The sequence below is a fragment of the Streptomyces sp. Je 1-79 genome, from assembly GCF_025195125.1.
Lineage (GTDB): Bacteria > Actinomycetota > Actinomycetes > Streptomycetales > Streptomycetaceae > Streptomyces.
The window spans coordinates 452132-509601 of record NZ_JAMGSL010000005.1; the positions used below are offsets into that span (position 1 = coordinate 452132).

Consider the following 57470-nt stretch of genomic DNA (forward strand, 5'->3'; position numbering starts at 1 on the left):
ATGTCGGCGTACTGCGGGAGCCGGTAGCGGCGGAAGGCCGCCGTGGTGACCTCCCCGCGGTCGTCGAGCCGCACGGTCTCGAAGAGGGTGGCGCCGAGCGCCTGGGCGACTCCGCCCTCGACCTGGCCGCGGCACTGCATCGGGTTCATCACCTTGCCTGCGTCGGCGGCGTGCACGCTCCGCAGGATCCTCATCTCGCCGGTGCCCGGATCGACGGCGAGCCGGAACCACTGGGCGTTGAAGGCCACCGAACGGGGGCTGCCACCCCAGTGGCCGTCGGCGGCCAGCTCCTCCAGCCTGCCCGTGTCGTAGGCGGCCTCGTACAGCTCCTTCAGGGTGACGATCCGGCCCGCGCAGTCGAAGGCCTCGGCCTCCAGCCTGCACAGGTGCCGGGCCACTCCCGTGTGCCGGGCCGCGAAGGTCTTCAGGCGCTCCGCGAGCGAGTCGGCCGCCAGCATCACGGCCTTGCCCGCCACCACCGTGCCGGCCGAGCCGAACGCGCCGGTGTCGTGCCGGACGACGTCCGTGTCGGACTGGCGGACGGCGATCCGGTCGACCGTGGTGTTCAGCGCCCCCGCGGTGATCTGCTTGTGGACCGTGGTCGTGCCGTTGCCGAACTCCGCCGTGCCGACCGCGATGTCGTACGTGCCGTCGCGCAGCAGGCTGACCCGGGCGTCGGCGAAGTGGCCGCCGGGCGGACCGGTCGCGATCATCGCGACCGCCGTGCCCGTCCCGGTGAGCCAGCCCTCCGGGACGTCTTCGTGGCTGCGGTCCTCGGCGATCGCCCTGCGGACGATGTCCATGCACTGCTTCATCCCGTACGAGGCGATGAAGAGGTCCTCCTCGTGGCCGATCGGCGTCACCATCGGGTCGCCGGGGCCGATGACGTTCTTCTCGCGCAGGACGAGCGGGTCCATGCCGAGCCGGACGGCGAGCTCGTCCATCACCGATTCGACGGCGAAGAGGACCTGGCCGAGGCCGTAACCGCGGAAGGCGCCCGCCGGCACGCCGTTGGTGTAGACCGAGTACGCCTCCACCTCCTTGTTCGGCGCCTTGTACACGGCGAAGGACTCGCCGACGCTGTGGAACATGACCGCCGGGCCGTGGTTGCCGTAGGCGCCGGTGTTGGAGACCACGCGGATCCGCAGCGCGGTGAGGGTGCCGTCGGCCTTGGCGCCGATCTTCACGGTGATCTTGAAGGGGTGGCGGGTGGTGGCGCCGTAGAACTGCTCGGCCCGGGTGAACTCGAGTTTCACCGGGCGCCGCAGCTTCAGCGCGGCGAGGACCACGATGTCCTCGGTGAGCATCTCCTGCTTGCCGCCGAACCCGCCGCCCACACGGCCCGCGACGACCCGGACCTCGTCCTCGTTCAGGTCGTAGAGGGCGCACAGCGCCCGCCGGGTCAGGAACGGGGCCTGGGTGGAGGAGCGGACGGTGATGCGTTCGCCCTCGCCCTCCTCCTTCGGCTCGAAGTACGCGACGCTGCCGTGGGTCTCCAGGCTGGCGTGCTGTACGCGCTGCGTCCGGAAGGTCTCCTCGTAGACGACGTCCGCCTCCGCGTAGCCCTTCTCCATGTCGCCGAGGGTGTGATGGACCTCGCCGCACACGTTGCTCCCGGGGCGGGCGATGCGCGACTCCGGGCCCCTGTCGTGGATCACGGGAGCGCCCGGGAGCATCGCCTCCTCCGGGTCGATGACGTACGGCAGTTCCTCGTACGTCACGACCACACGGCGGCACCCCTCCTCGGCCGCCTGCTCGTTGTCGGCGACGACGGCCGCCACACGCTGGCCGACGAAACGGACCACGTCGTCCAGGACGCGGGTGTCCTCCGGGTCCTCGGTGGGATGCTCGTGGCGGGCGGAGGAGTACAGCCGGTCGGGGGCGTCGTGGTGGGTGAGGACGGCGTGCACGCCCGGGACCCGGAGCGCCTCGGAGGTGTCGATGCCGACGATCCGGGCGTGCGGGTGGGGGGAGCGCAGCAGCTTCATGTGGAGCAGCCCGGGAACCTCGACGTCGAAGGTGTAGCGGGCGGTCCCGGTCACCACCTGGGGGCCGACCGGAGCGCCGAGGCTCCTTCCCACGGCCTTTCCCGCACAGGGGCTTTCGGTGTGCCGCACACCGCGCACCGCGTCCTCGATCGCGCGGTAGCCGGTGCAACGGCAGATGTTGCCCTTGAAGGCGCGCGGAAGGTCCTCCAGCTTGCCGTCGTCGTGCGGGGCGCCCCGCTCGGCTTCGAGGGAGGCCGTCGTCATGAGGAAACCGGCCGTGCAGAAGCCGCACTGGAAGCCCTGCGCATCGAGGAACCTCCGCTGGACGGGATGGAGTTCGCCCTCGGGGGAGGCGAGTCCCTCGACGGTCGTGACGCTCCGGCCCTCCGCGCGCACCGCCGGGTACAGGCAGCTGTGCACGGGCTCCCCGTCGACGTGGACGGTGCAGGCGCCGCAGTCACCCGCGTCACATCCCTTCTTCACCCCGAACCAGCCGCGCTCGCGCAGATAGGTGCGCAGGCACTGGCCGGCGCGCGGTTCGTCCTCGAAGGGCTGGTCGTTGACCTGGATGCGGAAGTTCATCGCGTACCGTCCTCGCGGAGCTGTGTCAGTTCGCGGCGCACTTCCTCGGCGAGGCGGAAGCCCATGTGCCGCCGCCATTCGGGCAGTCCGTGGATGTCGTCGAACCAGTCGTCGGCGCCGACGGCGGCCTCGATCGCCCGCCGGAGCTCGTCCTTCCCCGGCGGCAGCGGGAACCAGAGCCGGAACGGGCGTACGGTGGCCGCGCTGATCGTCACGGCCAGCGAACCGTCCACGGGGTCGTACGCCCCGATGACCAGGGCGCCCGAGCGGCCGAGCCCGTACAGCGAAGCCTGCCGGAAGGCCGTACGGCAGCCGAGCGCCCGGGCGGGCAGGGTGACCGAGCGCAGCAACTCGCCCTCACCGAGGCCCTTGCGGCCCGCACCGGTGACGAAGTCGACGACCTTCACGCTCCGGAGGGTCCCCGCCTGGGACTGGAGCAGACAGGCCCCGTCGAGCGCGGCGGTCAGCGAGATCATCGGCCCGGCGGGCAGCCCGTTGCACAGGTTCCCGCCGACGGTCGCCATGTTCCAGATCTTGAACGAGGCCAGGAAGGCGCGGCAGCACTGCTCGAACAACGGCGCCGCCGCGGCGCCGAACGTCCGCCCGTAACGGGAGAGCTGGGCGATGGTGCACGTCGCCGCGACCTCCAGCGAGCCGTCCTCGTCGAGCCTGAGCGGCTCCCACCCCATGCGGCTGAGATCCACCAGACGGCGCAGGTGCGGCTGGGGCTCGGAGAAGAGGTACGTACCCCCGCCCAGCCATGCGTCACCCGGCCGCCAAGGCTCGCGGAGCCGCGCGTCACGCACGTCCGTCACCGTGTTCAGATCCATGTCTCCCCACGCCCCTCGGCCACTGCTTCCACGCCAGTGAAGCCCTCCGCGAGGCCGAAAACGACTGGTTCACCACACGGAAAACCTCCAGGCCCGCTCCCCGGACGCTGGATGATCAACCAAGAGCCATTTTGCTACGGAGATCTGGCATCTACGATGTGGGAACTCGCACTCGCCTCGTGAATGTGAGATGTGGGGTCACTCCCGCAGCCGCGCAAGGAGTCACCGCATGCACGTCGACCATCTCCTCCAACTGGACGACCTCGACCTCAGCCTCGTCTGGGGCGACGCGTCGTTGCTCGGCCGGGAGATCAGCGGGGTGACGGCCACCGACCTGGAGGACCCGACGCGATTCCTCCAGCCCGGCGAGATCGTCCTCAGTGGACTCGTGTGGTGGTCCCCGGACGACAGCCCGGCCCGGACCGAACGTTTCGTCTCCGCCCTGCGGGCCGGCGGCGCCGCCGCGCTCCTGGCCGGCGAGGAGACGCACGGCACCGTCCCCGACGAACTCGTCGCCGCCTGCCGCGCACACGGAATCGCCCTGATCGCCGTGCCCGCGCACACCAGCTTCCGCGCCATCACCGAAGCCGTGTACCTCCGCCAGTGGGGTGACCTCAACCGCCGTCCCTCCCACCTCTACGCGCTGCCGGAGAACGTACGGGGCGAACTCGGCCGGCTGTCCGAGCGGGGCGTCCCCGCGGCCGAACTCCTGGACCGGGCCTTCGCCCACCTCGGTTCGCCCCCCTGCTACCTCCTGACCAGCAGCGGACGCACCGTGGCCCGCACCACCTCGGCGCCCCCGATCCCCGCCCGGCGGGCCGCGGAGAGCCTGCACGGGACACCCGGCACGACGCTGCGCATCGACGCCGACGGCACCGCCTTCGACGCCTGGCACCTCCACCTGCCCGGCGCGGTCGAGGCCCCGCCCCGCGCGCTCCACGAGATCGCCGAGGTCATCGCCCAGCACCGTCGCCACCACGACCGGCGACAGGCCACGCGACGGCAGGCCGACGAGGAACTCATCGGCCTCATCGGTGCCTTCGGCCCGGAGGCGAACGACCTGGGGAACGTCCTGCGTGCGTGCGGACTGCCCGACGCGGGACCGTACGCGGTCGTCGTCGCGACCACGGAAGGGGACGACGAGCGCCCCGGGTGCCGCGACGCCCTCGCGGAGGCGCTGAGCCATCTGCGCCCAGGCTCCTTCGCCGTCGGGGAGCGCCCGGACGGCGAGGCGATCGCGGTCGTGGGCGTCGAGGGCCGTGACGACATCCAGGCGCGCCTCGGGGAGGTGTGGCCGCTGATCCACGCCTGCCGTCCGGACGCCGTCGTGCACTGCGGGGTGAGTGCCCCCGTGACGGAGACGGCGGGTCTCGCGGCGGCCGTCACCCAGGCCCGGTACGCCCGGGCGGCGGCACGGGTCGCGGCGCCGCGAGGATCCCGGGTGATGGCCGTGGACGACCTCTTCGACCTGGAGACCCTGCTGGCGGGTGTGCCGGGAGACGTGAAGGAGGTGTACAGCACCAGGGTCCTGGGCCCGCTGCTGCTGGACGAGCGGCCCGCGAACGCCGTGCTTCTGGAGACCCTCGAAGTGTTCCTCGCGCACGACGGTTCCTGGGCAAGGACCGCCAAGGCCCTGCATCTCCACGTGAACACGGTGCACTACCGCATCGAGCGCATCGAGACCCTGACGGGGCGTGACCTGTCCCGCCTCGACCACAAGCTGGACCTGCGCGCGGCTCTGCTCTGCCGTTGAGGGACGGCCGCCCGTCAGCGTAGGTCGATATGGACGTTCGTCGACTTCACCCGTGCGGTCACGGTGACTCCGACCGAGAGGTCGAGTTCCTCGACGGACTCCCGGGTCACCAGGGAGACGAGCCGGTGCGGGCCCGACTGGATCTCGACCTGAGCGGCGACGTCGTCGACGCGGACGGCGGTCACGATCCCGACGAACGAGTTGCGCACGGAGGTCGGCAGATCGTCCTCCGGCACGGCGTACATACCCGAGCCGCGCTCCTTGGCGAAGGCCGCGAGGCCGACCCCGTCGATGACCCGGTTTCCCGAACCGTCACGGTCCATGCGCAGCCGACCGCTGTCGGCCCAGCGACGGACGGTCTCCGAACTCACTCCGAGCAGCCCGGCGGCCTGCCCAATGCTGTACGACGGCACCCCCGCACTCTAGGCCACCCGCCGCGGCCGCCCGTTCCGGCCGGGCCGTTCGCCTCCGCGCGTTCCGGCCGGCGCCGGCGGGGCCGGTCAGCCGCCGTCGGACCCGGCCTCCATCGACCGCATGGCCTCCGCGGCGCGCTTCTCCATCTCCTCCGGCGCGACGTCCTCCACATGCGTGGCGACGTTCCAGCGGTGGCCGAAGGGGTCCTCGAACTGACCGCTGCGGTCGCCGTAGAACTCGTTCTTGACCGGCGACAGCTCCTTCGCGCCGCGGGAGAGGGCCGCGGCGAAGACCGCGTCCACGTCCTCCACGTACAGGTGCAGGGTGATGGGCGTGCCGCCGACGGACTTCGGCGAGCGGAATCCGATGCCCGGGTGCTCGTCCGCGATCATGATCATCGAGTTTCCCAGAGCCAGTTCGGCGTGGCCGATCTTGCCGCCGGGCACGGGCTTGACGCTCACGGGACGTCCACCTTTCCGGAGGGGGACGGCCACTGCCGACCGTCGCCTGCGACCACAGATATCCCGAACCGCCGGGGTCCCCGCCCGCGCCGCGCGGCTGCCCGCCACCGGATACCCCGAAGGGCCGCCCCGGGCCCCCGCCCCGGGCAGGCAGGGCCGCTCACCAGGCCGGCCGTAAGGGATCACTTCTTCCCCCCGCCTTCCTCGCCCAGGAATTCCCTTGTCCGCCCGATGATCACGAGTTAGTGTGCCCCGGCCCGGCGCACGCCGGGGGAGACCGCGGGTGGGGGACATGGCGGAGGACGTCGACGCGCTGCCGAAGGGCGCGGGCATGTGGGGGCAGGTCGTGGCGGGCCTGTTGGTGGTGCCGGCCCTGGGATTCGGCCTGTGGGCCATGGGCGAGGCCGTCGGGGACACGGGTGGCGGTCCGCCGCGGCCGGCCGCGTGCGGGGACGGGGAGACCGGCGGGACGCCGGGGAAGACCCGTGAGACGCGGGGGCGGCTCTCCGGGGACGAGCTGTGCAAGGCGCTGAACCGCCCCGATCTCGCCCGGCTCCTGGGCACGCCGGAGGAGATGGCGACGTCCGCCGACGGGAGCGACGGTTCCCTCAAACTGGCCGGCGCCGCAAGGGACATCGCCACTCCCACGTCCGAGGTGCGGTTCGCGACCTACACCGTGACGCTGTCGGCGCTCTACGACGGAGCCCCGGTGGCCGGATACACCCCGTTCACGGGGCACAGCGCCGAGGAGCGAAAGGTCCTGGGCCGCCCGGCCGTCCTGTACTCGGACCAGACCATCAGCATCCGCTTCCGTCTCGACGGCAGCGACGCCGAGACCGGGCCCGGCGTTCCCGCCCGCTCCGTCATCGTGGCCCGGGACGCGCGGGACAGCGGCGGGTCGTACGAGGTGACCCTGTGGCGCGGGGACGGCGCGGTGCCGGACGACGCGGTGCTGCTCCGTGTGGCCGAGGCGGTCCTGCCGACGCTCCCGGGGTGGACCCCCGGAAGCGCCGTCCGGCCGTGACCGTCTCCCGTCAGGCGGCCGGATGGCGCGGTTCGCGCCACATCGCCCACAGCACGGGCCCGTTCCCGGGAAGCGTCAGCTCCTCGCGCACGGTGAAGCCGAAGTGCTGGTAGAAGGGCAGGTTGTCCGGCTTGGAGGACTCCAGGTAGGCGGGCATGCCCGCCGCGTCGGCCTTGGCGAGACCCGAGCGCAGCAGTGCGGCGCCGTGCCCCTGGCCCTGGGCCGCCGGGTCGGCGCCTATCAGTGCCAGGTACCAGTGCGGCTCCTGGGGCGTGTGCTGCGCGGCGGCCTCGACGGCGGCCCCGAACACGGGTGCCCGGTCGCCGAGGATGTCCTGGAGCTCCTGGATCGTCTCCGCGTCGGGCACGGCCTTGGCCTGTGCCTCCGGCGGCACCCAGAAGGCGGCCGCCGCCGCGGTGCGCTCGCACACCGCGTGGTGGACGTACTGCCGGGTGAAGAGGGTGGTGAAGTAGCGACCGAGAGCCGCCGCGCGCGAGGAGCCGTCGGGAAAGAACCAACGCATCATCGGGTCGTCGTCGAAGGCGCGGGTCAACGCGTCTCCGATCAGCGGAGCGTCGTCGACCGTCGCCGTTCGTGGGGTGTTCGTCATCGACATACGGGTCATTCTGCGCCCCGATGATCTTGGACTCGGCGGCGGGGCCCCCTATGGCCGGATCTCTACGGTCGAATCCCTTACGGCCGGATCCGCCGGGCGGGCCGGGCCGGTCCCGCCGGTCCCGTCACTCCGGCTCCGCCGCCGGCTCGTCCGAGGAGAGGATCGAGGTCTCCAGCTTCCTCAGGAGGCGGGCGAGCTGCCGGCGCTCGGCGGGAGACACGCCGTCGAGCATGCGGCGCTCGTTGTCGAGGTGTTCGGCGAAGACCGTGTCCACGGTCGCCAGGCCCAGCTCGGTGAGGCGGGAGTAGACGACCCTCCGGTCGTCGGCGTCCCGCTCGCGCACGATCAGCCCGTCCTTCTCCAGCCGGTCGATCCGCAGGGTCACCCCCGCCGAGGAGACGAGGCCGGAGTCGGCGAGCTGTCCGGCCGTCAGGCGGTACGGCTCGCCGGCGCGCCGCAGCGCGGTCAGCACGTCGAAGCCCGCCACGGACAGGCCGTGGAGCTCGATCGACGCGGTGATCCGGGTGTTGTAGCGCAGGAAGGTGCGGTGCAGCCGGGCGAGCACGTCCAGGGGGCTGGTGTCCAGCTCGGGACGCTCACGGGCCCAGTCCTCCATCACCTTCGCCACGGCGTCGCGGTTCGCCGGCTTCGATGCAGCCATGTCCATCCCCTCGTACGGCCGCGGCCGGCACCCCTCCGGCATCTCACAGCACTGAGAATCTTACCGCTGAGGCACTCGGGCCCGGGTGCGGCGGACGTGACCCCGGGGCGGCGGATGCCACCCCGCGCCGGCGGACGTGACCCCGGGGCGGCGGATGCCACCCCGGGGTCGACGGACGCGGGGTGTCCGCCGTCAGCGGTTGAGCTCCTCCAGCGTCCTGCCCTTGGTCTCGATCGCGAACCAGGCGATCACGGCGCCCACCAGGGCCATGACGGCGAGCTGTGCGAAGACCAGCGACAGGCTGCCGCCCGCGCCGATGATCGTGCCCACGACGACCGGCCCGAGGATGACGCCGAGGCGGTTCCACAGGCCGCCGAACGCCGCCCCCTTGGCGCGGTTGGCCGTGGGGTAGAGCTCGGGGGAGTAGAGGTAGAGACCCGCGTTGATCGCGTACAGGAAGAAGGTCGTGCACGAGGCGAAGACGGCGACCTGGCCGCCCGAGCTCGCGCCCGCCAGGGCCAGCACGCCCAGCGAGAGGGCGCCCCCGACGAGGGCCGCCATGAGCGCGGGCCGGCGCCCGATGCGGTCGATCAGCAGGGCGACGACGAACGTGCCGAGCAGGCCCGTGACATTGCTGAGCAGGGTGTAGACGAGGGCCGTGGTCAGGTCCAGGCCGAACTGCCTGGTGTAGAGCGACGGCAGCCAGGTGGAGATGCCGTGGTTGACGTAGTACGCGACGAACCACAGCCCGGAGAGCACGGCAGTACGGCGCAGGTAGCGGCCCCGGAAGAGGTCGCTCAGCCGGCCCTTCGCGAGGTCCTCGGGGACTCCGGCGGCCGGTGACGGCAGCGGTTCGGCCGTGGTGCGGGCGACCTCCGCCTCGATCCGGGCGATGGCCGCCTCGGCCTCCTGGGTGCGCCCGCGGGCCAGGAGCCAGCGCGGGGACTCCTCGACGTGGCGGGGGAGTGCGGCTGCGATCAGGACCGGGAGGCCGCCGATGAGGAACATGGCGCGCCAGCCGAGATTGGGGACGACCCAGACGGCGACCAGCGTCGCGGCGGCGAGGCCGGCGGGGAAGATCATCTCGTACAGCAGCACGAAGCGCCCGCGCTTGTCGGAACGGGCGATCTCGTTGATGTAGGTCGCGGCGACGGGGACCACGCCGCCGATGCCGAGACCCTGGACGAACCGGAAGAGCGAGAAGGTCTCGATGGAGCCGGAGAAGGCGACGGCGAGGCTGGCGAGACCGGTGACGGCGACACCGAGCGCGACCGTACGCACCCGGCCGATCCGGTCGCCCAGCCATCCGGCCGCGAGGGCGCCGAGGAGCATGCCGATCGAGGCGGCGGTGACGGCGAAGGTGGCCTGCCCGGTGGTCAGGTTCCATTCCTTCGTCAGGACGGGCAGGGCGGAGGCGGCCAACAGCTGGTCGAACGCCTCGAAGAAGGTGACGGCGCCGATCAGGAATCGCACCTTGACGTGCCAGCGCGAGTGCGGCAGTCGTTCGAGGCGCGCGGCTACGGAGCCGAGGGCTGGCTTGCCGGCCACAGTCGTCATGGAGGGGGTCCTTCCGCGAACAGAGGAGTTGCGGAGACAGTAGGTTCAGCTATCTAAGCGGTCAATGGTTAAGGGCTTAGTAATCTTGGGCTTAGCGATCTCGAACCCGCCGGCTCGACGCCCATCCTTGGGGTTGCCGCACCCCGTGCTCAAGCACTGCCGGGCAACGATTTCGAACCAGGGGTCTTGCGTCGAGATAGTTAAGCGCTTAGATTTCAAGCGCTTCGAGATGTGAAGTCCGAAGCCCCACCCGTCCCGCCTCGCCAGGAGGTTCGCCCGTGCCCCACCACCCCACCGACATCCTGATCGCGGGCCAGTGGCGGCGCGGCGCCGGAGAACCGCTCGACACCGTCGACCCGGCCACCGGCCGTCTCCTCGCCACCGTGCACTCCGCCTCCGCGGAAGAGGTCGCCGAGGCCGCGGAGGCGGCGGCCGAGGCCGCGGCCGACCCCCGCTGGCGGGACCTCCTCCCGCACGAGCGCGCCCGGCTCCTGCACCGGATCGCCGCGCTCACCGAGGAGGCGGCGGACGAGCTCTCGGCGCTGCAGACCGCCGACACCGGCAAGACGCTCACCGAGACCCGGGCGCTCGCCCTCAGCGCGGCGGGCACCTTCCGCTACATCGCCGCCGCGCTGGAGACCGCCGAGGACTCCCTCACCCCCTCGCGCGGCCCGTACCTGACGATGAGCGTCCACGAGCCCCTCGGTGTGGTCGGCGCGGTCAACCCCTGGAACTCGCCCATCGCGAGCGACGCGCAGAAGATCGCCCCCGCCCTCGCCGCCGGCAACGCGGTCCTCCTCAAGCCGGCCGCCTGGACCCCGCTCGTCTCCCTCGCCCTCGGCCGGCTGATCACGCGGGCCCTCGACGAGTTCGGTCTGCCCACCGCGCTGCTGTCCGTGCTCCCCGGCAGCGGCCGGGTGGTCGGCGACGCCCTCGTACGCCACCCCCTCGTCGCCCGCGTCGGCTTCACCGGCGGAACCGCGACGGGCAGGACGATCGCCGCCGTCGCCGCTCAGAAGCTGATCCCCGCCTCCCTGGAGCTGGGCGGAAAGTCCCCCACCATCGTCCGCGCCGACGCCGACGCCGAGCAGGCCCTGGCCGGTGTGCTCTTCGGGATCTTCTCCTCCAGCGGCCAGTCCTGCATCGCAGGCTCCCGGCTCTTCGTGGCCCGCGAGCTCTACGACTCCTTCGTCGGCGAGCTCGTCGAACGCGTCCGGAAACTGCGGGTCGGCCCCGGCACCGACCCGGCCACCCAGGTCGGCCCCCTCGTGCACCACCGCCACCGCGACGCCGTCGCCGCCTACGTCGACCTCGCCCGGTCCGAGGGTGCGCGGGTCCTGTGCGGAGGCTCGGCGCCCGAGGAGGAGAGCCTCCGGGACGGCGCGTACTACCTGCCGACCGTCCTCGACGGCCTGCCGAACTCCTCCCGCACCTGCCAGGAGGAGATCTTCGGCCCGGTCCTCGTGGCGCTTCCCTACGACGACGAGGACGACCTGGTCCGCCAGGCCAACGACTCCGTCTACGGACTCGCCTGCGGCATCTGGACCCGCGACGCCCGCGCCGCCTGGCGGATCGCCCGCCGGATCGACGCCGGCACCGTCTGGATCAACACGTACAAGCAGTTCAGCGCCTCCACCCCGTTCAGCGGCTGGAAGGAGAGCGGGCTCGGCACGGAGAAGGGCCGCGACGCGATCCGCGCCTACCAGCGCCAGAAGTCCCTCTACTGGGGCACCTCCGACGCCCCCCTTCCCTGGGCCCACTGACCCGGCACGCCCGCCCGTCTGGAGAGACTCATGCAACCGTCACCGCCCGGCCCGATCGCCCGCCTCCGCTCGCTGCGCTACGTCGAGCTGCACACGCCCGCCTTCACCGAGGCCGCCGACTTCTACGAGGAGGTCTGGGGGCTGGAGACCGTCGAGTCCGACAGCGGCGCGCGGTGGCTGCGCGGCACCGGCGACGAGCACCACGTCCTGCACCTGACCGAGCGCGAGCGCGTGGGCCTCGGCCGGCTCGCCTTCGCCGTCGCCACCCCCGCCGAGGTCGACGAGGCCGCCCGGCGCCTCGAAGAACGGGGCATCGTCCCCGTCTTCGGCCCCGGCCCGCTCGACCAGGCGGGCGGCGGCTACGGACTGCGGTTCACCGACCCCGAGCGGCGCCTCGTCGAGATCAGCGCCCAGGTCGAGGCCGTCGCCCCGCGCGGCCGGGACGGCGCGGTGCCCGTCGGCGTCACCCACGCCGTGCTGAACACCACCGACATCGACGCCGCCGTCGCCTTCTACCGGGACGTCCTCGGGCTGCGCGTCTCGGACTGGTCCGAGCACCAGATGGCGTTCCTGCGCTGCAACGCCGACCACCACTGCATCGCCTTCAACCAGGCCGAGTGGACCTCGCTGAACCACGTCGCGTACGAGATGAGCTCGGTCGACCACTTCATGCGGGGCCTCGGGCGGCTGCGCCACCACGGCATCGCCCCTCAGTGGGGCCCCGGACGGCACGGCCCCGGCAACAACACCTTCTCCTACTTCACCGACCCGTCCGGGCTCGTCTGCGAGTACACCTCCGAGGTCGCGCAGATCGTCGAGGACACCTGGATCGCCCGGGTGTGGCGACGGGTGCCGGACCTCTCCGACCTGTGGGGCACGGCCGGCCCGCCGTCCAGGGAGATCCGCTGCCACATGGCGGGCACGCCGGACCCCGGCCCACTCGCACCGATCGACGCCCGAAAGGACAACGCATGAGCACCGTACGCAGGGTCGGAGTGGTCGGCTGGGGCGCGATCGGCCGGATCGTCGGCACCGCCCTCGCCGACGGGCAGGTGGACGGCGCCGAGCTGGTGTGCGTCGTCGACAACCGTCCGCTCGGCGACACGGCGCCCGCCCCCCAGCTCCCCTTCGAGGAGGCCCTGGAGCTCTGCGACCTGATCGTGGAGGCCGCCGGGCAGGGAGTCGTACGGGAGTGGGGCGAGCGCGTGCTCGCCTCCGGCACCGATCTGCTCATCGCCTCCAGCGGGGCGATGACCGACGACGAGCTCGCCGAGCGGCTGCTCGCGGCGGGACCGGGACGGGTGTACTTCACGGGCGGCGCGGTCGGCGGGCTCGACCTGCTCCAGGCCGCCCGCTCGCTCGGCCCGCTGGCCGACGTCCGCCTGACCACCACCAAGCTTCCCGCGACCCTCGAACAGCCGTGGATGGACGAGGAGTTGCTGACCCGCATGCGGACCGCGACCGGACCGGTCGAGGTCATGTCCGGCACGGCGCGCGAGGTTCCGGCGAAGTTCCCCAAGTCGACGAACGTCGCCGCGTCGGTCGCCCTGGCCGTCGGTGACCTGGACGCTGTGCGGGTCCGGGTCGTCGCCGATCCCGCGGCGCACCACACCCGGCACGTCATCGAGGCGTCCGGCGCGCACGGCACGTACCGCTTCGAGGTCGCGCACCTGCCCGACCCCGGGAACCCGGCGACCAGCCAGGTGGTGCCGTACGCGGTGCTCCGCGGCCTCGGGGCGCTCGCCGGACGGACGGGGCAGATCCTGTGAGCGCCCCCACCGGCCGCGACAGGGACGGCGTCGACGTCCATGTGGAGGAGGCCGGCGACCGAGGCCCGCTGCTGCTGTGCCTGCACGGCATCGGCTCGTCCTCTGCGGCGTTCGCGCCGCAGCTCGCCGAGCTCTCCTCGTACGCCAGGGTCGTCGCCTGGGACGCCCCTGGTTACGCCGGGTCGCCCGACCCCGAAGTCGCCCTCACCCTCGACGACTTCGCGGACGCGGCGGCCGGGCTCGTGAGGGAGCGCGGCGGGAGCGCCCATGTGCTCGGCGTCTCCTGGGGCGGCGTGATCGCCCTGCGGCTCGCCACCCGCCACCCGGACCTGGTCGCCTCGGTGATCGTCGCCGACTCCAGCCCCGGCTCGGGCACGGACGCGGCGAAGGCCGCGGGCATGCGGGCCCGCGTCGCCGAACTGGCCGAACTCGGCCCGCGCGCCTTCGCCGAGGCGCGCGGACCACGCCTGGTGTCGCCCGGCGCCCCGGACGAACTGGTCCGGCGGGTCGTCGACACCATGGCCGCCTCGGTACGGCTGCCGGGCTACGCGTACGCCGCCGAGTCCATGGCCTGCGCCGATCTCCGCGCCGAGCTGCCCTCGGTCGCCGCGCCCTCGCTCGTCCTCTGCGGCGACCAGGACACGGTCACCGGCGTCGAGGCGAGCCAGGACATCGCCGGGGCCCTCCACAAGACCGCCTTCGTGATCGTCAAGGACGCCGGTCACCTGGCCAACCAGGAGCAGCCGGGCCGCTTCAACGCCTGGATCCTCTCCCACCTCCGCATCACCGCACGCATCCCCGAAAAGGAGCTGTCACCATGCCTCTGACCACCACCGCGTACGACAACGGCGACGACCTCGCCGCGTACACCGACTCCCTCATCGCCACGAAGGCCTCCCGGGTCGCGGACTTCGACACCCTCTCCTTCCAGGAGAAGGCCGGCCCGCAGTACCGCCGCGGCCAGATCCGCTACGTCGGCTCCGGCGCCACCGGCAACCACGAGGGCGACAGCCGCGTCATCCCCTCCGGCGGCTTCACCTTCTCCAACATGCTGCTGCCGCCCGGCGCCGAGGGCCCGGCCCACACCCACCACGACGTCGAGGAAGCCTTCTTCGTCCTGGAGGGCGAGGTCAGGGTCGGCATCCACCGGGGCCCGGACGAGGCCGAGTACCGCACCCTCGGCTACCGCGACATGATCGTCGTCCCGGCCGGTGTCACCCGGTCCCTGAAGAACGAGGGCGACACCGACGCCCTGTTCTGCGTCGTCATCGGCACCCAGAAGCCGCAGGTGCCGTCCTACCCCGTGTACTCGCCGATGCACGGTGTCACCCGTGACTGACCCTCGGGTCGTCGTCGTCACCGGGGCGGGCCGTGGCCTGGGACTGGCCATGGCCCGCCGGGCCGGCGTCGACGGCTTCCGGGTCGTCGTCGCCGAGCTCGACCCCGAGCGCGGCGAGGGCGCCGTCGCCGCCTTGCGGAAGGAGGGCGTCGACGCCGTCTTCGTACGGTGCGACGTCGCCGACCCCGGGTCGGTGGACGGCCTCGCGGCGGCCGTGCGCGGCCTCGGCCCCCTGTACGGGCTGGTCAACAACGCGGCGCTCGCCAACGGCGTGGGCGGACGTGAGTTCCAGGACATCGACGTCGAGGTGTGGGACCGGCTGATGACCGTCAACGCCCGCGGCCCCTGGCTGGTGTCGAAGGCGCTGCACCCGCTCTTCACCGCACCTGGACGGATCGTCAACATCGCCTCCGACGCCGCGCTGTACGGCTCCCCGCGCCTCGCCCACTACATCGCCTCCAAGGGCGCGGTCATCGCGCTCACCCGGGCCATGGCACGGGAGCTCGGCGACAAGGGGATCACCGTCAACGCGGTCGCCCCCGGGCTGACCGAGGGCGAGGCGACCGAGACCGTACCCGCCGAGCGGCACGGCCTCTACCGCGCGAACCGGGCCCTCTCCCGGCCGCAGCAGGCGGACGACATCACCGGGATCGTCTCCTTCCTGCTCGGCGAGGAGTCCCGCTATCTGACCGGACAGGTGATCGCCGTCAACGGCGGCTTCACCATGAACTGAGCTGTAGGAGAGACGAGTCATGGATCTGGGCCTCGCCGACCGCACCATCGTGGTCACCGGCGGCAGCTCGGGCGTCGGCCTGGCCACGGTCCGCGCCCTGCTCGACGAAGGAGCCCGCGTCGCCACCTGCGGCCGCGACGCCGGCCGGCTGGAGAAGGTGGCCGCGGCGCTCGGAGCAGGCCGCGACCGGCTGCTGACCGGGGTCTGCGACGTACGGGACGCCGACGCCGTCGACGGATTCGTCCGGCGCACCGCCGAGGAGTTCGGCGGAGTCGACGGACTCGTCAACAACGCCGGGCAGTCCCGGATGAAGGGGCTCGACGACGCGACGGCCGAGGACTGGCGCGACGAACTGGAACTCAAGTTCGCCGGCGTCCTCAACCCGCTGCGCGCCGCCCGCCCCTATCTCACCGCCTCCGGCGCGGCGAGCGTCGTCAACATCAACGCCGTTCTCGCCAAGCAGCCCGAGACCCGCCTGATCACCACCAGCGCCGCCCGCGCCGGCATCCTCAACCTCTCCAAGTCCCTGTCGGCCGAACTCGCGCCCGACGGCATCCGGGTCAACTCCGTCTGCCTGGGCCTCGTCGACACGGGCCAGTGGACCCGCCGGTACGCCGCGGCGGACACCTTCCTGAGCTACGAGGAGTGGCAGACGGAACTCGCCGCCGACCGCGGGATCGCGCTCGGCCGCCTCGGCCGGGCCGAGGAGGTCGCGTACGCCGTCGTCGCGCTGCTCTCGCCCCGCGCCTCGTACATCACCGGCACCGGCATCGACGTCTGCGGCGGCGTCGGCCGCTCCATCCTCTGAGGAGTCACCATGCGTCACGACAACGGAGGCGATCTCCTCGTCGCCGTCCTGCGCGAACTCGGCATCGACACCGTCTTCGGCATCGTCAGCGTGCACAACCTGCCGCTGGTCGAGGCCGTCGACCGCGAACTGCGGTTCGTCCCCGTACGGCACGAGGCGTCCGCCGTGAACGCGGCGGACGCCTACGGACGGGCACGCGGCTCGATCGGCTGCGCGCTCACCTCGACCGGCACCGGCGCGGGCAACGCCGCCGGATCGCTCATCGAGTCGCTCAGCGCGGGCAGCTCGGTCCTGCACGTCACCGGGCAGGTGGAGAGCCGGTTCCTCGGCAGCGGACGGGGGTTCATCCACGAGACCAAGGACCAGCTCTCCATGCTGACCGCCGTCTCGGCCTACGCCGCGAGCGTGCCCGACACGGGACAGGCGGGACGGATCCTGCGCGAGGCGGCGAACGCGGCGCTCGCCACACCGGGCGGCCCGGCGAGCGTCGAATGGCCGATCGACCTCCAGTACGCGGCCCAGAACGACGCCCCGCGCGCACTCCCCTCGTACCTCCTCCCCGTCCCCACCGACGGTGAACTGGAGTCGGCCGGCGCCCTGCTGGCCTCCGCCCGCCGCCCCGTGATCTGGGCCGGAGGCGGCGCGGTCAGGGCCCGCCGTGAGCTGACCCGGCTCCTGGAGGCGACCGGCGCGGCCCTCGTCACCTCCAACTCCGGACGCGGCGCGATCCCCGAGGACGACGAGCGGGTCATCGGCAACTTCGCCACCACGCCCGCCGTCCGGGCCCTGCTCGCGGACGCGGACGTACTGGTCACCGTCGGCACGCACTTCCGCTCGAACGAGACCGCCGACTACACGCTCCCGCTGCCCGGTGCGCACATCCAGATCGACGCCGACGCGGCCGCGCTCGGCCGGGTCCACCCGGCCACCCACCCCCTCCACGGCGACGCAGGCACCGTGCTCGACGCCCTGCTCCCGTACGCCCGCCGGGCCGAGGACGGCTGGAGCGAGCGCGCCGCCTCCGTACGCGCCGAGGTGCGGGCAGCCCTGCACGACGGCATCGGCCCGCAGGCCGCGATCTGCGACGCCCTGCGGGCCGCGCTGCCCCGCGAGGCGGTCGTCGCCCGCGACGTCACGATCCCGTCGAGCAGCTGGGGCAACCGCCTCCTGGAGATCTACGACCCGCGGGACAACGTCTTTCCGCGCGGCGGCGGCATCGGGCAGGGGCTCGGCATGGGCATCGGCGCCGCGCTCGCCCGCCCCGACTCGCCCACGGTCGTGATCGCCGGTGACGGCGGGCTCGCCGTCCACCTCGGCGAGCTGCTCACGCTCGCCCAGGAACGGCCGCGGCTCACCCTCCTGGTCTTCAACGACGGCGGCTACGGCGTGCTGCGCAACATGCAGGACCGGTACGCCGAGCGCCGCTCCGGCGTCGACCTCACCACCCCCGGCTTCGAGGCGCTGGCGGGCGCCTGCGGGCTGCCGTACCTGCGCATCGCGGCCGAGGAGCACGCGGGACCGGTGATCGCGGAGGCCGTGGCCACCGACGGGCCGGTGCTCGTCGAGGTCGACCTCACGGCCCTCGGACCGATGAAGAACCCCTTCACCCCGCCCGTGCGGATCCCGGGCCAGTAGGCCCTTCCCCCAAGACAGTCAGGAGGAAGCAGACCATGAGCGAGAAGTCGCTGCGGCTGGTCGTCCACCGCATGACGTGGGAGGCGGAAGGCGTCCTCTCCGTCGACCTGGTCCACCCGGACGGAAAGCCGCTGCCCGCGTGGACCCCGGGAGCCCACATCGACGTCCACGTGGGCGGTCACGTCCGGCAGTACAGCCTGTGCGGCGACCCGCGGACGGCCGGCGCCTACCGGATCGGCGTGCTCGACGAGCCCGCGTCCAGGGGCGGTTCACGCCATGTCCACACCGCGCTCCGCCCCGGCCAGCGGATCACCGTCTCCGAGCCGCGCAACCACTTCGCCCTGGAGGACGCCGGAGGCTACGTGTTCGTGGCCGGTGGCATCGGCATCACACCGATCCTCGCCATGGCGAGGGAGGCGGCCCGCCGCGGCGCCCGCTGGCGGCTCGTCTACGGCGGCCGCACCCGGGACTCCATGGCGTTCACCGGCGAACTCGCCGCCCTGGGCGGCGGCGCCCTCACCCTCGTACCCCAGGACGAGGCGGGACACATCGACCTGGACGCGGCGCTGGCAGGACTGGACGAGGACACGCTCGTCTACACCTGCGGCCCCGGGCCGCTGCTCTCCGCCGTCGAGGAGCGCTGCGCACCGGAACGCCTGCGGCTGGAACGGTTCTCCGCCCCAGTGGTCGAGCGCGGGGGAGACGACGAGGGCTTCGAGGTCGAGTGCCGCGCCTCCGGACTGACGCTCGACGTCGGACCGGACACCTCGATCCTGGCCGCCGCCGAGGCCGCGGGCATCGAGGTGCGGAGCTCCTGCCGGGACGGCATCTGCGGTTCCTGCGAGACCCGGGTGATCGACGGCGTACCGGAGCACCGCGACTTCCTCCTGAGCGAGGCCGAGCACGCCGCGAACGCCTCGATGATGATCTGCGTCTCGCGGTGCGCCTCCGGCCGGCTCGTCCTCGACCTCTGACCTCCCTCCGACCCGAACCTCCCCTGGAGTCTCAATGACCGACGCCTGGCCGTACCTGGAGATCCACCAGAGCCGGACGCGCGAGCCGAGCCCGTACGAGTACAAGCTGGCCGCCACGCTCGAAGAGGTCTTCACCAGCGAAGGCCACGAACTGACCGACGTCGTGCGCGGGCTCAACGCCCGCAAGGTCCACGCCCCGGACGGGGAGCCCTGGACCGAGACGTCCTTCCGCGCCGAGATGCACCGACTGGGAGCCTGACCATGACGCTGTCCACGACCGCCTCCGCGGACCACATCTACGCCCACGGCCTGCGCAACCAGTGGCACGCCGTCGTCCCCTCGCACTTCGTCGCCCCCGGCGCGATGCGCAAGGTCACCGCGCTCGGCGAGCAGTGGCTGCTGTTCCGCCGCTCCGACGGCACCCTCGCCATGCTCGCCGACCGCTGCCCGCACCGCGGCGCGCCGCTCTCCCTCGGCAAGCACCTGGGCGACCGGGTGGCCTGCTGGTACCACGGCGTCGAGGTCGAGACGGACGGCACCGTCTCGTCCGTGCCGGGGCTGCCGGGCTGCAACCTGGAGGGCAGGAAGCTGGTCACCTCGCTCCCGGTACGCGAGGTGGCGGGCGCGGTGCTCGCGTACTTCGGTGACGAGGAGCACCCCGAGCCGGCGCCGCTCGAACTCCCCGAGCCGCTGGTCGACCCGGAGACGGACGCCTTCCTCTGCTACGCCGAGTGGAACGTGCCGTGGCGGTACGCGGTGGAGAACCTCCTGGACCCGATGCACGGAGCCTTCCTGCACCACGAGTCCCACACGATGTTCGACGGCGACACCACCGCCAAGTTCCGCATCCGGGAGACCGACCGGGGCTACTTCTTCGAGAAGACGGACCAGCGGGGCGTCAACTTCGACTGGGTGGAGCTGTGCCGCACCGGGGTGGACTGGGTGGACCTCTCCATCCCCTATCCGCCGTCCGCGGGCCCCGGCGGCCCCTTCGGCATCGTCGGCATGGTCTGCCCGGTGGACGCGGGGCGCACCGGCGTCTTCTTCTGGCGCTACCGCAAGGTCCAGGGCTGGCAGCGCGACTCCTGGCGCTTCCTGTACCGGACGCTGATCGAGAAGCGGCACTGGGACGTCCTGGAGCAGGACCGCGTCATGCTGGAGGGCATGCCCGTGGACGCCGACCAGCGGGAGAACCTCTACCAGCACGACCTCGGTGTGGTGCGCCTTCGCCGGCTGTACCGCTCGGGGGCCGATTCCCAGTCGTCGGCCGCGGTCTGACGCCACTTCGGCGACGTCCACGGGCTCTGCGCGTCCGCACCCCTGATGCCCTGCACCAGATGCGAGCATATGGTGCAAAGTGACTGGTTTGATGGCAAAGGAGATGGACATGTCCGAGCTCATCGTGATCGGCTACGACGAGCCTTCCGTGGCGAAGAAGGCCTTCAAGGCGGTGCAGGAGCTCCAGAAGGACCACGTGGTCGACCTCAACGGGCTCGCGGTCGTCACCGTCGACCAGGACGGCGAGACCCATGTCGACACACCGTCCAAGACCGACAAGATGGCCCTCTCCGCCACCGCGGGCGCGCTGTGGGGCATGGTCTTCGGGATCCTCATCCTCACCCCCGGCATCGGCGTGCTGGGCGCCGCCCTGGGGGGACTCATCGGCAAGCTGAACCAGATGGGCGTCGACAAGGACTTCCGCAGCAAGGTCGACGAGCTGCTCAAGCCCGGCTCGGCGGCCGTGGTGATCATGGCCTCGAAGGTCACCGAGGACAAGTTCGCCGCCGCCATGCAGTCCTTCGGCGGAACCGTCCTCAAGACCTCGCTCTCCGACGAGGACGAGCAGGCCCTCGTGGAGCAGCTGGCGGGCGGCGCGTAGCAGCAGCTCGCCGACGGCGCGAGCCACGGCGCGCGACGTCACGGCAAGGGTCGGCACGGGGACTCTCCGTGCCGACCCTTGCCGTACGCGGCCGGCGCGGACGCCGCCGACGGGCTCAGTAGCGGAGGACGGCGGCGATCCCGCCCGTGCCCGACAGCGTCTCGTCGGGGACGAAGCGCACCGCCGCTCCCGTCGCGAGGGCCCGTTCGACGATCTCGTCCACGATGTCGTCCCGCGAGTCGAGGTCGGTGGGGTCGGCGGGTTCGAGGTGGTCGCCGTAGTCACGGACGACCGTCCGGAAGTGCTCCTCCGCGGCCAGCAGGCGGACCCGGCCCTCCTTCGCGGCCGCCCAGACCTCATCGACACCTCCGGCGAACTCGCGCCGGCCCTGTGCGGCGTCCAGCTCGGAGACGACGGCGGCCGTGTCCGACGCCTCCCTCGCCGTGCGCAGCGGCTGGACCGCCTGCCACACCTGCGCGGCCGGCCCCGCGGCAAGGCCGCCGCTCTGGACGGCCGTCGTGTCCGTGGCGAGCTGCCCTAGGTCGTCCAGGAGGGAGAGCGCCGCGGCCTCGCCGAGCAGGTACAGGGGCCGGGGGGAGGAGCTGAGCACGATACGCATCGCCTCGTGCGCCTCGCGCAGGAACTGGCGCGTCTGCTCGTCCCGGAACGTGCTCGGCAGGTCCCCGACGCGCTCCTTGCGCTCCGCGTCGGGGTCCTCCAGGCTCCGCGTCCGCGGAAAGCCGTCCTCGGTGTGCTCGCGGACGTGCTCCGAGTCGCCGCTCCAGAGGGAGACCCGGTCGGCGGCCACCGCCAGCGCCCAGAAGGGCTGCTCGGCGGCCTTGGCGGCGACGAGGTTGCGGGTGAGGAAGGTGTCGGCGACGACGACGCGCTCGGGAACGGTCCGGGCCACGGACCAGACATGGTGTTCCCCGGGAGCCGCGTAGATCACGAGGCCGTCCTCGGCACGGGCGAGATCGATCTCGGAGACGGCCTGCTCCAGCTGACTCAGCACGTCCAGACGCCGCTCACGGGTCACCGCCGGGTCCTTCTCGACCATCTCCCCGGCCCGGGCCACGAGGTTGCGGAGCCGGAGGGGGTCCTGGGCGTTGTCCGGCTCCCGGCGATGGGTCGGCATGACCAGGGACAGAGCCGGATAGGGGCGCGGCTGACGCAGCTTCGTGAGCAGTTCGGTGCTGAGCGCAGGGTGCATGGGAGCAGGCCTTTCAGGGGCGATCGCAGGGGCGAGGGCGGGGCCGCGGCACACGGGCCCCCTGGGGAACCGGCCGATCAGATCGCACGATATGCCCGTATCCGGGTGTCGGCGCGCCGGGGGACCGCGGGCTGCTCCGCAGGCGCGCGAACGCCGCTCGGGGCATCCGTTCGGACCTGTCGGACTGCGCGGCCGGTGGAGCGGTACGACGCTGGAGGCCGAGCTCGGGAAGGAGCGTGACCAGCGTGGCCCGGAACCGCCGTCTGATCCTGTGCCTGCCGTCCGAGGTCTGGCGCCTGCTGTCCGACGGCCGCCGCTACGGGGAGTGGGTGACGGGCACCCAGCAGGTCCTCGCCGCGGACCCGCACTGGCCGGAAGTGGGCGCCCGGCTGAAAGTCCGCGTCGGCGCCGGTCCGTTGACGCTCGACGACACCTGCGTCGTACGGATCTGTGAACCGGAACGACGCCTGGAGCTCGAGGCGAAGGCCGAGCCCTTCGGGGCGGCGCGTATCGCCATGAACCTGATGCCCTGGGGCGAGAACACGCTCTTCACCCTCGACTGGCACCCCCTCCGTGGCCCGGGCACCCGGATGCACGGACTCCCGGTGGACTACATCGTGGCCGTCCGCAACGGCATGATGCTGACGAAACTGGCCCAGATCGCGGTCCGTGAACGCACGGTGAGGCTGTGACCGCGCCGCCCCCGCCGGTGCCGGCGGCTCGCCGTCGGGCCGAGGCCGCCCGGTGGCCGGACCGGCCCGGACCTCCTCCGTCGCGCGGGCCCGGGTCCCGCTCGCCGTCTCACCCGGCGAAGGGGCTGTCGTCGAGCCTCGCGAGCAGGTCGGCGGGGTCCGCGTAGACCTCCGACGCCCCCGCCTCGCGCAGGTCGGCGGCGGGGATGCCGCCGCACAGCACCGCCACGCAGTCCACCCCGGCGCGCGCCCCCGCCTTCATGTCCCAGACGGTGTCGCCGACCATCACCGCCCGCCGCGCCGGGACCCCGGCGAGCTCCAGAGCGTGGTGTACGGGCTCCGGGGCCGGTTTGCCCTCCTGTACGTCGTCCGAACTCGCCGTGGCCGCGATCGCCTCGTCCGCGTCGATCGCCCGCCGCAGCGCCGCCAGCTCGCCGCCGCCCGCGGAGGTGACGAGGACGACCGTCCAGCCACGCCCGGCCACCGCCTTCAGCAGGGCTCCTGCCGAGTCCATGGCGGGCAGCCGGTCGAAGTACGTGCCGTACAGGGTCTTGTGGGCGGCGCCGAGGGCGGAGTCCTGCTCGCGGTCTCGGTCGTCGCCCAGCAGATGGGCGACGAGATCGTCCCCACCGAGCCCGATGGCTCGGTGGATGGCGTGCATGGGCACGTCGTGGCCCGCCTGCCGGAACGCCTCCCACCAGGCTGTCACGTGCAGGTGGTTGGTGTCGGCGAGGGTGCCGTCCACGTCGAACAGGGCTGCTCGGCTCATCCTGGGTCGCCTCCTCGGGTCGAAGCGGCGTCTGCCCCGGACTGCGCGCGGCACTCGGCGGACGGCGTGCGTGACGGCGCCGGGTAGCCGCCAGGCCCACGCGCGCGTGCCGCGGGCGTGCCACCCGTCCTGCCGGGACAGTGGGATCTTTTCGCACCGACGGGGTACGGGGTTATTCGAAGATTCGCTGCCCCCGCAGCGGGACGGAGAGAGGCGATGAACGCGACTCCAGCAACGGCCGACACGACCCCGACCACGCCCACGACCGGTACGGACCACTCCCGGGACGACGCCGCGCTTCCCGCCGACCACACGCAGGCGATCCTGGAGGCCACGAAGCGGGTGGGTGCCCTCCTGAAGGCCACCGGCCACCCCTTCGCGCTGGTCGGCAGCGTCGCCGTCTACGCCCACGGCGTCCCCCTCCCGCTCCAGCACGACACCGACTTCGCCGTACGCCGTGAGGACGCCGAGGACGTGGTGGCCGCGCTGGCCGACCACGACGTCGAGATCGTCAGGCCGCCGGAGGACTGGCTGGTCAAGGCCCGGACGAAGGGCGAGGAGATCGACCTCATCTTCGCGCTCGCCGACCGGCCGGTCACCACCGAGCTCCTCGAACGCGCCGAGTCGCTGCCCGTGGACTCCGTGCACATGCCCGTCCTCGCCCCCACCGACCTCCTCAGCAGCCGGCTGGCGGCGCTGTCCGAGCACCACTGCGACTTCGGGGTCCTGCTCCCGGTCGCCCGTGGGCTGCGGGAACGGGTGGACTGGGAGCGACTGCGCCGGGAGCACCGCGAGGAACCCATGCCGGCCGCCTTCTTCTACCTCCTGGAGCGGCTCGGAGTGATCCCGCGCGAGGGTGACGCGGGGTGACCGGCGGCGACGCGGGTGAGTACCGCATCGCGAGGCTGCGGGAGCGGCTGGCGGGCGGGGACACGGCCGAGCTCGGCGTACGGATCGAGATGCGCGGCGAAGCCGTGCTGCTCTCCGGCACCCTGCCGACGGCGGACCGCCGCGACGAGATCCTGCGGATCGCCGAGGCCGAGCTGGCCGGCATCCCCGTCCTCGCCGACCTCGGCGTCGCGAACGCGGAGCCGCCCCACGGTCACGAGGACCTGCCGTGACGGGCCGGCCCGTGGACCTGAACGCGCCCGTGGAGCCGGCGAGCCCGGTGGACCCGGGCGGGCACGGCGGCGGTCCGGTCGTTCGGGTGGCCGCGGTGGGGGACATCCATCTCGGTCCCGACTCCCACGGCCTCCTGCGCCCCTCGTTCGAGACGCTTCCCGACCGCGCGGACCTCCTGCTCCTCGCGGGCGACCTGACCCGTCACGGGACCGTCGCCGAGGCGGAGGTCGTGGCCGGCGAGGTCCGTGACGTGGGCGTCCCCGTGGTCGCGGTGCTCGGCAACCATGACCACCACTCCGACGAGGAGGCGGAGGTCTCCCGCGTCCTCACGGAGGCCGGTGTCTCCGTCCTGGACGGCACGACGACCGTCCTGACCCTGCACGGACGGCGGATCGGCGTCGCCGGCACGAAAGGATTCTGCGGTGGCTTCGCCGGGCGCAGTGCCGGCGAGTTCGGGGAACGGGAGATGAAGGAGTTCGTGCGCGTCACCCGGCGCAGCGCGGACGGGCTGCGGCGGGCGCTCGGCGAGCTGGCCGCCGACGGCTGCGCGCTCCGGATCGCGCTGACGCACTTCTCGCCCGTTCCGGACACGCTGGCGGGGGAGCCACCCGAGCTCTATCCGTTCCTCGGCAGCTACCTCCTCGCCGAGGCGATGGACGAGGCCGGTGCCGACCTCGCGATCCACGGCCACGCCCATCTCGGCACCGAGCACGGCATGACGGCGGGCGGCATCAGGGTCCGTAACGTCGCCCAGCCCGTCATCGGCAAGGCCTTCGCCCTGTACCACCTGCCGCTCGGCCCCGCCTCCGACGCCGCGTGACCGGCGGTCCGGCCCTCTGCGCGCGACGGACCGTCCTTTGCGCGCGACGGACCGCGCGCAGGTGCGGATCGGCCGAAATGCCATGGTCCGTCCCGTGTGCCTAGGGTGGCAGGAACAGTGCCGGCCCCCGGGCCCATGCCCCACGGCGAGGCCCCCGGGCCCACGTCCCACGGCGAGGCCCCCGGGCCCACGCCCGTACGGCGGAAGGTCAGGACCTTGAGCGCCTCACCCGAAGAGCAGGAACGGGAACAGGACGAACCGCGCGTGGGACCCGAGCCCGGCGCGGAGCCGGAGTTCCACCCCTATCACCACCCGGCCGCCGGGTGGGGCGCGGCCAAGAGCGTGACCCGCTTCATGGCGCGCGAGGGCGCGCTGATGGACGGCCCGCGGGCGATCATGAAGATGAACCACGAGAACACCGGGTTCGACTGCCCCGGCTGCGCCTGGCCCGACGACACCAAGGGTCTGCACCTCGACATCTGCGAGAACGGGATCAAGCACGTCACCTGGGAGATGACCCGCAAACGGGTCGACCGGGAGTTCTTCGCCGCCCACTCGGTCACCGAGCTGTCCGGCTGGAGCGACTACGACCTGGAGAACGAGGGCCGGCTGACCGAGCCCATGGTCTACGACCCCGACACGGACCACTACGTGCCCATCAGCTGGAAGGAGGCCTTCGACCTCGTCGGGCGCACGCTGCGCGCCCTGGACTCCCCGCACCGGGCCGCGTACTACACCTCCGGCCGGCTCGGCAACGAGGCCACCTTCCTCTACCAGCTCATGGCCAGGGAACTCGGCACGAACAACCTGCCCGACTGCTCCAACATGTGCCACGAGGCCAGCGGCCGCGCGCTCCAGGCGGCACTGGGCACCGGGAAGGGGACCGTCGACCTCAAGGACTGGGAGACCACCGACGCCCTGTTCATCATGGGGGTCAACGTGGCCTCCAACGCGCCCCGGATGCTCACCGCGCTGTCGGAGGCGTACCACCGCGGCGCCAAGATCGTGCACATCAACCCCCTGGTCGAGGCGGGCGCGACCCGCGCGATCATCCCGCACGACTTCAAGGACATGGCCACCTTCCACTCGACCCCGACGAGCACCCTCAACCTCCAGCCGCGCATCGGCGGCGACATGGCGCTCGTACGGGGCATGGCCAAGGCGATCCTGGAACAGTCGGCCTCCGACCCGAAGGCGCTGGACCAGGAGTTCATCGACCGCCACACCGCCGGTTTCGACGAGTACCGCGCGCTGTGCGAGGCCACGCCCTGGGACGAGATCGAGAAGCAGTCCGGGGTCGGCCGCGACGACATCCTGGAGGCGGCCCGCGTCTACCGCGAGGCCGACCGCTCCATCGTCAGCTGGTGTCTCGGCGTCACCCAGCACGAGCACGGCGTCGACACCGTACGGGAGATCGTCAACCTCCTGCTGCTGCGCGGCAATCTGGGACGGGAAGGGGCCGGGCCCTCCCCGGTGCGCGGCCACAGCAACGTCCAGGGCAACCGCACCTGCGGCATCGACCACCGCCCCGGCACGGAGTTCCTGGACCGGCTGGCGAAGGTCTGCAAGATCGAGCCGCCGCGCGAGCACGGCCTGGACACGGTACGCACCATCGAGGCCATGCACCGCGGCGAGGTGAAGGTGTTCGTCGGCATGGGCGGCAACTTCGCCCTCGCGGCGCCCGACACCCCGCACACGTACGCGGCACTGCGCGCCTGCGAACTCACCGTCCAGGTCAGCACCAAGCTGAACCGCAGCCACATCGTCCACGGCCGCCAGGCCCTCATCCTCCCCTGCCTCGGCCGGACCGAGAAGGACCATCAGCGCAAGGGCGTCCAGAGCACGTCCGTCGAGGACTCGATGAGCATGGTCCATCTGTCCGTCGGCATGAAGCGCCCCGCCTCCCCGCACCTGCTCTCCGAGCCCGCGATCGTCGCCGGCATGGCCCGCGCGGCACTGCCCGGGAGCGAGACGCCGTGGGAGTGGTACATCGAGGACTACGACCGCATCCGCGACACCATGGCCCAAGCCCTCGACGGCTTCGAGGACTTCAACCGCCGGGTGCGGCTGCCGCTCGGCTTCCGCATCAAGCAGCCCGCGCGCGAACTCGTCTTCCTCACCCCGTCCGGACGCGCCGAGTTCTCCGCCGCCGCACTGCCCGACGTCGTCCCCGCCCCGGGAATGCTGGCGCTCGGAACCATGCGGTCCCACGACCAGTGGAACACCACCATCTACTCCGACAACGACCGCTACCGCGGCATCAAGAACCTGCGCACCCTCGTCTTCATGAACGAGGACGACATGCGCGAACGCGGCATCGCGAAGCTCGACCCGGTCGACATCACCAGCACCGCGGGCGACGGCAGCCGGCGGCACCTCGACGGCTACCTGGCCGTTCCGTACGACATTCCGCGCGGCTGCGCGGCCGGGTACATGCCCGAGATGAACGTGCTGTGCGCCCTCGGCGACTACAGCACGCAGAGCGACCAGCCGATCATGAAGCACGTCAAGGTCACCATCACCCCCGCAGCCTGAATCCCGCGTGTGAGGGGCGCCCTGTCTCAGGATCAGGGCCGGAGCCTGCTGACGCGGTGCGTGCCCGCACTGCGTCCCAGCCCCGGGCCGGATACCCTGACGCCGTACCTTTTGTTGCTGTTCGTGACGTAATGTCTGCCGGGAGTCGCATGGTCACCACGCAGCCCGTCGTCGTACCGCCGCCGAGAGCCGCCGTGTTCCTCGTGGCCTCGCTGAACCCCGGCGGTGAGGCCGCCGTACGGGATGCGCTGGCCGATCTCGCCGGGCTGACCCGCTCCGTGGCCTTCCGCTCGCCGGACGCCGCCCTCACCTGCGTCGCGGGCATCGGCTCGGTGGCGTGGGACCGGCTCGTCGGCGGGCCGCGCCCGCGCGAGCTCCACCCCTTCACGCCCCTGACGGGCCCCCGGCACCGGGCGCCGGCCACCCCGGGCGATCTGCTCTTCCACGTACGCGGCCGCCGCATGGACCTCTGCTTCGAACTGGCCCGGCTCATCGTCGACGCCCTGGGCCCCGCCGTGACCGTCGTCGACGAGGTGCACGGCTTCAAGTACTTCGACCAGCGCGACCTCCTCGGCTTCGTCGACGGCAGCGAGAACCCCGAGGGCGGCCAGGCGGACGACGCCGTGTACGTCACCGACGACGAGCCGCCCTTCCTCGGCGGCAGTTACGTCATCGTGCAGAAGTACGTCCACGACATGGCGGCCTGGCAGTCGCTCACCGTCGAGGAACAGGAACGCGTCATCGGCCGCGCCAAGTCGTCCAACGTCGAACTCCCCGACGGCGTCCAACCGGACGACTCGCACGTCGCGCTCAACACGATCGTCGACGACGACGGCACCGAGCAGAAGATCGTGCGCGAGAACATGGCGTTCGGCGAGGTCGGCCGCGGCGAGTTCGGCACGTATTTCATCGGATACGCCCGGACTCCCGCGGTGACCGAGCAGATGCTGCGCAACATGTTCCTCGGCGACCCGCCGGGCCTCACCGACCGCATCCTCGACTTCTCCACGGCCGTCACCGGCGGCCTCTTCTTCGTCCCCAGCGCCGACCTCCTCGGCGACCTCCCTGCCCCGGCCTCCGGGACCGCCCACCGCGGCGACTCCCTGCGCATCGGCAGCCTCAAAGGAGCCTGAGCGTCATGACGAACCCCGCCGCCACCGACAACCTGCACCGCGAACTCGCCCCGATCACCCCCGCCGCGTGGGCCGAGATCGAGGAGGAGGCGCGCCGTACCTTCCGGCGCCATGTCGCCGGGCGCCGTGTCGTCGACGTCCCCGACCCGGCGGGCCCGGGGCTGGCCGCCGCCGGCACCGGTCACCTCGACGAGATCGACCCGCCCGCCCCCGGTGTCACGGCGCGGCTGCGCGAGGCGCGCCGGCTGGTCGAACTCCGCGTCCCGTTCACCGTGAGCCGGGCCGCCGTGGACGACGTCGAGCGCGGCTCGAACGACTCCGACTGGCAGCCGGTGAAGGACGCGGCACGCGCCATGGCCTTCGCCGAGGACCGGGCCGTCTTCGACGGATACCCGGCGGCAGGCATCGAAGGGCTGCGCTCGCGGTCCTCCAACCCCGAGCTGGGACTGCCAGCCGAGTCGCGCGACTACCCCGACGCGATCAGCCGCGCACTGACGTCGCTGCGGCTCGCGGGCGTCGACGGACCGTACGCGCTCCTGCTCGGCGCCGACGCGTACACGGCGGTCAGCGAGACCTCCGACCACGGCTACCCGATCGCGGCGCACCTCGGCCGGATCCTCGGCGGCGACCCGATCTGGGCGCCCGCCCTGACCGGAGCGTTCGTCCTGTCCACGCGGGGCGGCGACTTCGAACTCCGCCTCGGCCAGGACCTGGCGATCGGCTACACCGCGCACGACGCGAAGGGCATCGAGCTGTACTTCCAGGAGACGCTGACGTTCCTGACGTACACGGACGAGGCGGTCGTCGCCCTGAGGCCGTGACCCGGCCGCTCGTGAAAACGGGGCCCAGGGGTCGTGACCCGGCCGGTCGTGACTAGGGGGCGTTCCCCAGGGAGACGACGACCGCGCTCGTACGCCCGTCCGGAGCCTGGTACGTGACCGTGTCGCCCGCGCGGTGCCCGAGCAGCGCGCGGCCCAGCGGGCTGTCGGCGGTGACCAGGGCCCTGTCCAGCTCCTCGGAGATCTCGCCGACCTGGAGCGTCGCCTCCGACCCGTCCGCGAACCGCACGGTGACGGTGCTGCCCACGCCGACCACGTCCGCGGACGGCGCGCCGGCGACGGACGCCTCGCGGATCCGCCCCTCGATCTCGTCGATACGCCGGTCCAGACGTGCGACGTCCGAGGCGCGCTGGAGCTCGTCGGCCTCGTCAGCCCGGTCACCCACGGGATCCTCGCTCCGCAAGGTCGCGGCCACACCGTCCCGTTCGGCCCGCAGCTCGGCGAGGTCCTTCCGGAGCGCCTTCAGAGCTTCGGCGCTGATGGGCTCGGGTCCACCGGTCATTCCTGCTCCCGTGACGCGCGTACGAATCGGATCCCTCGGCTGCACCTCAATTACCGCATTCGGCGGGGGCCCCGGCAAATCACGGAGCCCGGCGAGGTGGGGCAAGGAGAGGGAAGGAATTGAGGGGGGAGGAAATGCCGGGTCGGAGATCGATGCGCGGATAGCGTTACCGGCCATGACACAGTGGCTGCCGCGGACAGCGGTTCCCCGGCTCGCCGGTTCGGTCGTCGCCGGAGCGGCGATCGGCGCGGCCGTCGGCGGGCTCACCGACGTACCGCTGGGAATCCTCGCCGGCATCGCCCTGGCGGAGACGCTCTTCGTCGTGGCGGGCTGGGTCGTGCTCTGGCCGATGGACGCGGACACCACACGCCGCGACGCCCGGCGCGAGGACTTCCGGCCCCTGACCGACGAGATCATCATCGTCGCGGTCGCCCTGTGCGGACTGGGCAGCACCGTGGTCATCCTCCTGCGCGGCGCCTCCGACACCGGCCACGCCGCTGCCGCGACCGGGCTCAGCGGGGTGTTCATGGCCTGGGCGGCCCTGCACCTGATGTACGCCACGCGGTACGCGTACCTCTACTGCGCGACGTCGAAGGGCGGCATCGACTTCAATTCCGACGAGCCGCCCGCGTACCGGGACTTCCTCTACTTCAGCTACAACCTCGGAATGACCTATCAGGTCTCCGACACCGACGTGTCGAGTGCGCGGATCCGAGCGGTGGTGCTGCGGCACTCCTTGCTGTCCTACGTGTTCGGTACGAGCATTCTGGCGACGGCCGTCAATCTCGTCGTCGGACTCGTCACCGGCTGACGCCGGGCCCGGGAGAGCGGGATTTCCCGGCGAAGAGCCCGTGAAGGGTGGATGAAGAGCGCATGACGAACCCATCCGGAGGAATTCCGGCATGTCCGGGAGCGGGGCCGGCCCGACGGCGCTCCCGGCCCGCGAGGGTCCGGACGCCCGTCCCGGCCGACCCGTCTTCGTGCAGGCGGGCGATGTTTCCGGACGGCGTGGCGGGGCGCTCGGGGCCGTGGGGACTGGGCACGGGCGGTGTGTGAGGGGGCGCGACGAGGCGCGGAGCGAAGAATTCCGTGCACGTTCGACCACACCGTGCTACAGTGAACTCAGTTGCAGTTGTGGTTCCCATAAACTTCAAGTGCCTTTCGCGGATTCGTTTCCGCCAGGCACTTTTTGTATTTTCGGTGCTGTTTCCGGACGGGGCAATCGCGCGGCGACGCCGGGATTCACACAGTGTGGATCCCCGGGTAGTGCCTCGAAGGAGATATGACATGGCTACTGGCACCGTGAAGTGGTTCAACTCGGAAAAGGGCTTCGGCTTCATCGAGCAGGAGGGTGGCGGCCCGGACGTGTTCGCCCACTACTCCAACATCGCGACCTCCGGCTTCCGTGAGCTCCAGGAGGGCCAGAAGGTGACCTTCGACGTCACCCAGGGCCAGAAGGGCCCGCAGGCGGAGAACATCCTCCCCGCCTGAGGCTGAGCCTTCCGACGCAGCTGGGGTCCTCACCCTCGTGGTGAGGGCCCCGGCTCGTCGCATTTTCGGACGAGGTTTCTCCGATGAACGAATTCGCATCCCCGGTCACCCATACCCCGGCCCTCCCCCCGGTCGCCGCGTTCGGCGATCTGGAGCTGCCGGCCGAGGTGCTGGCGCTGCTCACCGAGCTCGGCGTCGACACACCCTTCCCCATCCAGGCCGCCACCCTGCCCAACGCCCTCGCAGGACGCGACGTCCTCGGGCGCGGGCGCACCGGATCGGGAAAGACCCTCGCCTTCGGCATTCCCCTGCTCGTACGCACCGCCGGCCGCCGGGCCGAGGCGCGCAGGCCGCGCGCCCTGATCCTCGTCCCCACACGCGAACTGGCCCAGCAGGTCACCGACGCGCTCACGCCGTATGCCCGCCTCCTGAAGCTGCGCATGCTCACCGTCGTCGGCGGCATGTCGATCGGCAGGCAGGCCACCGCACTGCGCGAAGGCGCCGAGGTCCTCGTCGCGACCCCCGGCCGGCTCAACGACCTCGTCGAGCGCAAGGACTGCCGCCTGGACCGGGTCGACATCACCGTCCTTGACGAGGCCGACCAGATGACCGACATGGGCTTCCTGCCGCAGGTCACCGAGGTGCTCGACCTCGTACGGCCCGACGGCCAGCGCATGCTGTTCTCCGCCACGCTCGACCGCAACGTCGACCAGCTCGTCCAGAGCTACCTCCACGACCCGGTCGTCCACTCGGTCGACCCCACCGCGGCCACCGTCACCACGATGGAGCACCACGTCCTCCAGGTGCACGGCGCGGACAAGTACGCCACCGCCACGGAGATCGCCGCCCGCGACGGGCGCGTGATCATGTTCCTGGACACCAAGGCCTCCGTCGACCGTTTCACCAAGCACCTGCGCGGCAGCGGGGTGCGCGCCGAGGCCCTGCACGGCGGCAAGTCGCAGCCGCTGCGCAACCGCACCCTGGAGCGGTTCAGGAGCGGTGACATCACCGTCCTCGTGGCCACCAACGTGGCCGCGCGCGGCATCCACGTCGACGAGCTGGACCTCGTCGTCAACGTCGACCCGCCCGCCGACCACAAGGACTATCTGCACCGGGGCGGACGCACCGCTCGCGCCGGCGAGTCCGGCAGCGTCGTCACCCTGGTCCTCCCCGACCAGCGCAAGGACGTCGTCCGGCTCATGGGCGAGGCGGGGATCCGCGCCCGCGTGACCCAGGTCCGTTCCGGCGAGGCCGAGTTGAGCCGCCTCACCGGCGCCAAGGCCCCGTCCGGCGTGCCCGTCGACGGTGCCGCGCCGAGCACCGAGGGCCCCAAGCGCGGCGGAGCGATCTTCCGCGGCATCGGCACCGTCCCGGGCAAGCCCGGCCGCGCCAAGAACGAGTCACGGCGCTCCGCCGAGGCCCGTAAGACGGCCGAGGCCCGCCAGGCCGCCCGGATCCGCCGGGGACGCTAGGGGCTCTCGTTCGGATCTTGCCGGGCTCGCGTGCTCCGGCCTGATCCAGACGAATGCTGTGACCGGCAGGTTCCCCACGTGGCGCGGCAGCGCCGCTCACGTTCCCGACGGCCGCGGCTGTTCCGGCGGAACCGAGCTCTCGGCGACCGCCATCCACTGGTCCAGGTCGGCCTGGGTGAACTCGGTCCACGGTGGCATGCCGGGGAGCCGGCGGAGGAGGTCGTAGGCCTCGGGGATCTGGGCTCCGCGGAGGACCGGGCAGTGGCAGCCCGCGATGACCTCGGCGTTCAGGTGTTGGAAGTCGGTGACGACCGTCCCGAACTTCTGGGCGTCCAGCAGGGCCACCCAGGGGGAGACCAGGGTTCCGCCGAAGAACTGGCCGTCGCGGAATTCGTCCGGCGACAGCGCCGCCATGTCGGGCACAGGGGTCGACACGTTCGTGGCGAACGTGTCCACGGCCCACAGGACCTTGGCCTTCGCGTCGAACAGGGCGCGGGTCGTGGGGTTGTCGTACAGGGGTGGTCGCTTGGCGACCAGGGTGCGGTCGCCCGCGTCGATCGTGTCGCCGTCGGTCATGAAGCGGCACCGGTTGATGGGTGTCTCCCACTCCTCGGCCATGCGGCCGATGGAGAACCATGTCGTGAGCAGGGTCGCGTTCGGGCACTCCGCGAGGACCGCCAAGAGGTTGCCGGCGTGGTCGCGGTCGTCGTGGGTGAGGAAGATCCACCGTACGTCCAGAGGATCCACGACGGACCAGGCCGCCTCCAGCCACTGGGAGCGCACTGCGGGCGCCCCGGTGTCCACGAGGACCGGTTCGCTTCCCCGGATCACCATCGAGTTCATCGGGAAGTGGCCGACCGGAGGGGCCTCAAGGGCCCACGGGATGACGAACGTCTCCTCAGCGATCTTGTACGGCTGCAGAAGGTCGAAACTCTCCGTGGTTGTCATCGCTGCTCTCCCTCGGGCGGAGTCGCCGCAGCGTCCATGATTCCAGTGCAGCCCCGTGCCGGGCTGTCGTCAAACGCACGACCCGGCCACCGAGCCGGAGCGGCACTGTCGGACCCTCGTGCTGGAATGATCCTCGTCGCACATGGTCGCGAGGGGGAAGAAGAGCATGTCCGGTACGCTCACGGCCGCTCCGGCCGAACTGCGCCGTCTGTTCGTCGAATGGGCCGGCCCGGTGGGCCCGGCCGACGAGGGCGCGGCGGTCGCGGCGGGCGCGACCGACGACAGCGTGGCCGTCGCCCGGGTCCGGTCGACGCGCCCCGCCCGTCGCCTGGCAGCAAGTCTCTCCCACGCCCTGCCGCCGACGAGCGCCGCCGCCGTGCTGCTGAGCGAGCTGACAGAGCGCCACCTCGCGGGGTCCGAGGCGCGCTGGCGCCGGCTGCACGATGCCCTCACCACCTCACCCGACACGCTGCCGGAGCTGCTCGCCGCGCTGCCGGAGCCGAGTGAGGTCGCGGCGGACCGGCTCCCGCCCACGTCGGTCTGCGACACCATGGCGTTGCTCTTGGAGCAGGCGAGGCCCGCATACGCGGCGGCCGCGCTGACCGCACTGCCGGACCGGACGCTGGAAACGATCCTTGCGGGCGGCTCCCTTCCCGGCCCCTCGCTGACCTCCGCCGTCCTTCTCCACGGGGACAGCCGGTCCCGCACCGCGCTGGCCCGGCACCCCCGGATCGACGCGCGGGTCCTGAAGCAGCTGGTCGCCGCGGACGATCCGAAGGTGAACGCGGCCGTCTACCGCAACAACCGCTGCACCCCGTCGCTGCGCCGCACGGTCGTCCACGCCCACGCGCGGGGCCACGTCGCCCTGGAGGACGCGCTCAGGGCGGAGCTGCTGTCGTCCGCAGGCGCCGCCTCACGAAGCCGGACCGCACCCCTGCTCGTCAGCGGCGATCCGCCGCTCGTCACACAGGCTCTGACCTGGGGCGTACGCAAGGTGGCGCAGCGCCACGCCTTGCTGCGGGTCCTGGAGTGCCGGGGTGCCGACGCCGTGCGCACCATGCTCGCCGACCCGGCCGTCGTACCGCATGTGCACCCGGTGATCCGCGCCGAGATCGCCGACGCACTCGAAGGCGCGGACGCGACGCTTCGGCTGCGTGCCGCGGGCGAGCCGTACGAGGACCCGGCCGTGCTGCCACGCCTCCTCGGCGTCTCCCGTGGCACGAGCACCCTGCGCGATCTTCTGAACGAGCCGTACACCCATGACTTCCGCGCACTGGCGTCGGCCAACCGGACGAGCCCCTTCATGCCGAAGGCGGCGGAGGAGCTGCTCCGTCACGAGGACGCGACCGACGTCGAGCGCGCGGAGTTCCGGCTGACCCTGCTCAACGGTCCATGGCGGGCCGGAGGCCGCGTCGCAGGCAACCTCACCCCACCGCACCGCCGCCTGGCCGAGGAGCCGCTGGACGAGTCCGCCGCCGAATGGGCCGTCGGCGTGGTCGAAGCGGGACTGCTCGACCCCGCCGAGCTGGTCACGACGGCCCGGCCGGCCGCCCGCGCCGCGGAGGCGCTCCGCGCCGTGGCGGACCGGGACCTGGACACGGGTACGGCCAGGAACACGCTCACCGCGCTGTACGAGGAGAATCTGGCAGCTAGCCCCGAGGCCGTCGCGACCCTGCTGCGGAACCTTCCCGGTCACCCGGGGACGCTGCGGGAGGCCGTGAGGGAGGCCGGCGCGGAGGCGGCACGGGCGGCCGCGACCGTCCGGCAGCCGACGCCGAGCCGGACGGACGCGGGCACGGACGTGCCTCGCGCCGGGAGCGTGCCCACGCCGGACGCCGAGCCACCCGCCGGCCCCCCACAGCCTGTACCGGACGGGGGAGTGGGCCTTGGCGTGCCGTCCGTACCGCCGACGCCCCTGTCCGAGCAGCGGGGCCAGGAACCCGTCGGTGAGCGAGCACGCGCCGCGCTCGGCGCGATCGACCTGCTGCGCTCCCTGGCCGTGCCCGGCACGGCGCCCCTGCCGGACGACCCGGTGGTCCTGCGCAGGCTGGCCGCTCACACCAGGGACGACGTGCCCGGCCGGCGCCACCCCGACTGGCTGTACGAGGCATGCCTGGCGCAAGGGCTGAACGACCTCGCGCACCGGTGCCGCACCCCCACCCGCGCGGACGCTCTCGCACGGATGGCGGAGACACCGGAGGCCGGTTCCCTCGCCCGCATCGCCGAACCGGCCTACCTGCACGGCATCGTGCGGGCCGACGACCTGCTCCACCACCTCCCGGCCGCCCACCTCCTGCGCCTGCCCCACGACTGGGCCGAACTGGCCTTCCCCGCGGCGTGGCGGCGCTCCCTCGCCACGTTCCTGGAGCGCGAGCTGGGGACGGACGCGGACGCCTGGCTGCGGCTCGCCGCCACCGCCCGACGGTCGATGGAGGCGGCGGACGACGCCGGGACCGGCCGCCCCGCCGGCCCCACCTGGCCCGAACTCCTCGACCGGTCGCGGCTCGACACCCACCGCGCCGCCGACACCGTGGCGGAGGCGCGCGCACCCCTCGGCCATGCCTCGACGTTCGCCCCCACGGAGCCGCCCACCTCGCCCGAGTCGGCGGTGCGGCTGCTCGCCCGTGGCAACCATCTGTGGGCGTGGCCGCTGGGGACCCTGCTCTGCGTGGCGGGGCCCGTCGCCCTGGCCGCGGTGATGGCCCGCGTCGGCCCCGACGGGCCGTGGATGCTGGCCGCGTTCGTCCTCCGGTCCCGCGCGACCGAGCGCACCCCCTTCGCGTACCTGGTCGACCACCGTGACCGAGCGGCCCTGACGGTGCTCTCGGAGCAGTCCCGGTGGCTCGACCCCGCATGCCTGCACCGGCTCCTCGACCTCGCCGACCCCGACGTGGACCTCGCCGTCCTCCGCGGCAACGGCGACCCTGAGCTGTGCCGACGCGTCGCCGTGCGCCCGGGCGTGCTCGCGCCACGCCTCGCCGCCGAGCTGCGCGCCGATCCCCTCGCCGAACTCCCCGGCGGGCGCACGCCATGGCTCGAATCGGCCGAGCCGGACCTCATCGAGCTCGTCTTCGACAGGGCCGGCAAGCACCTGACGGCGGCCCAGCAACTCGTGGGCGCGCTGAACCTACTGCGCCACGGCGGACCTCGCCGACTGGCCGCGCTGGCGGAGAGCGGACGGCTCGGGGCCGCCGCCACCCGCCTCTGTCAGAAGGCGCTGGCCAGCGACGACCCGGACTCGGTCCTCGCGGCCCGGGCCGCGAAGGAACTGGCGCCCGAACGCCTCGCGAAGCGGCTGCGGAAGTCCCGTACGCACGCGCAGACCCGCTCCCTCCTCGACAGCACCCCGGGCACCCCGGATTGGGAGGCGCTGGAGGCCGAGCACGCGCGGGACCCCCTCCCCTCCTGGGTAGCCGTCGTCCGCCACCCCACGGCTCCGCGGGACTTCCGGATCCGCAACGCCGAGCACCTCCACCGGCTGTCGGCGCTCGACGTCTCCTCGGATCGCGAGGTGACCGTGGCCCGCGCCCGCCACGGCGTCGGCGGGTACGGACGCGGTCCCGTGGACGCCCTGCTGGACCACCTGCTGCGGACCGGTCGGCTGACCGGCAGGGACCTCGTCCGGGAGGCCGCGCCGGCAGCCGTCGTCCTGAGCTATCTGGGCCGCGCCCGCCGCCGCTCGGATGCGCCCGAGGAGGTGGGCGTCGCCCTGGGAGAGGTCGCCCGGCTGGTGGCCGAGCGGCTCGGCGACGACCCCGACGCCTGGCGGGGCGTCCACGCCCGTCTCACCGATCCGGCCGTCCAGCAGACACCGGCCCGCCCCACGCCCGAGCTGCTGTCCGGCCCGTAGCCCGGTGGGCCCGCGGCGCCGACGGCAGGGCCTAGACCGGCTCGCCGCAGCGGTACGTGAAGCGGGTCTCGGCGGTGTGCCGGGTCGGTGAGACGACGACGAGCCGGGCCGTCGCCCGGTGTTCGCCGGGTCCGTGGAACGTCCACAGCAGGTGCAGGCGCGCCTGTGTCTGATGGCGGGCGAGCCGTTCCCGCAGCAGCCCGGACGTGGTGCCGTCGCTCCGTTCCCAGCGGTACGTGACGGTGCCGGGCCGCCCGTCGGTCTCGACCACCGCCACGAGGTCGGCGGTGCCGTCGCAGCCGGGCGGCCGTGCGGGGGCGGCGACCGTCACGCCTCGCACCGCGACCTCGGGCCCGAGTCGCTGCCAGGCCAGGAAGGCCAGTACGGCGAGCAGGAGGGCGGCGGGCAGGGCGTAGCGGCGGAGTGTCCTGCGGCGGCGAGGCGGGGCCACGGGCGCAGGAGCGTGCCAGATCTGCGCGGTGGTCGGGCCGCCGGCCATGCGTTGCCGCAGCGCCGGGGTGACCCCGGGGCCGAAGCGGAGGACCTCGCCCTCCACCCGGTCCGGCGGCGCGTCCTGCGCGGGTCCTTCGAACCAGTGACTGCCGAGGACCGTGGCGCTGTACTCGTCGTTCGCGTCGCGATCGTTCATGAGACCGGGCACCCCCGCCTGGTGAGGATCTGTCGGGTGGACCCGCCGTTCGCGGGGGCCGGGTCCGTGGTCGCCCGGACGCCCCAGTAGCAGCCGCCACCCCGGAAGGTGTGCGTCACCGTGATCGTGTACCGGGTCGCCCCGCTCCGCCGCAGGCTCTCGGAGCCGTCGGACACCCCCGCCTCGCCCTTGCCGTCGGCCGTGGACCAGGAGAGGTGGAGGACCACCGGCCCGGTCCCGTCCGTCACGACGTCGAAGGAGGCTTCCGCCGTGCTCGGACCCGTCTGCCGCAGCGCGGTGACGGAGACCGCCTTCACACCGACCGGAGGCGTCGTGGGCGCAGTGGTGGGCGGTGGGGTCGGAGGGGTGGTCGGCGGGTCCGTCGTCGGCACGGGCGTCGTCGGCGTGGCCACAGGCGTCGGCGTCGTCGTCGGTACCGGGAGGGTCGTCGTCGGAGTGCTCGACGGTGTCGCCTCCTCGGACACGGAAGGCGTGGCTTCGGGCGACGGCGTGCTCGTGGGCGCGGCGGTCGGGGACTCCGAGGCGGTCGGCAGCGTGCTCGTGGTGGCGAAGGACTCGGCCGTCGTGCCGCCTCCCTCGTCACCGGCCCGGGCGGCGACGGCCGCCAGGAGGGCGAGGATCAGCGCGGTGACTCCGGCCGGGACGACGAGCTCCGGCCACAGCCGGCGGCCGCGACCCGCCGGACGGGGCAGGGTGGTCCTGGCCAGCGCGGTCGTGCCGGTGGCCGGCTCACCGCCGGAAGAGGGGAACAGCAGCGGCAGGAGTGCGGCGAGTGCGGCGAGCCTGCGCCGCCCGCGCTCCTCCCAGTCGGGCCCGTAGGCGGCCGTGGCGACCGATTCGAGCTCCGCCACGAACGCCGTCGCGTGCTCGGGGCGCTGCCCCGGAGCTTTCGCGAGGCCGCGCCGGATCAGCGGACGCAGCGGTTCCGGGGCCTCGGTGTCCGGAACGGGCGCGTCGAGGTGCTGGAGCGCCAGCTCGGCGATGTTCTGTCCGGTGAACGGCTTGCGTCCGGTCAGACACTCGAAGAACGTCGCGGTCGCCGCGTACACGTCGGCGGCCGGTGACGCGGGCTCGCCGTTCCACTGCTCGGGCGCCATGTACGCGGGGGTGCCCGCGACCCCCGGCCTGCTGCCGTGGTCCGTGGCGATGCCGAAGTCCACGAGGGTGGACGAGCCGTCGGCCGCGACCAGGACGTTCTCCGGCTTGTAGTCCCGGTGCACGACCCCGGCCCGGTGCGCGGCGGCCAGGCCGAGGAGCGAGCCCTTGAGCACCACGAGCGCCGCCTCGGGGCCGGTGGCGCCCTCACGGGCCAGCAGCGCGCGCAGGGCGACCCCGTCGACCAGCTCCATGACGATCGCCGCGCCCCACGGCGACTCCACGTACTCGTACAGACCGACCACGTGCGGAGTGTCGAGTGCGGCGAGCAGCCGTGCCTCCGCCCGGAATCCCCGGACGAAGGCGGGATCCGTGCGCAGGCGCTCGCCGAGGTACTTGACGGCGACCGGGACACCCGTCGCGTCGTGGACCGCCAGCACCACCCGTCCGCTGCCGCCCGAGCCCAGCTCCCGGGACTCCGTGTATCCGGGCACCACCCATGCGTTCATCCCGCCCCCACTCCTCCTCAACGGGGACAGATTCCGGCCACGACCGGTTCCCGGCAAGGGCGCGCGGGCGGGGAGCGGGCGGCGCGAGGGCGGCGTACGGGCGGCGTACGGACGTGCCGAGCGACCCCATGGACTTCTCGTGCGACTCCATGGACTCTTCGTCGACCGCCTTCGGTGACGCGGCGCCGGACCCTACGGTGTTTCCCGCCGTGGGGACGTCCGCTCCGTTCCGCGTTCATGTCCTGTACCGCGCCCCCACGCGTCGTCGACACGTACCCGCCCCCTCACTCCCTGATCTTGGGCTCGCTCGGACCGCCGTCCCCCCACCGGAATCCTCAGAGGTGCTCAGACCCATGACCGAACTCAACCGGCGCCGCTTCCTGCAGATAGCGGGTGCCACCGCCGGCTTCGCCGCGCTCGACAGCAGCATCGCCCGGGCGGCCGCCATCCCCGCCGCCCGCACCTCCGGCACTCTCGCGGACGTCGAGCACATCGTCGTGCTGATGCAGGAGAACCGTTCCTTCGACCACTACTTCGGCGCCCTGAAGGGTGTCCGCGGCTTCGGCGACCCGCGCCCCGTCACCCTGCCCAGCGGCAAGTCGGTCTGGCACCAGCAGGACGGCGCCAAGACCGTGCTCCCCTACCATCCGACGGCCGAGGACCTCGGCATGCAGTTCATCGCCGGGCTCAACCACGACTGGGCGGGCGGTCACAAGGCCTTCAACAACGGCAGGTACGACCAGTGGATCCCCGCCAAGTCCGCCGGCACCATGGCGTACCTGAACCGGAACGACATCCCGTTCCACTACGCGCTGGCCGACGCGTTCACCGTCTGCGACGCGTACCACTGCTCCTTCATCGGCGCCACGGACCCCAACCGCTACTACATGTGGACCGGCCACACCGGCAACGACCGTACGGGCGGCGGACCGGTCCTCGGCAACGAGGAGCGGGGGTACGACTGGACGACGTACCCCGAGCGGCTCGAACAGGCCGGGATCTCCTGGAAGATCTACCAGGACATCGGCGACGGTCTGAACGCCGCCGGCCACTGGGGCTGGATCGACGACGCCTACCGGGGCAACTACGGCGACAACTCGCTGCTCTACTTCAACAAGTACCGCAACGCCCAGCCGGGCAACCCGCTGTACGACAAGGCCCGCACCGGCACCGACGCGTCGAAGGGCGACGGATTCTTCGACATCCTGCGGGCCGACGTCGCCGCCGACCGGCTGCCGCAGATCTCCTGGATCGCCGCGCCCGAGGCCTTCACCGAGCACCCGAACTTCCCGGCGAACTACGGCGCCTGGTACATCTCCCAGGTCCTCGACGCGCTGACCTCCAACCCGGAGGTGTGGAGCAGGACCGCGCTCTTCATCACGTACGACGAGAACGACGGGTACTTCGACCACGTCGTTCCGCCCTACCCGCCGGCCTCCGCCTCCCAGGGGCTCTCCACCGTCGACACCTCCCTCGACCACTTCTCCGGGAACGCGGGCTACGCCGCCGGTGCCTACGGACTCGGCCAGCGGGTGCCTATGCTGGTCGTCTCGCCCTGGAGCAAGGGCGGTTACGTCTGCTCCGAGGTCTTCGACCACACCTCGATCATCCGGTTCATGGAGCGACGCTTCGGGGTGCGGGAGCCGCAGATCTCGCCCTGGCGGCGGGCCATCTGCGGTGATCTGACCTCCGCCTTCGACTTCGGTCTTGAGGACACCACGCCCGCGGCGCTGCCGGACACCTCGGGCTACGAGCCGCCGGACAAGGACCGGCACCCCAGCTACGTGCCGAAGCCGCCGGCCAACGGGGCCCTGCCCGTCCAGGAGCCGGGAGCGCGACCGGCGAGGGCGCTGCCGTACGAGCTGTACGTGGACGGCACGGCGACCCCGTCGACCGGCCGCTTCACGCTCACCTTCGGTGCGGGCGCCAGGGCCGGGGCCTTCTTCCACATCACCGCGCCGAACCGCACCGACGGTCCGTGGACCTACACGGCGTCGGCCGGCAGGAGCATCGCCGACACGTGGAACACCACGTACTCCTCCGGGGTGTACGACCTCACGGTTTCCGGCCCCAACGGATTCCTGCGCACCTTCAGGGGACCGGGCAAGACCGCGGGACCGGAGGTGACGGCCCGTCATGACGCCGCCACCGGCAACGTCGTCCTGACCATGACGAACACCGGTGCCGCCGCCGTCACCCTCACGGTCACCGACGCCCCCGCCTACGGCGGCCGGTCGCAGCGCGTCGCGGTGGCCAAGGGCGCGACCGTGAAGCACACGGTGGATCTGCGCGCCAGCAAGCGGTGGTACGACCTGTCGGTCGTCTCCAGCGGGAACGGCACCTTCCTGCGGCGTTTCGCGGGCCACGTCGAGAACGGCGCGCCGGGTGTCAGCGACCCGGGGATCATCACCGGCTGACGGAGCCAGGACCGGTGGAGGGGGCGGTGGCGGTGGGCCGGTCGTCAGACGGTGATGACCCGTACGTCGGCGTCGGCGAGCCGCCGCACCGCCTCCGCCGGGACGGCCGCGTCGGTGACCAGCACGTCGACGCGGTCGAGTCCGCAGATCCGGGCGAAGGCGCGCCGCCCCATCTTCGAGGAGTCCGTGACCACGACGACCCGGCTCGCGCGCTCGGCGAACAGCCGGCTGATGCCCGCCTCGTCCTCGTGGTGCGCCATGATCCCCAGCTCGGGGTCGATGCCGTCGACACCGAGGACGACGACGTCGAGCACGACCTCGTTCAGGACTCCGGCGGCCAGCGGGCCGACCAGCTCGTACGTGGTCGGCCGGGCGACACCCCCCGAGACGACGATCTTGATCTGCGGTCGCACGGCCAGCTCGCCGGCGATGTTGAGCGCGTTGGTCACCACGGTCAGCGCGGGTGCGGCCGGCGTTCCCGGTGACTCGGGCCGGCCGGCGCCGAAGCGCAGGGCGAGCGCCCGCGCCACCTCGGTGGTCGTCGTCCCGCCGTTGAGCCCCAGCACCTCGCCCTCGTGGACGAGCTCCGCCACCGCCGCGGCGATGCGCTGCTTCTCCGAGGCGTGCCGGGAGGACTTGTAGCGCAACGGCAGTTCGTACGAGACCCCGTGGGGCACGGCTCCGCCGCGGGTACGGACGAGAAGCCGCTGCTCGGCGAGTTCGTCCAGGTCCCGGCGGATCGTGGCGGGGGAGACGTCGAGCGTGGCGGCTGCCTCCTCGACCTCCAGCCTGCCGGTGGAGGCGAGCAGTTCGAGGAGCGTGTTCCACCGCTCGTGCTTCGACATGATCGCGATTTTAGCGCCGCGCGCACGCCGTGGGCCCTGGACCCCGAGCTCCGGCTGATGGATACTACGCACAGTTGCCGATGCTCGAAGTTGCTCGAAAATAATCTGTTACGAGCAGAAGCGAGCATCACATGTCTGTGAAGGAGCCGCACGTGCCCACTTCGGGACCCTCCCGTACCGCCGCCGAGATCGCCTCCCAGCCCGACTCCTGGCGCAAGGCCGCCGAGACCCTGCCCCAGCACCGCGCGGCGCTCCCGGTGCGCGGCGAGCGCGTCGCCGTCGTCGGCTGCGGCACCTCGTGGTTCATCGCCCAGGCCTACGCCCAGCTCCGGGAGAGCGGCGGTCACGGCGAGACCGACGCCTTCGCCGCCTCCGAGTTCCCGCTCGGCCGCCGCTACGACCGGATCCTGGCGATCACCCGCTCCGGCACCACGACCGAGGTGCTCGACCTGCTCCGCCGGGTCAAGGGGACCGTCGCCACCGGCGCCCTCACCGCCGACCCCGCGACCCCCGTCATGACGGCCGCCGACGCCGTGGCCGTCCTCGACTTCGCCGACGAGGAGTCGGTGGTCCAGACCCGCTTCGCCACCACCGCCCTCGCCCTGCTCCGCGCGCACCTGGAGGACGAGGACGCCCTGCCGCCGGGCGTGCGTACCGTCGAGCGGGCGGCCAAGGACGCCGAGCGCGCCGTCGCCGAACCCCTCGCCGCCGAGATCACGGGCGCCGAGCAGTACACCTTCCTCGGCACCGGCTGGACCTACGGCCTCGCCCTCGAAGCGGGCCTGAAGATGCGCGAGGCCGCGGGCGCCTGGACCGAGGCCTACCCGGCCATGGAGTACCGGCACGGACCCATCAGCATCACCGCACCCGGCCGCGTCGCCTGGTCGTTCGGCCCCGTGCCCGCCGGCCTCGCCGACGACGTGGCCCGTGTCGGCGGCACCCTCGTCGCGGAGTCGGGCGAGGCCGAGGCGGAGCTCGACCCGATGGCCGACCTCGTCCGCGCCCAGCGGCTCGCCGTCCTGCTCGCCGAGGCCCAGGGACAGAACCCGGACCGGCCGCGCAACCTCACCCGGTCCGTGGTCCTCACCACCGGCGGGACGGAGGAGAGCTGATGCCGCTCACCAGCACCGGCGAGATCGTCGTCGAGGCCCGCGAACGGAACGCCGGCGCCGGGGCGTTCAACGTGATCCAGATCGAGCACGCGCAGGCCATCGTCGCGGGCGCCGAGGCCGCGGGCCGTCCCGTGATCCTCCAGATCAGCGAGAACACCGCCCGCTACCACGGCTCCCTGGAGCCCATCGGCCTCGCGACCCTGGCCATCGCGCGCCGCGCGGCCGTCCCGGTCGCGGTCCACCTCGACCACGCCGAGTCGACCGAACTCGTCCGCGAGGCGGTCGCCCTCGGCTTCGGCTCCGTCATGTTCGACGCCTCGACCCTCCCGTACGAGGAGAACGTCGCCGCCACCCGCGAGATGACCGCCCACTGCCACGGCGAGGGCGTCTGGGTGGAGGCCGAACTCGGCGAGGTGGGCGGCAAGGACGGTGCCCACGCCCCCGGCGTGCGCACCGACCCGGACGAGGCACGCGCGTTCGTCGCCGCCACCGGGGTCGACGCCCTCGCCGTCGCCGTCGGCAGCTCCCACGCGATGCTCACCCGGGACGCCGTCCTCGACCTCGACCTCGTGTCGCGGCTGCGGGAGGCCGTGGACGTACCCCTCGTCCTGCACGGCTCGTCGGGCGTCGGGGACGTGGACCTCGGCCGCGCCGTCGGCGCGGGGATGACCAAGGTGAACGTCGCCACACACCTCAACAAGGCCTTCACCGGCGCCGTACGGACCCACCTGGGGGAGAACGCCTCGACCGTCGACCCCCGCCGCTACCTCGGCCCGGCCCGTACGGCCGTCGCGGAGGCGGTGACCCACCTGCTCCACGTGCTCGCGGCCGAGGCACCCCTCGTGCGCACCTGAGCGACGCGCACCTACTCGCTCTCCTCCGCGTCCTCGCACGTGACGCGGTCGCGCGGGGTGTAGTGCGTACGGAAGGTCTCCCGGCCGACCTCCGCCCCGCCGTCGCGGAACACCCGGTCCACGGTGATGTCGAAGCCCTCCAGCGGAGGCTGCGGCTCGCACCTGGGACCGGTGCCCGTCCGCTCGGCGGGCTCGGTCAGGTTGGTGCGGGGACCCTCCACCGCCTCCACGGCGTCGTACTTCTTCGTGCCGAGGAAGCTGACGGTCACCGAGGAGTCGGTGGAGCTCGCCCTGATGTAGATCCAGGCGTCGGAGTTGTTGCGGAACTTCAGGTCGAGCGTGCCCCAGGCCACGGTCGCCTCCCGGCCCGGCGGGTACCGCTCGATGTAGAAGGAGTGCGCGCCGTACTCCACCGGCTTCACCCCCGCGAAGAAGATCGCGTTGAAGACCGTGGTCGCCACGGCGGAGACCCCGCCGCCCGGCGCCGAGTGGTACTGCCCGTCCAGGATCATCGTGCCGTCCACGAAACCGTTGGCCTTGGTGCGCTCCCCGACGGTCCGGTTGAAGCTCCAGACCTCGCCCGGCCTCACCAGCGAGCCGTTGATCAGCTCGACCGCCCGGCCGATGTTGGTCGTGCGGTAGGGCGCGGGAGGGAAGTCGACCGTGAACGTCGACATCTGCTCCTTGATCCCCATCTCCGCCACGGACTTCCGGGTCAGCACCGGCTGGATCAGCTCCGTGGCCACCGGGCCGGTCCGCGCCGCGTCGCCGCGCTTCGGCAACAGCGGCATGACCGCGTCCCCGAGGGCCTTCGCGGTCACCTCGTGCCCCGGCCGGCCGTCCGCGAGCACCACCACCCGGCCGTTCTCCACCCCCAGCCGCGCCTCGACCGGGCCGGTGGCGACCCGGTCGAGCGGGCGCGCCACCACCGGATCGGCGATGAGCGCCTTCTCGTCGAGGGTGGGGACGAGCCGGCCCTCGTCGTCCGCCTTCACCGTCAGATGGGCACCGAGGGTGGTCGGCGTGATCCGCAGGCTCTCCCCGTCGACGGTGAGCGTGACGGGCCCGGACATCGCCGGCGTCCCGAAGGTGTTGAGGAAGCGGGCCGTCTCGGCCTCGCCGACCTTGGGCGCGGAGACGGCGGTCGGCAGCGTCACCGGGTTCGGGCCCTCGGGCTCGGGGTAGTTCGCGCGCAGCGTGTCCACGGCGGCGTCGACGTCCAGCTTCTGCCCGTCGCGGGCCTGGACGGTCACCGCCTGGCCGTCCTCGAAGGAGACGGCGCCCTCGACGGTCGAACGGTCGTACGTGCGGGCCGTCTCCACCATCGCCGCCCGGGCCTCGGCCTCGTCGAAGTCGACGACCGGTTCGATGTCCCGCTCCTGCGAGGAGAACAGCCGGCCGATCACGGTCACCGGATCACGCGCGGGATCGGCCGCCTTCTCGACGGTCTCCGCCACGTCGACGCCCAGTCCCGCCGCGGCCGGATCGACCGTGCCGGTGCTCGCCCCGATCCGCACCGGCATCGGCGCGGTCCAGGACGCGGGCGCCGCCGAGGTCAGCTTCGCCCGCGCCTCCTGGCGGCTCATCCCGCCGATGTCCACGCCGTCCACCCGGGTGCCCTCGGATATCTCGTCCCCCGTGGCGACGAGACCTGCCGCGTACAGCCCGCCGACGGCGAGGAGAGCCACTCCGGCCGCCGTCACCGCGACGCGTACGCGCCGACCGCGAGAGGACGACGGCGTCGCGTCGTCCTCGTGCCTGGAGTCGCTGGAGTCGCGCACACGGCCTCCCGGTGGGTCGGGTCACCCGAGATCCATCGGCGACGTTACGCCGGGCGGGTGCCCGGCGCACGTCGTAAGGCTCTGACCTGGGACGATGCTCGTACCGCGGTACGGGGCCGGTACCCGGGACGGCTCGCGCTCAGCTCTCGGCCGGGTCCACCAGCTCGTTCGACCGTGCCACGCGCGCGTACCAGTGCGCGCTCGACTTCGGGGTACGGGCGAGCGACGTGTAGTCGACGTGGACCGCGCCGAACCGCTTCGCGTAGCCGTACGCCCACTCGAAGTTGTCCATGAGCGACCAGAGGAAGTAGCCGCGGACGTCCGCACCGTCGGCGACGGCCCGGTGCACGGCCGCGAGATGACCGTGCACGTAGGCGATCCGGTCGGGGTCGTGGACCGTTCCGTCCGCACCGACCTCGTCCTCGTACGCGGCGCCGTTCTCCGTGATCAGCAGCGGCAGGTCCGGGTAGCGGGCGGAGACCCGGGTCAGCAGCTCGTACAGCCCGTTCGGGTCCACCGCCCAGCCCATCGCCGTGGGTTCGCCCGGAGCCCGGTGGAAGGCCACGTCGTCGGCGCCGGGCCAGGGGGAGTGCTCGCTCGCCCCGTGCCCGTCGTCCTGCGGCTTCGCCATCCCCTCGGTGACCGCCGACACCACCGTCGGCGTGTAGTAGTTGATGCCCAGCGAGTCCAGCGGCCGGCCGATCGTCGCCGTGTCCCCGTCCCGTACGAACGCCCAGTCGGTGAGGGCGGCGGTGTCGGCGAGGAGGTCCTCCGGGTACGCGCCGTCGAGAAGAGGACCCAGGAAGACCCGGTTGCCGACGGCGTCGATCCGACGGGCGGCCTCCCGGTCCTCCGCCGACGAGGTGAGCGGCCGGATCTCGTGCAGGTTCAGGCTGATCGAGACCTTCGCCTGCGCGGGGTGCGCGGAGCGCAGCGCCTGAGCCGCGAGCCCGTGGCCCAGATTCAGGTGGTGGGCGGCGCGCAGGGCCGCGACGGGGTCGGTGCGGCCGGGGGCGTGGACCCCGGAGCCGTAGCCGAGGAAGGCGGTGCACCAGGGCTCGTTGAGGGTGGTCCAGCGGGTGATCCGGTCTCCGAGCGCCTCGCCGACCAGCGCCGCGTACGCGCCGAACCGCTCGGCCGTGGCCCGCTCGGGCCAGCCGCCCGCCGTCTCGAGCTCCTGCGGCAGATCCCAGTGATAGAGCGTGGCGACCGGCTCGATGCCGGCCGCGAGCAGCTCGTCGACGAGCCGGCGGTAGAAGTCCAGGCCTTTCTGGACGGCCGGTCCGCGGCCGGTGGGCTGGACGCGCGGCCACGACACCGAGAACCGGTAGGCACTCAGGCCGAGGTCGGCCATCATCCGGACGTCGTCCCGGAAGCGGTGGTAGTGGTCGATCGCCACATCGCCGGTGTGGCCCTCGAAGACCTTGCCCGGGGTGTGCGAGAAGGTGTCCCAGATCGACGGCGTACGGCCGTCCTCGGCCGCCGCTCCCTCGATCTGGTACGCGGCGGTGGCGGCGCCCCACAGGAAGCCGGGCGGGAACTGACGGACCGTCGTGAGCGGTCGGGGGTCTGTCGCGGTCATGCGGAAGTGCTCCCGGGTGAGAGGGACGAAGGGGAAACGGGTGGCAGGGGTCGGCCGCCGGTCCGCGGGTCGGGTCGAGGCCCGCGGGCCGGCTCGTGACCCCGGGTCAGCTCTTGACCGCGCCCGTGGTGATGCCGCCCACGATGTGCTTGCCGAGCACGGCGAAGACCAGCAGCAGCGGCAGGGTGGAGATCAGCGCGCCGGTCAGCACGATCGACTGGTCGACGGTGTGGTTGCCCGCGCCCAGACCGGCCAGGGCCACCTGGAGCGTGGGACTGCCGTCCGGGGTGAGCGCGATGAACGGCCAGAAGAAGTCGTTCCAGGCCTGCACGAACACCAGCATGCCGAGCACCGCCATCGCTGGCCTGGCGACCGGGAAGACCACGTGCCAGATGATCCGCAGGCTGTGCGCGCCGTCCACCCGGGCCGCCTCCACCAGCTCCACGGGCAGCGCCTCGATCAGGTACTGGCGCATGAAGAACACGCCGAACGCGGCGACCAGGGAGGGCAGGACGACGGACTGGAGCTGGTCGACCCAGCCCAGGTCGGTGATGATCCGGTACAGCGGGATCACGCTCAGCTGCGGCGGGATCGTCATGGTCGCCACGACGAGCGCCAGCATCGCGCCCCGCCCCTTGAAGGGCAGTTTGGCGAAGGCGAAGCCGGCCAGGGTGGAGAAGAGCACGGTGGAGAGCGCCACCAGGCCCGCCACGACCGTCGTGTTGACCAGCGCCTCGCCCATGTCCACCTGGTTCCAGGCGAACGAGAGGTTGTCGAAGAGCCGGGGGCCCGGCAGCAGCGGAGCCGGGGGAGAGACGACCCGCTCGCCCGAGTGGGAGGCGGCGACGAGGTTCCAGTACAGCGGGAAGAGCGAGACCAGCGCGGCCAGGCCGAGCAGGACGTAGGTCAGCGGACCCGCCCGGTGCTGGTCACCGGCCGGCGGGCGGGGGCGGAGACGGAGACGTGGATGTGACATGAGGTCAGGCCCCCAGCTTCTTGCGGTTCGCCCGGGCGAGGAGCGTGCGGACGGCCCCGATCACCAGCAGGAGCAGCAGCATCACCCAGGCGATGGCGGACGCCTGGCCAAGGGCGCCGGTCACCCACCCCTTCTCGTACATCAGCAGGCTCAGCGTCTGGAACTGGTTGCCGCTGCCGCCGCTGATGCCGAGGCTGCCGCCGAAGATCATCGGTTCGCCGAACAGCTGGGTGGCACCGATCGTGGAGACCACGATCGTGAAGAGGATCGTCGGGCGGATCGACGGGATCGTCACGCTGAGGAACTGCCGCCACCGGGAGGCCCCGTCCAGCGCCGCCGCCTCGTACAGATCCTTCGGTACGGCCTGCATGGCCGCCAGATAGATGAGCGCGTTGTAGCCCGTCCAGCGCCAGGTGACGATCGTCGAGATCGCGATCTGGGCGGGCCACTTGGAGGACTCCCAGTCCACCGGCTCGAAGCCGACCCAGCCGAGGACGGTGTTGATCAGGCCGTAGTCGGTGTTGAAGAGCTGGGCGAAGACGAGGGTCGCCGCCGCGATCGAGGTGGCGTACGGAGCGAGGACCGCGACCCGGAAGAAACCCCGGGCGCGAAGCCGGTAGTTGAGCAGATGGGCCAGCCCGAGCGCCATCAGCAGCTGGGGCACGGTCGACACGACACCGATGGTGAAGGTGTTGCCGAGCGCGTTCCAGAAGAACTCGCTGTCCGCGAGGGAGGTGTAGTTGTCCAGGCCCCGCCACTCCGCCTCACCGCCGAGCTCCACCCGGTGCAGCGAGAGCCAGCCCGTGTAGATCAGTGGGAAGAGGCCGAAGGCGGCGAAGGTGAGGAAGAACGGCGCGACGAAGGCGTACGGGCTGAACCGCAGGTCCCACCGGTACAGCCGGCTGCGCAGGGTTCCGCGCGGCGGCGGGGGTGGGGGAAGGGCGGGGGCGGGCGGGGCGGGCGGCGGCGAGCCGTCGGCCGCCGCCCGGAGGGAGGTGGCCACGGGGGCGTCCCTTCGGAATCGGTACGGATGCGCGGTGCGCGGTCGGTGCGGGGACGGCGCGCGGGGCGGGCACGGCCCGGGTGCGGCGCGGCGAGCGCGCGGCCGGATGGGGGCTCGTGCGCGCTGGTCACGGGCGTGCTGGTCACGGCCTTGCCGGTGACGGGCACGCCGCGCGCGGTCGTGGGGAGGGCGGCCGCCCGGCGGGGGAGCGCCGGGCGGCTCCTGGGCAGGCGTCCGGCTACTGCTCGATCTTGTCCTCGATCAGCTTCCCGACGTTCTCCCAGGCCTTCGCCGGATCCGTGCCGCGCTGCTCGATGTCGAGGATGCCGTTGTCGGTGAGGAAGGTCTTCACCTGGCCGTCCCAGCGGCTGATCGGCGCCGGAGTGATACCGGCCGCCGCCTCCGAGTAGATCCGGCCGACGGGGGTGTCCCCGAAGTAGGGCAGCTTCGCGTCCTGCACCGTCGCCGACGTGAGCGTGTCCTTCGTCGAGGGGATGTTGCCGTTCACCCCGAAGACCTTGGCGTGCTGCGCGGGCGCCGTGAGCCAGGCGGCGAGCTCCGCGGCCTCCTTGGCGTGCTTGCCCGCCTTGGGCACGGCGAGGAACGAGCCGCCCCAGTTGCCGGCCACCGGCGGCGCGGCGATGTCCCACTTGCCCTGGTTGGCCGCGCCCGCCTGGTCCTTGATGATGCCGGTCATCCAGCTCGGGCAGGCGACCGTGGCGAACGTGGAGTTCTTGAACGCCGCGTTCCAGGCGCCCTTCTCGTCGAACTGGCGCAGCTTCGCGGTGATCCCGCCCTGCGCCGCCGCGACGGCCGTGTCCCAGGCCTTCTTCACGCCCGGGCTGTTCTCGTAGTCCAGCTCGCCCTTGGTGTCGGCGTACTGCACCGGCTCGCTGGAGACGACGGCGTTGAACAGACCGCTCGCGGAGTCGTGGAAGGACGTTCCGGGGGGAGCCGCCTTCTGGTAGGCCTTGCCCGTCTCCAGGAACTTGGCCCAGTCGCCCTTCCACAGCGCGCCGACGGCGGCGCGGTCCGTGGGCAGCTTGGCCTTCGCGAAGAGCTCCTTGTTGTAGCAGATGGCCATCGGGCCGATGTCGGTGCCGAGTCCGATGACCTTGCCGTCGGAGGTCGTGGCCTGCTTGACCTTCCAGTCCAGGTACGCGCCGAGGTCCGCGCCGCCGGTCTTGCCGAGGTCGACCCACTTGTCCGCCATGGCGGGACCGGTGGCCTCCGCGACGTAGCCGACCTCGAGGGCCTGGATGTCGGCGAGCCCGCTGTTGCGGGAGAGCCGCAGCTTGAGGGTGTCCCAGTACTTCTGACCGTCGGCCACGTTCGACTCGACGATCTTGATGTTCGGGTGCGCCTTCTCGTACTCGGCGTAGAGCTTGGCGCCCGTCTTGTCGTCGTAGCCGAAGGAGCCGAAGGTCCCGATGCGCAGGGTGATCTTTCCGTCGCCGCCGGCCTCGTCGGAACCGCCGTCGCTGCCGCAGCCGGTGATCAGGGCGGCGCAGACGGCGACCCCGGCGACCGCGGCGCGCGCGGTACGGCCGTGTCCCTGTCTGCTGCGGCTCGTGCTGGAAATGCGCATTCGACTCTCCTCGTCCGGGGTGGTGCGATGCGTGGCTCGGTGCGGCCCGCGCGGCTCGCCGTGTGGGAGCGCTCCCACTGCGTCTCGCCGGAAGGTTGCTGCCTGGCGCGTACGGGTGTCAAGAGGCGGGCCGGAATCCGTTACGGTGGAGATGGGAGCGCTCCCACGCTTGATACAGTCACCGGGACGCAGGGGACACGAGGGGAGACGGCAGATGGTGGTGAGCGGGCGCCAGACCGGCAGGCCCACCCTGGAGGAGGTCGCGGCCAGGGCCGGCGTCGGCCGTGGCACGGTCTCGCGGGTGATCAACGGCTCCCCGCGGGTGAGCGAGCATGCCAAGGCCGCCGTCGACCGGGCCGTCGCCGAACTCGGCTACGTACCCAACCGCGCGGCCCGGGCGCTGGCCGGCAGCCGTACGGACGCCGTGGCGCTCGTGATCCCCGAGACCGAGGCCCGGCTCTTCGCGGAGCCGTACTTCCTCGACATCATCCGCGGGGTCAGCGCCGAACTCGCCGACGCCGACAAGCAGTTGCTGCTCACGCTGATCCGCAACGACAAGGAGCGCCAGCGCTTCGAGCAGTACCTCGCCGCCCAGCGGGTGGACGGCGTGCTGCTCGTCTCGGTCCACGGCGACGACCCGCTGCCCGACCAGGTCCGGGCGCTGGGGCTGCCGGCCGTGCTCAACGGCCGCCGCACCGAGGCGGAGCAGGTGGCCTTCGTGGACTCCGACAACGTCGGTGCCGGACGTTCGGCCGTCGCCCACCTCGCCGGGCGCGGCCGCCGCCGGATCGCGACCATCACCGGCCCGCTGGACATGTACGTGGCCCGCTGCCGCCTCGACGGCTACCGGCAGGGGCTCGCGGAGGCCGGGCTCGTGGCGGACGGACAACTCGTCGCCACCGGCGACTTCACCGAGGAGGGCGGGCGGCGGGCCATGCGGGAGCTGCTCGACCGCAGCCCCGGCCTCGACGCGGTCTTCGCCGCCTCCGACGTGATGGCGGCCGGTGCGCGCGGGGTGCTGAAGGAGTCGGGGCGGCGGGTCCCGGAGGACGTGGCGCTGGTCGGGGTCGACGACTCGGCGGTGGCCCGTCACATGGACCCCCCGCTCACGAGCGTGCGCCAGCCGATCGAGGAGATGGGGCGCACGATGGCGCGGCTGCTGCTCCAGGAGATCGCGGGGGCTTCGGAGGAGGAGATCGCGGGGGCGCCGGAGGAACAGCCGCACCGGGTCCTGCCCACCGAACTGGTCGTCCGCGACTCCTCCTGACCCCGCCGCGCGCGGGGCCTCCGAGATGCACCGGGCCCTCGATACCCCGAGAATTGGTGGAACAGGGTCCGATCCGCCACCGGGCGCCAACGAGGCAAGGGGGCGGTCGACGATGCCGCTGCGACAGGAGTACCGGGCGCTCATGGCCGGGACACTGCGGCAGTGGGTGATCGTCTATCTGATCGCCGTCGCGCTGCTGACGGCCGCCTATCTCACGATCCCCTCCCGGCACACCCTGCTCTGGGCGCTCATCGGCCTCAGCGGTGTCGCCGCCATACTGACCGGCGTCCACATCCACAAGCCGGCCAAACGCTGGCCCTGGCTCGTGCTCGCGGGCGCCAACTTCGCCTTCGTGGCGGGGGACACGGCGTACAACCTCCTGGAGAGCCTGTTCGGGCAGACCAACCCCTTCCCCTCCGTCGCGGACGCGCTGTACCTGGTCACGTACCCCCTCTTCGCCCTCGGGCTCTTCGGGTTCATCCGCTACCGCGCCGCCGGGCGTGACCTCGCCGTGGCGCTCGACGCCCTCATCCTCACCTCCGGGCTCGCCCTGCTCTCCTGGGTGAACCTGATCACCCCGCTCGCCAAGTCGCCCGACATGACGTGGATCGAGAAGGCGATCTCGATCGCCTATCCGCTCGGCGACGTCCTGATGCTCGCGATGCTCGCCCGTCTCCTGGTCCCCGGCGGGCTGAAGTCCCGGGCCGTGCAGCTCCTCACCGTGGGGACCTGCGGCATCCTCGCGTCCGACGTCATCTACGGCGCGCTCCAGCTCCAGGGGACCTGGCAGGTCGGTACCGGCTGGGACCTCGGCTGGGTCATCTTCTTCACCGCCTGGGGCCTCGCCGCGCTGCACCCCTCCATGACCGGGCTGACCGAGCGCGCGCCCCAACCGACGGCGGTCATCGCCGAACGGCGGCTGGCCCTGCTCGCCGCGGCCTCGCTCGTCGCCCCCGTCCTGCTGCTCTACCAGTCCCTGCGCGGCGACCGCGGACAGGACATCGCCGTCATCGCCGTCTTCTCCGCGATCATGTTCCTGCTCGTGCTCACCCGGCTGTGGGGCATGATGGCCGAGCACCGCCGCGCCGAGGCCCGGGAGCGCAGTCTGCGCGTGGCCGCCGCGTCCCTGGTGGCCGCGCTGAGCCCGCGGGAGGTCGCCAGCGCCGTCGAGGTGGCCGCCGCGACCCTCGTCGGACCGGGCATGCCGCACAAGACGATGCTCCTCGCCCGGGACCGCCGACGGTTCCTCTACGCCGTCCCGACCGGTCATCTGCCCTGGAACTTCCGCGGTACGGAACTCTCCGGCCCCCAGAGCCCCCCGTGGCCGGAACTGCTCGCCGAAGGCAGCCGGCTCGTCCGCACGGACGAACTCGATCCCACCGTCGCGCACGCCCTCGCGCCGATGGGGCACGCCCTGCTGTGCCCCCTGGCCCTGCAGGCGCCCGCGGCGGGCGAACCGCTCCTCGGCGTCCTGGTGCTCGCCGCCCCGGAGAAGAAGCTCCGCGAGACGTCGGGACCCGCCCAGTCGCTGGCCTCCCAGGCCGCCCTGGCCCTGGAACGCTTCGGGCTCAGCGAGGAGGTCAACCGCCGTACCAGCGAGGCGTACTTCCGCACCCTCGTGCACAACACCTCGGACGTCATCCTGATCGTCGACGACGACGACACCGTCCGCTACGCCAGCCCCTCCGCCGAGTCCATGTTCGGCCACTCCCTGCTGCCCGGGACGCCGCTGATCGACCTCCTGGCACCCGGCGACGCCGCCGGCGCGCTGCGGATCCTGGCGGGCGCCCGCTCCCGCGGCGACGTGGACGCCCGGGCCGACTGGAAGCTGCGCCGCGGCGAGTCCACCGACCTGCACGTCGAGGTGCGGTGCAGCAACCTCCGTAACGAGCAGACCGTGCACGGCCTCGTCCTCACCCTGCGCGATGTGACGGAGCAGCGGAAACTGGAACGGGAGCTCACCCACCGGGCCTTCCACGACTCGCTCACCGGACTCCCCAACCGGGTCCTGCTCCTCGAACGGATCGAGCGGGCCCTGCTGCGCGGCCGCCGCGAGTCCACCCTGACCTGCATGCTCTTCGTGGACCTGGACGACTTCAAGGTGGTGAACGACACCATGGGGCACTCGGTGGGCGACGAACTGCTCGTCGCCGTGGCCCGTCGGCTGGCCTCCGTCCTGCGGCTGAGCGACACCGCGGCCCGCCTGGGCGGGGACGAGTTCGCCGTACTGATCGAGGGCGCCAAGGAACCCGGCGACGCCGAGGCCCTGGCGGCCCAGATCGTGCACACCCTGAGCCAGCCCTTCCACCTCACCGACGGCGCCGTCTCCGTGTCGACGAGCGTGGGCGTCGCCACCGTCCTGGACAGCGCCCACGCCGAGGAACTCCTCGGCCACGCCGACCTCGCGCTGTACGCGGCCAAGGCCGCCGGCAAGAAGCGCTGGCGGAGGTTCCGGCCCGAACTGCACTCCCGGCTGGTCGACCGGCACGAGCTCCAGGAAGGCATGGACACCGCTATCGCCGACCGCGCCTTCGCCCTGCGCTACCAGCCGATCGTCGAGGTCGCCGGCGGGGCCGTCGCCGGCTTCGAGGCGCTGATCCGCTGGCCGCACGCGCGGCGCGGCATGGTCCCGCCCGAGCAGTTCATCGCGCTGGCCGAGGAGAGCGGGCACATCATGCCGCTCGGCGCCTGGGTGCTCGAACACGCGGCGCTCGACGTCGCCCGCTGGCAGCGGGCCCGCCCGGGGCGGGCGCAGCAGCTGTACGCCAACGTCAACGTCTCGCCCCGGCAGTTCCGCGACCCGGGCCTCCTCGACGACGTACGGCGCACCCTCAGCTCCTCCGGACTCGCCCCGGGCTCCCTGGTCCTGGAACTCACCGAGACCGTGCTGATGCGCAAGGACGAGCAGATCCGCACCACCATGCGCGCCCTCAGGGAGCTCGGTGTCTCCATCGCGATCGACGACTTCGGCACCGGGTTCTCCTCGCTCAGCTATCTGCGGGAGTTCCCGATCGACGTGCTCAAGGTCGACAAGTCGTTCATCGACGACATCACCACCGACCGCCAGCAGGTGGCCCTCGTCGAGGGCATCGTCCGCATCGCCGACGTCCTCGGGCTGAAGGTGGTCGCGGAGGGCATCGAGCACGAGGCCCAGCGCGAACTCCTCGCCGACATGGGCTGCCAGTACGGGCAGGGTTATCTGTTCGCCCGGCCCATGACCGCCCATCAGGCCGAGTCCTTCCTGCGCCGCTCCTCGGCGGGGACCGCCTCCGCGCCGGCCAGGACCGCGCTCGGGCCCGCCGGACCCCCCGCGAGCACCGCGCCCGGGCGCCCCCGTCCGGACCGCCCGGCCTCGTCACGTACCGCCGCGCCACCGGCCGCCGGGAGCACGCGTCGCGGTCCGGTCGAGCGCGACCGCCGGTGGCGCGACCTGGAGCGGCTGAAGCGGACCAGCCCGATGTGCGACGCCGTCATCGACGAGATCGACGGCCGCAAGCTGCGCGTCGAGGACCAGTGGCTCGTCGACTTCGCCTCCTGCAACTACCTGGGCTTCGACCTCGACCCGGAGATCATGGCGTCGATCGGCCCGCAGGTCAGCACCT

General features: G+C 72.4%; 49 protein-coding genes (2 of these 49 running past the window's edge). 30 read left to right on the forward strand and 19 right to left on the reverse strand.

The features are described from left to right. Positions 1-2570, reverse strand: the 5' portion of a protein-coding gene (locus M5362_RS12605) for a molybdopterin-dependent oxidoreductase (RefSeq protein WP_260227550.1). It extends 232 nt beyond the left edge of the window; only the first 2570 of its 2802 coding nucleotides appear in the window; it begins with the start codon at positions 2568-2570; the stop codon falls past the left edge of the window. Further along, a complete protein-coding gene (locus M5362_RS12610) occupies positions 2567-3400 on the reverse strand; it encodes a xanthine dehydrogenase family protein subunit M (RefSeq protein ID WP_260227551.1) in 834 nt (277 codons plus the stop codon). Before M5362_RS12610 ends, M5362_RS12605 begins: the two co-directional genes overlap by 4 nt. A gap of 229 nt (positions 3401-3629) precedes the next feature. Here M5362_RS12610 and M5362_RS12615 point away from each other — a divergent pair, with 229 nt between their 5' ends. After that, complete coding sequence (locus tag M5362_RS12615) at positions 3630-5153, forward strand: helix-turn-helix domain-containing protein (protein ID WP_260227552.1); 1524 nt, start codon at positions 3630-3632, stop codon at positions 5151-5153. Positions 5154-5167: 14 nt separating this feature from the next. On the opposite strand, the gene M5362_RS12620 is transcribed toward M5362_RS12615, so the two are convergent. Both M5362_RS12620 and M5362_RS12625 read right to left on the reverse strand, forming a co-directional pair. Continuing rightward, positions 5168-5566 carry a TOBE domain-containing protein gene (locus M5362_RS12620; protein ID WP_260227553.1) on the reverse strand — a complete coding sequence of 133 codons (399 nt, stop codon included), beginning with the start codon at positions 5564-5566 and terminating at the stop codon, positions 5168-5170. An 87-nt stretch (positions 5567-5653) separates the two neighbouring features. Beyond that, a complete protein-coding gene (locus M5362_RS12625) occupies positions 5654-6028 on the reverse strand; it encodes a VOC family protein (protein ID WP_260227554.1) in 375 nt (124 codons plus the stop codon). 292 nt (positions 6029-6320) lie between these two features. On the opposite strand from M5362_RS12625, the gene M5362_RS12630 reads away from it, so the two are divergent. Further along, on the forward strand, positions 6321-7052 hold the full coding sequence (locus tag M5362_RS12630) for a DUF6215 domain-containing protein (protein ID WP_260227555.1): 732 nt from the start codon (positions 6321-6323) through the stop codon (positions 7050-7052). Between the two features lie 10 nt (positions 7053-7062). Here the strand turns inward: M5362_RS12630 and M5362_RS12635 are convergent, their stop codons facing one another. From M5362_RS12635 to M5362_RS12645, 3 genes are all read right to left on the reverse strand, one after another. Next, positions 7063-7677, reverse strand: a complete 615-nt coding sequence (locus M5362_RS12635; protein ID WP_260227556.1) for a GNAT family N-acetyltransferase — start codon at positions 7675-7677, stop codon at positions 7063-7065. A gap of 115 nt (positions 7678-7792) precedes the next feature. After that, positions 7793-8329: a MarR family winged helix-turn-helix transcriptional regulator gene (locus M5362_RS12640; RefSeq protein ID WP_260227557.1), complete on the reverse strand. Its 537-nt coding sequence runs from the start codon at positions 8327-8329 to the stop codon at positions 7793-7795. Between the two features lie 192 nt (positions 8330-8521). Continuing rightward, positions 8522-9886 carry an MFS transporter gene (locus M5362_RS12645; RefSeq protein WP_260227558.1) on the reverse strand — a complete coding sequence of 455 codons (1365 nt, stop codon included), beginning with the start codon at positions 9884-9886 and terminating at the stop codon, positions 8522-8524. A 278-nt stretch (positions 9887-10164) separates the two neighbouring features. On the opposite strand from M5362_RS12645, the gene M5362_RS12650 reads away from it, so the two are divergent. The 12 genes from M5362_RS12650 (at position 10165) to M5362_RS12705 (ending at position 20786) form a co-directional block, all read left to right on the forward strand. After that, positions 10165-11649 (forward strand): aldehyde dehydrogenase family protein, encoded by a 1485-nt coding sequence (locus M5362_RS12650; RefSeq protein WP_260227559.1) that lies wholly within the window; start codon positions 10165-10167, stop codon positions 11647-11649. Positions 11650-11679: 30 nt separating this feature from the next. After that, positions 11680-12624 (forward strand): VOC family protein, encoded by a 945-nt coding sequence (locus M5362_RS12655; protein WP_260227560.1) that lies wholly within the window; start codon positions 11680-11682, stop codon positions 12622-12624. Then, positions 12621-13418 carry an aspartate dehydrogenase domain-containing protein gene (locus M5362_RS12660; protein WP_260227561.1) on the forward strand — a complete coding sequence of 266 codons (798 nt, stop codon included), beginning with the start codon at positions 12621-12623 and terminating at the stop codon, positions 13416-13418. Before M5362_RS12655 ends, M5362_RS12660 begins: the two co-directional genes overlap by 4 nt. Continuing rightward, positions 13415-14245 (forward strand): alpha/beta fold hydrolase, encoded by an 831-nt coding sequence (locus M5362_RS12665; RefSeq protein ID WP_260227562.1) that lies wholly within the window; start codon positions 13415-13417, stop codon positions 14243-14245. The genes M5362_RS12660 and M5362_RS12665 overlap by 4 nt, the downstream gene beginning before the upstream one ends. Beyond that, the gene (locus M5362_RS12670; protein ID WP_260227563.1) at positions 14236-14757 is read left to right on the forward strand and encodes a cupin domain-containing protein; all 522 of its coding nucleotides are present in this window, start codon (positions 14236-14238) and stop codon (positions 14755-14757) included. The genes M5362_RS12665 and M5362_RS12670 overlap by 10 nt, the downstream gene beginning before the upstream one ends. Next, entirely contained in the window at positions 14750-15490 is a 741-nt protein-coding gene (locus M5362_RS12675) for an SDR family oxidoreductase (protein ID WP_260227564.1), read from the forward strand. The genes M5362_RS12670 and M5362_RS12675 overlap by 8 nt, the downstream gene beginning before the upstream one ends. Before the next feature lie 19 nt (positions 15491-15509). Next, the gene (locus tag M5362_RS12680; RefSeq protein ID WP_260227565.1) at positions 15510-16298 is read left to right on the forward strand and encodes an SDR family oxidoreductase; all 789 of its coding nucleotides are present in this window, start codon (positions 15510-15512) and stop codon (positions 16296-16298) included. A gap of 9 nt (positions 16299-16307) precedes the next feature. Next, complete coding sequence (locus tag M5362_RS12685; protein ID WP_260227566.1) at positions 16308-17933, forward strand: thiamine pyrophosphate-binding protein; 1626 nt, start codon at positions 16308-16310, stop codon at positions 17931-17933. Positions 17934-17968: 35 nt separating this feature from the next. After that, entirely contained in the window at positions 17969-18907 is a 939-nt protein-coding gene (locus M5362_RS12690) for a PDR/VanB family oxidoreductase (protein ID WP_260227567.1), read from the forward strand. A 34-nt stretch (positions 18908-18941) separates the two neighbouring features. Next, complete coding sequence (locus M5362_RS12695; RefSeq protein ID WP_260227568.1) at positions 18942-19166, forward strand: recombinase family protein; 225 nt, start codon at positions 18942-18944, stop codon at positions 19164-19166. A gap of 2 nt (positions 19167-19168) precedes the next feature. Next, positions 19169-20185: an aromatic ring-hydroxylating dioxygenase subunit alpha gene (locus tag M5362_RS12700; protein WP_260227569.1), complete on the forward strand. Its 1017-nt coding sequence runs from the start codon at positions 19169-19171 to the stop codon at positions 20183-20185. Positions 20186-20294: 109 nt separating this feature from the next. After that, positions 20295-20786: a DUF1269 domain-containing protein gene (locus tag M5362_RS12705; protein ID WP_260227570.1), complete on the forward strand. Its 492-nt coding sequence runs from the start codon at positions 20295-20297 to the stop codon at positions 20784-20786. 115 nt (positions 20787-20901) lie between these two features. Here the strand turns inward: M5362_RS12705 and M5362_RS12710 are convergent, their stop codons facing one another. Continuing rightward, on the reverse strand, positions 20902-21996 hold the full coding sequence (locus M5362_RS12710; RefSeq protein WP_260227571.1) for a chemotaxis protein: 1095 nt from the start codon (positions 21994-21996) through the stop codon (positions 20902-20904). Between the two features lie 245 nt (positions 21997-22241). Between M5362_RS12710 and M5362_RS12715 the strand changes: the two genes are divergently transcribed. After that, positions 22242-22688 (forward strand): SRPBCC family protein, encoded by a 447-nt coding sequence (locus tag M5362_RS12715; protein ID WP_260227572.1) that lies wholly within the window; start codon positions 22242-22244, stop codon positions 22686-22688. 109 nt (positions 22689-22797) lie between these two features. Here the strand turns inward: M5362_RS12715 and M5362_RS12720 are convergent, their stop codons facing one another. Beyond that, positions 22798-23457: an HAD family hydrolase gene (locus tag M5362_RS12720; RefSeq protein WP_260227573.1), complete on the reverse strand. Its 660-nt coding sequence runs from the start codon at positions 23455-23457 to the stop codon at positions 22798-22800. 216 nt (positions 23458-23673) lie between these two features. Here M5362_RS12720 and M5362_RS12725 point away from each other — a divergent pair, with 216 nt between their 5' ends. From M5362_RS12725 to M5362_RS12750, 6 genes are all read left to right on the forward strand, one after another. Beyond that, positions 23674-24327: a nucleotidyltransferase family protein gene (locus tag M5362_RS12725; RefSeq protein ID WP_260227574.1), complete on the forward strand. Its 654-nt coding sequence runs from the start codon at positions 23674-23676 to the stop codon at positions 24325-24327. Beyond that, positions 24324-24578: a hypothetical protein gene (locus M5362_RS12730; RefSeq protein ID WP_260227575.1), complete on the forward strand. Its 255-nt coding sequence runs from the start codon at positions 24324-24326 to the stop codon at positions 24576-24578. Before M5362_RS12725 ends, M5362_RS12730 begins: the two co-directional genes overlap by 4 nt. Before the next feature lie 47 nt (positions 24579-24625). Next, entirely contained in the window at positions 24626-25399 is a 774-nt protein-coding gene (locus M5362_RS12735) for a metallophosphoesterase (protein ID WP_260227645.1), read from the forward strand. 216 nt (positions 25400-25615) lie between these two features. After that, positions 25616-27934, forward strand: coding sequence for an FdhF/YdeP family oxidoreductase (locus M5362_RS12740; protein ID WP_261365859.1), 2319 nt, complete (start codon positions 25616-25618; stop codon positions 27932-27934). Positions 27935-28083: 149 nt separating this feature from the next. Continuing rightward, entirely contained in the window at positions 28084-29067 is a 984-nt protein-coding gene (locus M5362_RS12745; protein ID WP_260227576.1) for a Dyp-type peroxidase, read from the forward strand. Positions 29068-29072: 5 nt separating this feature from the next. Next, entirely contained in the window at positions 29073-29888 is an 816-nt protein-coding gene (locus M5362_RS12750; protein WP_260227577.1) for a family 1 encapsulin nanocompartment shell protein, read from the forward strand. A 52-nt stretch (positions 29889-29940) separates the two neighbouring features. On the opposite strand, the gene M5362_RS12755 is transcribed toward M5362_RS12750, so the two are convergent. After that, positions 29941-30408, reverse strand: a complete 468-nt coding sequence (locus M5362_RS12755; protein WP_260227578.1) for a GreA/GreB family elongation factor — start codon at positions 30406-30408, stop codon at positions 29941-29943. 175 nt (positions 30409-30583) lie between these two features. Between M5362_RS12755 and M5362_RS12760 the strand changes: the two genes are divergently transcribed. The 3 genes from M5362_RS12760 (at position 30584) to M5362_RS12770 (ending at position 33371) form a co-directional block, all read left to right on the forward strand. Next, positions 30584-31219 (forward strand): DUF1345 domain-containing protein, encoded by a 636-nt coding sequence (locus M5362_RS12760; RefSeq protein ID WP_260227579.1) that lies wholly within the window; start codon positions 30584-30586, stop codon positions 31217-31219. A 476-nt stretch (positions 31220-31695) separates the two neighbouring features. After that, complete coding sequence (locus M5362_RS12765; RefSeq protein ID WP_033201600.1) at positions 31696-31899, forward strand: cold-shock protein; 204 nt, start codon at positions 31696-31698, stop codon at positions 31897-31899. A gap of 83 nt (positions 31900-31982) precedes the next feature. Beyond that, positions 31983-33371, forward strand: a complete 1389-nt coding sequence (locus M5362_RS12770) for a DEAD/DEAH box helicase (protein WP_260227580.1) — start codon at positions 31983-31985, stop codon at positions 33369-33371. A gap of 96 nt (positions 33372-33467) precedes the next feature. Here M5362_RS12770 and M5362_RS12775 read toward each other — a convergent pair whose 3' ends face one another. Continuing rightward, positions 33468-34319, reverse strand: coding sequence for an MBL fold metallo-hydrolase (locus tag M5362_RS12775; RefSeq protein ID WP_260227581.1), 852 nt, complete (start codon positions 34317-34319; stop codon positions 33468-33470). 166 nt (positions 34320-34485) lie between these two features. Here M5362_RS12775 and M5362_RS12780 point away from each other — a divergent pair, with 166 nt between their 5' ends. Then, positions 34486-38169: a hypothetical protein gene (locus M5362_RS12780; RefSeq protein WP_260227582.1), complete on the forward strand. Its 3684-nt coding sequence runs from the start codon at positions 34486-34488 to the stop codon at positions 38167-38169. 31 nt (positions 38170-38200) lie between these two features. Here M5362_RS12780 and M5362_RS12785 read toward each other — a convergent pair whose 3' ends face one another. Beyond that, positions 38201-38818 (reverse strand): hypothetical protein, encoded by a 618-nt coding sequence (locus M5362_RS12785; protein ID WP_260227583.1) that lies wholly within the window; start codon positions 38816-38818, stop codon positions 38201-38203. Beyond that, positions 38815-40443: a serine/threonine-protein kinase gene (locus tag M5362_RS12790; protein WP_260227584.1), complete on the reverse strand. Its 1629-nt coding sequence runs from the start codon at positions 40441-40443 to the stop codon at positions 38815-38817. The genes M5362_RS12785 and M5362_RS12790 overlap by 4 nt, the downstream gene beginning before the upstream one ends. Before the next feature lie 353 nt (positions 40444-40796). On the opposite strand from M5362_RS12790, the gene M5362_RS12795 reads away from it, so the two are divergent. Beyond that, on the forward strand, positions 40797-42860 hold the full coding sequence (locus M5362_RS12795) for a phosphocholine-specific phospholipase C (RefSeq protein ID WP_260227585.1): 2064 nt from the start codon (positions 40797-40799) through the stop codon (positions 42858-42860). A 44-nt stretch (positions 42861-42904) separates the two neighbouring features. Here M5362_RS12795 and M5362_RS12800 read toward each other — a convergent pair whose 3' ends face one another. Continuing rightward, complete coding sequence (locus M5362_RS12800; protein ID WP_260227586.1) at positions 42905-43705, reverse strand: DeoR/GlpR family DNA-binding transcription regulator; 801 nt, start codon at positions 43703-43705, stop codon at positions 42905-42907. A gap of 152 nt (positions 43706-43857) precedes the next feature. Here M5362_RS12800 and M5362_RS12805 point away from each other — a divergent pair, with 152 nt between their 5' ends. Both M5362_RS12805 and M5362_RS12810 read left to right on the forward strand, forming a co-directional pair. After that, positions 43858-44817 carry an SIS domain-containing protein gene (locus M5362_RS12805; RefSeq protein WP_374214451.1) on the forward strand — a complete coding sequence of 320 codons (960 nt, stop codon included), beginning with the start codon at positions 43858-43860 and terminating at the stop codon, positions 44815-44817. Further along, positions 44817-45671, forward strand: a complete 855-nt coding sequence (locus M5362_RS12810) for a class II fructose-bisphosphate aldolase (RefSeq protein WP_260227588.1) — start codon at positions 44817-44819, stop codon at positions 45669-45671. The genes M5362_RS12805 and M5362_RS12810 overlap by 1 nt, the downstream gene beginning before the upstream one ends. A gap of 11 nt (positions 45672-45682) precedes the next feature. Here the strand turns inward: M5362_RS12810 and M5362_RS12815 are convergent, their stop codons facing one another. The 5 genes from M5362_RS12815 to M5362_RS12835 all read right to left on the reverse strand — a co-directional run bounded on the left by M5362_RS12815 (position 45683) and on the right by M5362_RS12835 (position 52601). Beyond that, positions 45683-47452 carry a VanW family protein gene (locus M5362_RS12815; protein ID WP_308354869.1) on the reverse strand — a complete coding sequence of 590 codons (1770 nt, stop codon included), beginning with the start codon at positions 47450-47452 and terminating at the stop codon, positions 45683-45685. A gap of 139 nt (positions 47453-47591) precedes the next feature. Continuing rightward, positions 47592-49034 (reverse strand): GH1 family beta-glucosidase, encoded by a 1443-nt coding sequence (locus M5362_RS12820; RefSeq protein WP_260227589.1) that lies wholly within the window; start codon positions 49032-49034, stop codon positions 47592-47594. 106 nt (positions 49035-49140) lie between these two features. Beyond that, positions 49141-50010, reverse strand: a complete 870-nt coding sequence (locus tag M5362_RS12825) for a carbohydrate ABC transporter permease (RefSeq protein WP_260227590.1) — start codon at positions 50008-50010, stop codon at positions 49141-49143. Positions 50011-50014: 4 nt separating this feature from the next. Next, on the reverse strand, positions 50015-51013 hold the full coding sequence (locus tag M5362_RS12830) for a carbohydrate ABC transporter permease (protein WP_260227591.1): 999 nt from the start codon (positions 51011-51013) through the stop codon (positions 50015-50017). A 238-nt stretch (positions 51014-51251) separates the two neighbouring features. Beyond that, the gene (locus tag M5362_RS12835) at positions 51252-52601 is read right to left on the reverse strand and encodes an ABC transporter substrate-binding protein (RefSeq protein WP_260227592.1); all 1350 of its coding nucleotides are present in this window, start codon (positions 52599-52601) and stop codon (positions 51252-51254) included. A 214-nt stretch (positions 52602-52815) separates the two neighbouring features. On the opposite strand from M5362_RS12835, the gene M5362_RS12840 reads away from it, so the two are divergent. Both M5362_RS12840 and M5362_RS12845 read left to right on the forward strand, forming a co-directional pair. Beyond that, positions 52816-53868 carry a LacI family DNA-binding transcriptional regulator gene (locus M5362_RS12840; protein WP_260227593.1) on the forward strand — a complete coding sequence of 351 codons (1053 nt, stop codon included), beginning with the start codon at positions 52816-52818 and terminating at the stop codon, positions 53866-53868. Between the two features lie 112 nt (positions 53869-53980). Beyond that, on the forward strand, positions 53981-57470 hold the 5' portion of the coding sequence (locus tag M5362_RS12845; RefSeq protein ID WP_260227594.1) for an aminotransferase class I/II-fold pyridoxal phosphate-dependent enzyme. The gene runs 1073 nt beyond the window's last position; 3490 of the gene's 4563 nt are visible here — the first part of the coding sequence; its start codon is at positions 53981-53983; the stop codon falls past the right edge of the window.

Coding starts and splice junctions, on each gene's coding strand:
- M5362_RS12840 (WP_260227593.1), top strand. CDS start 52,816: ATGGTGGTGAGCGGGCGCCAGACCGGCAGGCCCACCCTGGAGGAGGTC.
- M5362_RS12695 (WP_260227568.1), top strand. CDS start 18,942: ATGACCGACGCCTGGCCGTACCTGGAGATCCACCAGAGCCGGACGCGC.
- M5362_RS12690 (WP_260227567.1), top strand. CDS start 17,969: ATGAGCGAGAAGTCGCTGCGGCTGGTCGTCCACCGCATGACGTGGGAG.
- M5362_RS12720 (WP_260227573.1), bottom strand. CDS start 23,457: ATGAGCCGAGCAGCCCTGTTCGACGTGGACGGCACCCTCGCCGACACC.
- M5362_RS12635 (WP_260227556.1), bottom strand. CDS start 7,677: ATGACCCGTATGTCGATGACGAACACCCCACGAACGGCGACGGTCGAC.
- M5362_RS12800 (WP_260227586.1), bottom strand. CDS start 43,705: ATGTCGAAGCACGAGCGGTGGAACACGCTCCTCGAACTGCTCGCCTCC.
- M5362_RS12615 (WP_260227552.1), top strand. CDS start 3,630: ATGCACGTCGACCATCTCCTCCAACTGGACGACCTCGACCTCAGCCTC.
- M5362_RS12645 (WP_260227558.1), bottom strand. CDS start 9,886: ATGACGACTGTGGCCGGCAAGCCAGCCCTCGGCTCCGTAGCCGCGCGC.
- M5362_RS12810 (WP_260227588.1), top strand. CDS start 44,817: ATGCCGCTCACCAGCACCGGCGAGATCGTCGTCGAGGCCCGCGAACGG.
- M5362_RS12780 (WP_260227582.1), top strand. CDS start 34,486: ATGTCCGGTACGCTCACGGCCGCTCCGGCCGAACTGCGCCGTCTGTTC.
- M5362_RS12660 (WP_260227561.1), top strand. CDS start 12,621: ATGAGCACCGTACGCAGGGTCGGAGTGGTCGGCTGGGGCGCGATCGGC.
- M5362_RS12655 (WP_260227560.1), top strand. CDS start 11,680: ATGCAACCGTCACCGCCCGGCCCGATCGCCCGCCTCCGCTCGCTGCGC.
- M5362_RS12835 (WP_260227592.1), bottom strand. CDS start 52,601: ATGCGCATTTCCAGCACGAGCCGCAGCAGACAGGGACACGGCCGTACC.
- M5362_RS12685 (WP_260227566.1), top strand. CDS start 16,308: ATGCGTCACGACAACGGAGGCGATCTCCTCGTCGCCGTCCTGCGCGAA.
- M5362_RS12640 (WP_260227557.1), bottom strand. CDS start 8,329: ATGGCTGCATCGAAGCCGGCGAACCGCGACGCCGTGGCGAAGGTGATG.
- M5362_RS12790 (WP_260227584.1), bottom strand. CDS start 40,443: ATGAACGCATGGGTGGTGCCCGGATACACGGAGTCCCGGGAGCTGGGC.
- M5362_RS12670 (WP_260227563.1), top strand. CDS start 14,236: ATGCCTCTGACCACCACCGCGTACGACAACGGCGACGACCTCGCCGCG.
- M5362_RS12785 (WP_260227583.1), bottom strand. CDS start 38,818: ATGAACGATCGCGACGCGAACGACGAGTACAGCGCCACGGTCCTCGGC.
- M5362_RS12710 (WP_260227571.1), bottom strand. CDS start 21,996: ATGCACCCTGCGCTCAGCACCGAACTGCTCACGAAGCTGCGTCAGCCG.
- M5362_RS12795 (WP_260227585.1), top strand. CDS start 40,797: ATGACCGAACTCAACCGGCGCCGCTTCCTGCAGATAGCGGGTGCCACC.
- M5362_RS12610 (WP_260227551.1), bottom strand. CDS start 3,400: ATGGATCTGAACACGGTGACGGACGTGCGTGACGCGCGGCTCCGCGAG.
- M5362_RS12680 (WP_260227565.1), top strand. CDS start 15,510: ATGGATCTGGGCCTCGCCGACCGCACCATCGTGGTCACCGGCGGCAGC.
- M5362_RS12700 (WP_260227569.1), top strand. CDS start 19,169: ATGACGCTGTCCACGACCGCCTCCGCGGACCACATCTACGCCCACGGC.
- M5362_RS12705 (WP_260227570.1), top strand. CDS start 20,295: ATGTCCGAGCTCATCGTGATCGGCTACGACGAGCCTTCCGTGGCGAAG.
- M5362_RS12770 (WP_260227580.1), top strand. CDS start 31,983: ATGAACGAATTCGCATCCCCGGTCACCCATACCCCGGCCCTCCCCCCG.
- M5362_RS12750 (WP_260227577.1), top strand. CDS start 29,073: ATGACGAACCCCGCCGCCACCGACAACCTGCACCGCGAACTCGCCCCG.
- M5362_RS12745 (WP_260227576.1), top strand. CDS start 28,084: ATGGTCACCACGCAGCCCGTCGTCGTACCGCCGCCGAGAGCCGCCGTG.
- M5362_RS12765 (WP_033201600.1), top strand. CDS start 31,696: ATGGCTACTGGCACCGTGAAGTGGTTCAACTCGGAAAAGGGCTTCGGC.
- M5362_RS12775 (WP_260227581.1), bottom strand. CDS start 34,319: ATGACAACCACGGAGAGTTTCGACCTTCTGCAGCCGTACAAGATCGCT.
- M5362_RS12725 (WP_260227574.1), top strand. CDS start 23,674: ATGAACGCGACTCCAGCAACGGCCGACACGACCCCGACCACGCCCACG.
- M5362_RS12755 (WP_260227578.1), bottom strand. CDS start 30,408: ATGACCGGTGGACCCGAGCCCATCAGCGCCGAAGCTCTGAAGGCGCTC.
- M5362_RS12820 (WP_260227589.1), bottom strand. CDS start 49,034: ATGACCGCGACAGACCCCCGACCGCTCACGACGGTCCGTCAGTTCCCG.
- M5362_RS12825 (WP_260227590.1), bottom strand. CDS start 50,010: ATGTCACATCCACGTCTCCGTCTCCGCCCCCGCCCGCCGGCCGGTGAC.
- M5362_RS12630 (WP_260227555.1), top strand. CDS start 6,321: ATGGCGGAGGACGTCGACGCGCTGCCGAAGGGCGCGGGCATGTGGGGG.
- M5362_RS12760 (WP_260227579.1), top strand. CDS start 30,584: ATGACACAGTGGCTGCCGCGGACAGCGGTTCCCCGGCTCGCCGGTTCG.